The sequence below is a fragment of the Spirillospora sp. CA-128828 genome (assembly GCF_050945415.1).
Taxonomy (GTDB): domain Bacteria; phylum Actinomycetota; class Actinomycetes; order Streptosporangiales; family Streptosporangiaceae; genus Spirillospora.
The window spans coordinates 4020208-4077878 of the sequence record NZ_CP191986.1 but is presented as its reverse complement, the minus strand read 5'-3'; the positions used below and the strand labels follow the sequence as shown (position 1 = coordinate 4077878).

At 70.8% G+C, this 57671-nt stretch carries 51 protein-coding genes and 2 rRNA genes (2 of these 53 only partly in view); 13 read left to right on the top strand and 40 right to left on the bottom strand.

Features of this window, described 5'->3' with window-relative positions; all coding sequences use genetic code 11:
* The 12 genes from ACQPXG_RS20090 to argC form a co-directional block, all read right to left on the bottom strand.
* Positions 1-2170: ribosomal RNA gene (locus tag ACQPXG_RS20090) — 23S ribosomal RNA — on the bottom strand (it extends 945 nt beyond the left edge of the window).
* Between the two features lie 446 nt (positions 2171-2616).
* Positions 2617-4136, bottom strand: a 16S ribosomal RNA gene (locus ACQPXG_RS20085).
* The 16S and 23S rRNA genes sit together here, the layout of an rRNA operon.
* Positions 4137-4752: 616 nt before the next feature.
* Positions 4753-6030 carry a tyrosine--tRNA ligase gene (gene tyrS, locus ACQPXG_RS20080; protein WP_433469221.1) on the bottom strand — a complete coding sequence of 426 codons (1278 nt, stop codon included), beginning with the start codon at positions 6028-6030 and terminating at the stop codon, positions 4753-4755.
* A 76-nt stretch (positions 6031-6106) separates the two neighbouring features.
* Positions 6107-6562 carry a hypothetical protein gene (locus tag ACQPXG_RS20075; protein ID WP_433469220.1) on the bottom strand — a complete coding sequence of 152 codons (456 nt, stop codon included), beginning with the start codon at positions 6560-6562 and terminating at the stop codon, positions 6107-6109.
* Complete coding sequence (locus tag ACQPXG_RS20070; RefSeq protein WP_433469219.1) at positions 6555-7190, bottom strand: DNA-3-methyladenine glycosylase; 636 nt, start codon at positions 7188-7190, stop codon at positions 6555-6557. Before ACQPXG_RS20070 ends, ACQPXG_RS20075 begins: the two co-directional genes overlap by 8 nt.
* 110 nt (positions 7191-7300) lie before the next feature.
* Positions 7301-8719: an argininosuccinate lyase gene (gene argH, locus ACQPXG_RS20065; protein ID WP_433469218.1), complete on the bottom strand. Its 1419-nt coding sequence runs from the start codon at positions 8717-8719 to the stop codon at positions 7301-7303.
* A gap of 148 nt (positions 8720-8867) precedes the next feature.
* Positions 8868-9407 carry an arginine repressor gene (locus ACQPXG_RS20060; RefSeq protein WP_433470011.1) on the bottom strand — a complete coding sequence of 180 codons (540 nt, stop codon included), beginning with the start codon at positions 9405-9407 and terminating at the stop codon, positions 8868-8870.
* 8 nt (positions 9408-9415) lie between these two features.
* Entirely contained in the window at positions 9416-10333 is a 918-nt protein-coding gene (argF, locus tag ACQPXG_RS20055; RefSeq protein WP_433469217.1) for an ornithine carbamoyltransferase, read from the bottom strand.
* 11 nt (positions 10334-10344) lie between these two features.
* Complete coding sequence (locus ACQPXG_RS20050; RefSeq protein WP_433469216.1) at positions 10345-11526, bottom strand: acetylornithine transaminase; 1182 nt, start codon at positions 11524-11526, stop codon at positions 10345-10347.
* Positions 11523-12452, bottom strand: a complete 930-nt coding sequence (gene argB / locus ACQPXG_RS20045; RefSeq protein ID WP_433470010.1) for an acetylglutamate kinase — start codon at positions 12450-12452, stop codon at positions 11523-11525. The genes ACQPXG_RS20050 and argB overlap by 4 nt, the downstream gene beginning before the upstream one ends.
* A 23-nt stretch (positions 12453-12475) precedes the next feature.
* Entirely contained in the window at positions 12476-13633 is a 1158-nt protein-coding gene (gene argJ, locus ACQPXG_RS20040) for a bifunctional glutamate N-acetyltransferase/amino-acid acetyltransferase ArgJ (RefSeq protein ID WP_433469215.1), read from the bottom strand.
* Positions 13630-14658, bottom strand: coding sequence for an N-acetyl-gamma-glutamyl-phosphate reductase (argC, locus tag ACQPXG_RS20035; protein WP_433470009.1), 1029 nt, complete (start codon positions 14656-14658; stop codon positions 13630-13632). The genes argJ and argC overlap by 4 nt, the downstream gene beginning before the upstream one ends.
* Positions 14659-14894: 236 nt before the next feature.
* Here argC and ACQPXG_RS20030 point away from each other — a divergent pair, with 236 nt between their 5' ends.
* From ACQPXG_RS20030 to ACQPXG_RS20020, 3 genes are read left to right on the top strand one after another with little or no spacing between them, the layout of a single operon-like run.
* Positions 14895-15392, top strand: a complete 498-nt coding sequence (locus ACQPXG_RS20030; protein ID WP_433469214.1) for a MarR family winged helix-turn-helix transcriptional regulator — start codon at positions 14895-14897, stop codon at positions 15390-15392.
* Complete coding sequence (locus ACQPXG_RS20025) at positions 15389-16357, top strand: ATP-binding cassette domain-containing protein (RefSeq protein WP_433469213.1); 969 nt, start codon at positions 15389-15391, stop codon at positions 16355-16357. Before ACQPXG_RS20030 ends, ACQPXG_RS20025 begins: the two co-directional genes overlap by 4 nt.
* The gene (locus ACQPXG_RS20020; RefSeq protein WP_433469212.1) at positions 16354-17205 is read left to right on the top strand and encodes an ABC transporter permease; all 852 of its coding nucleotides are present in this window, start codon (positions 16354-16356) and stop codon (positions 17203-17205) included. Before ACQPXG_RS20025 ends, ACQPXG_RS20020 begins: the two co-directional genes overlap by 4 nt.
* A 436-nt stretch (positions 17206-17641) precedes the next feature.
* Here the strand turns inward: ACQPXG_RS20020 and ACQPXG_RS20015 are convergent, their stop codons facing one another.
* The 10 genes from ACQPXG_RS20015 to infC form a co-directional block, all read right to left on the bottom strand.
* Complete coding sequence (locus tag ACQPXG_RS20015; RefSeq protein WP_433469211.1) at positions 17642-18376, bottom strand: hypothetical protein; 735 nt, start codon at positions 18374-18376, stop codon at positions 17642-17644.
* A gap of 89 nt (positions 18377-18465) precedes the next feature.
* Entirely contained in the window at positions 18466-20085 is a 1620-nt protein-coding gene (locus ACQPXG_RS20010) for an ABC-F family ATP-binding cassette domain-containing protein (RefSeq protein ID WP_433469210.1), read from the bottom strand.
* Positions 20086-20424: 339 nt separating this feature from the next.
* Complete coding sequence (gene pheT / locus ACQPXG_RS20005; RefSeq protein ID WP_433469209.1) at positions 20425-22902, bottom strand: phenylalanine--tRNA ligase subunit beta; 2478 nt, start codon at positions 22900-22902, stop codon at positions 20425-20427.
* Positions 22902-24011 carry a phenylalanine--tRNA ligase subunit alpha gene (pheS, locus tag ACQPXG_RS20000; RefSeq protein ID WP_433469208.1) on the bottom strand — a complete coding sequence of 370 codons (1110 nt, stop codon included), beginning with the start codon at positions 24009-24011 and terminating at the stop codon, positions 22902-22904. The genes pheT and pheS overlap by 1 nt, the downstream gene beginning before the upstream one ends.
* Before the next feature lie 137 nt (positions 24012-24148).
* Positions 24149-25237, bottom strand: coding sequence for an ATP-binding protein (locus ACQPXG_RS19995; protein ID WP_433469207.1), 1089 nt, complete (start codon positions 25235-25237; stop codon positions 24149-24151).
* A gap of 188 nt (positions 25238-25425) precedes the next feature.
* Entirely contained in the window at positions 25426-25923 is a 498-nt protein-coding gene (locus tag ACQPXG_RS19990) for an STAS domain-containing protein (RefSeq protein ID WP_433469206.1), read from the bottom strand.
* A 287-nt stretch (positions 25924-26210) separates the two neighbouring features.
* Positions 26211-27026, bottom strand: coding sequence for a TrmH family RNA methyltransferase (locus ACQPXG_RS19985; protein ID WP_433469205.1), 816 nt, complete (start codon positions 27024-27026; stop codon positions 26211-26213).
* Between the two features lie 34 nt (positions 27027-27060).
* Positions 27061-27438 carry a 50S ribosomal protein L20 gene (gene rplT / locus ACQPXG_RS19980; RefSeq protein WP_433469204.1) on the bottom strand — a complete coding sequence of 126 codons (378 nt, stop codon included), beginning with the start codon at positions 27436-27438 and terminating at the stop codon, positions 27061-27063.
* Between the two features lie 69 nt (positions 27439-27507).
* Complete coding sequence (rpmI, locus tag ACQPXG_RS19975) at positions 27508-27702, bottom strand: 50S ribosomal protein L35 (protein ID WP_067468638.1); 195 nt, start codon at positions 27700-27702, stop codon at positions 27508-27510.
* Between the two features lie 181 nt (positions 27703-27883).
* Entirely contained in the window at positions 27884-28414 is a 531-nt protein-coding gene (gene infC, locus ACQPXG_RS19970; RefSeq protein WP_433470008.1) for a translation initiation factor IF-3, read from the bottom strand.
* Between the two features lie 540 nt (positions 28415-28954).
* Between infC and ACQPXG_RS19965 the strand changes: the two genes are divergently transcribed.
* Together ACQPXG_RS19965 and ACQPXG_RS19960 are read left to right on the top strand one after the other, a co-directional pair.
* Positions 28955-29446: an NUDIX domain-containing protein gene (locus ACQPXG_RS19965; protein WP_433469203.1), complete on the top strand. Its 492-nt coding sequence runs from the start codon at positions 28955-28957 to the stop codon at positions 29444-29446.
* A gap of 8 nt (positions 29447-29454) precedes the next feature.
* The gene (locus ACQPXG_RS19960; protein WP_433469202.1) at positions 29455-30393 is read left to right on the top strand and encodes a carbohydrate kinase family protein; all 939 of its coding nucleotides are present in this window, start codon (positions 29455-29457) and stop codon (positions 30391-30393) included.
* On the opposite strand, the gene ACQPXG_RS19955 is transcribed toward ACQPXG_RS19960, so the two are convergent.
* On the bottom strand, positions 30369-31073 hold the full coding sequence (locus ACQPXG_RS19955; protein WP_433469201.1) for an HIT family protein: 705 nt from the start codon (positions 31071-31073) through the stop codon (positions 30369-30371). The two genes, ACQPXG_RS19960 and ACQPXG_RS19955, sit on opposite strands and share 25 nt — an antisense overlap.
* A gap of 153 nt (positions 31074-31226) precedes the next feature.
* Here ACQPXG_RS19955 and ACQPXG_RS19950 point away from each other — a divergent pair, with 153 nt between their 5' ends.
* Positions 31227-32648, top strand: coding sequence for a prenyltransferase/squalene oxidase repeat-containing protein (locus ACQPXG_RS19950; RefSeq protein ID WP_433469200.1), 1422 nt, complete (start codon positions 31227-31229; stop codon positions 32646-32648).
* 5 nt (positions 32649-32653) lie between these two features.
* Here ACQPXG_RS19950 and ACQPXG_RS19945 read toward each other — a convergent pair whose 3' ends face one another.
* The 7 genes from ACQPXG_RS19945 to ACQPXG_RS19915 all read right to left on the bottom strand — a co-directional run bounded on the left by ACQPXG_RS19945 (position 32654) and on the right by ACQPXG_RS19915 (position 40063).
* Positions 32654-33487, bottom strand: a complete 834-nt coding sequence (locus ACQPXG_RS19945) for a shikimate dehydrogenase (protein ID WP_433469199.1) — start codon at positions 33485-33487, stop codon at positions 32654-32656.
* Positions 33484-34644, bottom strand: coding sequence for an endolytic transglycosylase MltG (gene mltG, locus ACQPXG_RS19940; RefSeq protein ID WP_433469198.1), 1161 nt, complete (start codon positions 34642-34644; stop codon positions 33484-33486). The genes ACQPXG_RS19945 and mltG overlap by 4 nt, the downstream gene beginning before the upstream one ends.
* On the bottom strand, positions 34641-35099 hold the full coding sequence (gene ruvX, locus ACQPXG_RS19935) for a Holliday junction resolvase RuvX (protein WP_433469197.1): 459 nt from the start codon (positions 35097-35099) through the stop codon (positions 34641-34643). Before ruvX ends, mltG begins: the two co-directional genes overlap by 4 nt.
* A gap of 174 nt (positions 35100-35273) precedes the next feature.
* Positions 35274-37943 carry an alanine--tRNA ligase gene (gene alaS / locus ACQPXG_RS19930; protein ID WP_433469196.1) on the bottom strand — a complete coding sequence of 890 codons (2670 nt, stop codon included), beginning with the start codon at positions 37941-37943 and terminating at the stop codon, positions 35274-35276.
* A 2-nt stretch (positions 37944-37945) separates the two neighbouring features.
* A complete protein-coding gene (locus ACQPXG_RS19925; RefSeq protein ID WP_433469195.1) occupies positions 37946-38266 on the bottom strand; it encodes a hypothetical protein in 321 nt (106 codons plus the stop codon).
* Positions 38263-38694, bottom strand: a complete 432-nt coding sequence (locus tag ACQPXG_RS19920) for a DUF948 domain-containing protein (protein ID WP_433469194.1) — start codon at positions 38692-38694, stop codon at positions 38263-38265. The genes ACQPXG_RS19925 and ACQPXG_RS19920 overlap by 4 nt, the downstream gene beginning before the upstream one ends.
* Positions 38695-38800: 106 nt before the next feature.
* A complete protein-coding gene (locus ACQPXG_RS19915; protein ID WP_433470007.1) occupies positions 38801-40063 on the bottom strand; it encodes a replication-associated recombination protein A in 1263 nt (420 codons plus the stop codon).
* Between the two features lie 243 nt (positions 40064-40306).
* On the opposite strand from ACQPXG_RS19915, the gene ACQPXG_RS19910 reads away from it, so the two are divergent.
* The 4 genes from ACQPXG_RS19910 to ACQPXG_RS19895 all read left to right on the top strand — a co-directional run bounded on the left by ACQPXG_RS19910 (position 40307) and on the right by ACQPXG_RS19895 (position 42745).
* Positions 40307-40756, top strand: a complete 450-nt coding sequence (locus ACQPXG_RS19910) for a hypothetical protein (protein ID WP_433469193.1) — start codon at positions 40307-40309, stop codon at positions 40754-40756.
* Positions 40757-40860: 104 nt separating this feature from the next.
* A complete protein-coding gene (locus ACQPXG_RS19905; RefSeq protein ID WP_433469192.1) occupies positions 40861-41493 on the top strand; it encodes a DUF3105 domain-containing protein in 633 nt (210 codons plus the stop codon).
* Positions 41490-42119, top strand: coding sequence for a DUF305 domain-containing protein (locus ACQPXG_RS19900; RefSeq protein WP_433469191.1), 630 nt, complete (start codon positions 41490-41492; stop codon positions 42117-42119). The genes ACQPXG_RS19905 and ACQPXG_RS19900 overlap by 4 nt, the downstream gene beginning before the upstream one ends.
* 65 nt (positions 42120-42184) lie before the next feature.
* Positions 42185-42745, top strand: coding sequence for a TIGR03086 family metal-binding protein (locus ACQPXG_RS19895; RefSeq protein ID WP_433469190.1), 561 nt, complete (start codon positions 42185-42187; stop codon positions 42743-42745).
* 25 nt (positions 42746-42770) lie between these two features.
* Here the strand turns inward: ACQPXG_RS19895 and ACQPXG_RS19890 are convergent, their stop codons facing one another.
* Together ACQPXG_RS19890 and ACQPXG_RS19885 are read right to left on the bottom strand one after the other, a co-directional pair.
* Positions 42771-44006 carry a DUF349 domain-containing protein gene (locus ACQPXG_RS19890; RefSeq protein WP_433469189.1) on the bottom strand — a complete coding sequence of 412 codons (1236 nt, stop codon included), beginning with the start codon at positions 44004-44006 and terminating at the stop codon, positions 42771-42773.
* Between the two features lie 72 nt (positions 44007-44078).
* Positions 44079-44831 carry a peptidylprolyl isomerase gene (locus ACQPXG_RS19885; RefSeq protein WP_433469188.1) on the bottom strand — a complete coding sequence of 251 codons (753 nt, stop codon included), beginning with the start codon at positions 44829-44831 and terminating at the stop codon, positions 44079-44081.
* Positions 44832-45042: 211 nt separating this feature from the next.
* On the opposite strand from ACQPXG_RS19885, the gene ACQPXG_RS19880 reads away from it, so the two are divergent.
* The 3 genes from ACQPXG_RS19880 to aspS are packed head-to-tail and all read left to right on the top strand — an operon-like array spanning position 45043 to position 48788.
* Positions 45043-45738: an MBL fold metallo-hydrolase gene (locus ACQPXG_RS19880; protein ID WP_433469187.1), complete on the top strand. Its 696-nt coding sequence runs from the start codon at positions 45043-45045 to the stop codon at positions 45736-45738.
* A 12-nt stretch (positions 45739-45750) separates the two neighbouring features.
* Positions 45751-47031, top strand: a complete 1281-nt coding sequence (gene hisS, locus ACQPXG_RS19875) for a histidine--tRNA ligase (RefSeq protein ID WP_433469186.1) — start codon at positions 45751-45753, stop codon at positions 47029-47031.
* A complete protein-coding gene (gene aspS, locus ACQPXG_RS19870; protein WP_433469185.1) occupies positions 47028-48788 on the top strand; it encodes an aspartate--tRNA ligase in 1761 nt (586 codons plus the stop codon). The genes hisS and aspS overlap by 4 nt, the downstream gene beginning before the upstream one ends.
* 72 nt (positions 48789-48860) lie before the next feature.
* On the opposite strand, the gene ACQPXG_RS19865 is transcribed toward aspS, so the two are convergent.
* The 8 genes from ACQPXG_RS19865 to ruvC all read right to left on the bottom strand — a co-directional run.
* Positions 48861-51383 carry a RelA/SpoT family protein gene (locus tag ACQPXG_RS19865; RefSeq protein ID WP_433469184.1) on the bottom strand — a complete coding sequence of 841 codons (2523 nt, stop codon included), beginning with the start codon at positions 51381-51383 and terminating at the stop codon, positions 48861-48863.
* Between the two features lie 104 nt (positions 51384-51487).
* Positions 51488-52012 (bottom strand): adenine phosphoribosyltransferase, encoded by a 525-nt coding sequence (locus ACQPXG_RS19860; protein WP_433469183.1) that lies wholly within the window; start codon positions 52010-52012, stop codon positions 51488-51490.
* An 18-nt stretch (positions 52013-52030) separates the two neighbouring features.
* Positions 52031-53224, bottom strand: coding sequence for a protein translocase subunit SecF (gene secF / locus ACQPXG_RS19855; RefSeq protein ID WP_433469182.1), 1194 nt, complete (start codon positions 53222-53224; stop codon positions 52031-52033).
* Between the two features lie 2 nt (positions 53225-53226).
* Positions 53227-55017: a protein translocase subunit SecD gene (gene secD / locus ACQPXG_RS19850; RefSeq protein ID WP_433469181.1), complete on the bottom strand. Its 1791-nt coding sequence runs from the start codon at positions 55015-55017 to the stop codon at positions 53227-53229.
* Positions 55018-55059: 42 nt separating this feature from the next.
* Positions 55060-55593, bottom strand: coding sequence for a preprotein translocase subunit YajC (yajC, locus tag ACQPXG_RS19845; protein ID WP_433469180.1), 534 nt, complete (start codon positions 55591-55593; stop codon positions 55060-55062).
* 174 nt (positions 55594-55767) lie between these two features.
* Positions 55768-56838, bottom strand: a complete 1071-nt coding sequence (ruvB, locus tag ACQPXG_RS19840; RefSeq protein ID WP_433469179.1) for a Holliday junction branch migration DNA helicase RuvB — start codon at positions 56836-56838, stop codon at positions 55768-55770.
* A complete protein-coding gene (gene ruvA, locus ACQPXG_RS19835) occupies positions 56835-57440 on the bottom strand; it encodes a Holliday junction branch migration protein RuvA (RefSeq protein WP_433469178.1) in 606 nt (201 codons plus the stop codon). The genes ruvB and ruvA overlap by 4 nt, the downstream gene beginning before the upstream one ends.
* Positions 57437-57671, bottom strand: partial view of a crossover junction endodeoxyribonuclease RuvC gene (gene ruvC, locus ACQPXG_RS19830; protein ID WP_433470006.1) — the end only. Its footprint extends 341 nt past the window's final position; 235 of the gene's 576 nt are visible here — the last part of the coding sequence; the start codon falls outside the window, past its right edge; the stop codon is at positions 57437-57439. Before ruvC ends, ruvA begins: the two co-directional genes overlap by 4 nt.

The following is a 57671-nucleotide window of genomic DNA, read 5'->3' as shown; positions in this document are numbered from 1 at the left end:
GGAACTTACCCGACAAGGAATTTCGCTACCTTAGGATGGTTATAGTTACCACCGCCGTTTACCGGCGCTTAGATTCTCAGCTTCGACACCCGAAAGCGTCTAACCGGTCCTCTTAACGTTCCGGCACCGGGCAGGCGTCAGTCCGTATACAGCGTCTTACGACTTCGCACGGACCTGTGTTTTTAGTAAACAGTCGCTTCCCCCTGGCCTCTGCGACCCCACCCAGCTCCCCGTGCAAGACGGTTCACCAAGCGTGGTCCCCCTTCTCCCAAAGTTACGGGGGCAATTTGCCGAGTTCCTTAACCACAGTTCACCCGATCGCCTTGGTATTCTCTACCTGACCACCTGAGTCGGTTTAGGGTACGGGCCGCCGATACACTCGCTAGAGGCTTTTCTCGACAGCATGGGATCACTCACTTCACCTAAAACGGCTCGGCATCACATCTCACCCTTAAACGGTGCACGGATTTACCTGCACACCGGGCTACATGCTTACCCCAGGACAACCATCGCCTGGGCTGAGCTACCCTCCTGCGTCACCCCATCACTCACCTACTACCCCCTCGGGCCGACCGCTAGGCCCAGGACAAGCCCGAAGGCTCAACCCGGGATTCGGGGTCTTAGCATCAGAGGGTTCAGCGTTGGCGCATACCAGCGGGTACGGGAATATCAACCCGTTGTCCATCGACTACGCCTGTCGGCCTCGCCTTAGGTCCCGACTTACCCTGGGCGGATTAGCCTGCCCCAGGAACCCTTGGTCATCCGGCGCACACGTTTCTCACGTGTGATTCGCTACTCATGCCTGCATTCTCACTCCCACACCCTCCACCCCTGGGTCACCCCGAGGCTTCACCGGACGCAGGACGCTCCCCTACCCATCACACCCAAAAGGATGCAATGCCACGGCTTCGGCGGTGTGCTTGAGCCCCGCTACATTGTCGGCGCGGAATCACTTGACCAGTGAGCTATTACGCACTCTTTCAAGGATGGCTGCTTCTAAGCCAACCTCCTGGTTGTCACAGCAACTCCACATCCTTTCCCACTTAGCACACGCTTAGGGGCCTTAACCGATGATCTGGGCTGTTTCCCTCTCGACTACGAAGCTTATCCCCCGCAGTCTCACTGCCACGCTCTCACTTACCGGCATTCGGAGTTTGGCTGACGTCAGTAACCTTGTAGGGCCCATCAGCCATCCAGTAGCTCTACCTCCGGCAAGAAACACGCAACGCTGCACCTAAATGCATTTCGGGGAGAACCAGCTATCACGGAGTTTGATTGGCCTTTCACCCCTAACCACAGGTCATCCCCCAGGTTTTCAACCCTGGTGGGTTCGGGCCTCCACACCGTCTTACCGGCGCTTCACCCTGCCCATGGCTAGATCACCCCGCTTCGGGTCTACAGCATGCGACTAAAACGCCCTATTCAGACTCGCTTTCGCTACGGCTACCCGCCACCGGTTAACCTCGCCACACACCATAACTCGCAGGCTCATTCTTCAAAAGGCACGCCATCACGAACAAGAGAAACAAGTTCCCCTCGAGGACGCTCTGACGGCTTGTAGGCACACGGTTTCAGGTACTATTTCACGACCCCTCACCGGGGCACTTTTCACCTTTCCCTCACGGTACTAGTCCGCTATCGGTCACCAGGAAGTATTCAGCCTTACCACGTGGTCGTGGCAGATTCACACGGGATTTCACGGGCCCCGTGCTACTCGGGAACACACCCAGAAGCCACTCGAATTTCGTCTACCGGACTCTCACCGTCTACGGTCGGCCATCCCAAGCCGTTCAACTATCCGAGCAGTTTATAACTCCTCGATCCAGCGGCAGCTGGACCCGGATGGTCCCACAACCCCGCACACGCAACGCCTGCCGGCTATCACACGCGCACGGTTTAGGCTCCTCCGCTTTCGCTCACCACTACTCACGGAATCACAATTGTTTTCTCTTCCTGCGGGTACTGAGATGTTTCACTTCCCCGCGTTCCCACCAACCTGCCTATACATTCAGCAGGCGGCGACACCCCATGACGAGTGCCAGGTTTCCCCATTCGGAAATCCCCGGATCAAAGTCTGGTTGCCGACTCCCCGAGGCATATCGCAGGCTCCCACGTCCTTCATCGGCTCCTGATGCCAAGGCATCCACCGTATGCCCTAAAAAACTTGAACACACAAAACGATCAAAACAAATCGCAGACAAACAACAAAACCCCACAAAACCAACCCCCAAAGGGATCAGCCTGCAAGATCTCATCATTCGCCAGAGATGCTCGCGTCCACTGTGCAGTTCTCAAAAAACAACCGGGCCCACCAAAACCACACCCCGATGAAGGAATGTGGTCCTGGTCCCGCGATCCAGAGGCACCCGGGCGAAGCCCGTTCCCTCAGGACCCAACAGCGTGTCCAACCCTCTACCCGCCCGAGGCCGCCGTTCCCACTCCCCACAGACCCGAGGGTCCTTGAGGCGGTACTTGCCGGCTCACACAGGCAGTGAGCTGAGTAGCCAGTGCTCCACATCTATGAGCAGCCACCTGACGAACATGCGCCGTCACTGGCGGCCACCGACCTGAGCCTTCCCGGAAGGGAAGCAGCTCGGGCCAGTTGGTGCTCCTTAGAAAGGAGGTGATCCAGCCGCACCTTCCGGTACGGCTACCTTGTTACGACTTCGTCCCAATCGCCGGCCCCACCTTCGACCGCTCCCCCCACACAAGGTGGTTGGGCCACGGGCTTCGGGTGTTGCCGACTTTCGTGACGTGACGGGCGGTGTGTACAAGGCCCGGGAACGTATTCACCGCAGCGTTGCTGATCTGCGATTACTAGCGACTCCGACTTCACGAAGTCGAGTTGCAGACTTCGATCCGAACTGAGACCGGCTTTAAGGGATTCGCTCCACCTCACGGTATCGCAGCCCTCTGTACCGGCCATTGTAGCATGTTTGCAGCCCAAGACATAAGGGGCATGATGACTTGACGTCATCCCCACCTTCCTCCGAGTTGACCCCGGCGGTCTCCCATGAGTCCCCACCATAACGTGCTGGCAACATGGAACGAGGGTTGCGCTCGTTGCGGGACTTAACCCAACATCTCACGACACGAGCTGACGACAGCCATGCACCACCTGTCACCGGCCCAAAAGGACCCACCATCTCTGATGGTTTTCCGGCAATGTCAAGCCTTGGTAAGGTTCTTCGCGTTGCGTCGAATTAAGCAACATGCTCCGCCGCTTGTGCGGGCCCCCGTCAATTCCTTTGAGTTTTAGCCTTGCGGCCGTACTCCCCAGGCGGGGCGCTTAATGCGTTAGCTACGGCGCGGAATCCGTGGAAGAACCCCACACCTAGCGCCCAACGTTTACGGCGTGGACTACCAGGGTATCTAATCCTGTTCGCTCCCCACGCTTTCGCTCCTCAGCGTCAGTACAGGCCCAGAGAACCGCCTTCGCCACCGGTGTTCCTCCCGATATCTGCGCATTTCACCGCTACACCGGGAATTCCATTCTCCCCTACCTGCCTCTAGTCTGCCCGTATCCACCGCAGACCCACGGTTAAGCCGTGGGCTTTCACGACAGACGCGACAAACCGCCTACGAGCTCTTTACGCCCAATAATTCCGGACAACGCTTGCGCCCTACGTATTACCGCGGCTGCTGGCACGTAGTTAGCCGGCGCTTCTTCTGCAGGTACCGTCACGTTAGCTTCGTCCCTGCTGAAAGAGGTTTACAACCCGAAGGCCGTCATCCCTCACGCGGCGTCGCTGCGTCAGGCTTCCGCCCATTGCGCAATATTCCCCACTGCTGCCTCCCGTAGGAGTCTGGGCCGTGTCTCAGTCCCAGTGTGACCGGTCGCCCTCTCAGGCCGGTTACCCGTCGTCGCCTTGGTAGGCCATCACCCCACCAACAAGCTGATAGGCCGCGAGCCCAACCCTGACCGAAAAACTTTCCACCACCCACCATGCGGAGAATGGTCATATCCGGTATTAGACCCGGTTTCCCAGGCTTATCCCAAAGTCAGGGGCAGGTTGCTCACGTGTTACTCACCCGTTCGCCGCTCGAGTACCCCCGAAGGGGCCTTTCCGCTCGACTTGCATGTGTTAAGCACGCCGCCAGCGTTCGTCCTGAGCCAGGATCAAACTCTCCATCAAGGTCCAACGACCAACCAGGGGGCGAACCCCAGCCGACCAAACCTCAGGAAACAATCCCAGCACCACGATCCCCCTCACACGAGAAGGACCGCATTGCCTCAAAGAAATCCCCGACCATCCAAAGACGGCCACGGGGCGACCCGGCCAACAAACAGACCGGGCCGATAAAGGCACTGGCTTTTAACACGCTGTTGAGTTCTCAAGAAACGGACACCCACCGCGCCGAACCCCGCTCCCGCAGGCCCCGGCTCCGGGGCAACCCTTTAACCCTACCCGATCCGTCCCGTTCGTCCAACTTTGGGCGGTTCGGCCCCTACATCCCTTTAGGGCGCGACAAGTCTCGCCCAGCTCGGTGTGTAGAGGGTTCCCCTCGGGGCCGGCCGCCTGTCGGCGTCCCGCTCCCCCATGGGGCGTGTAGAACACTAGATCTCGCCGACAGGACCGTCAAATCGACCCCGCCGGGCGCGAATCCGCAGGTCACATGCTGTTTTCCGGCTTCAAAGTATGCCCTCGCACGGCCCCCGTAACCGCACTGTGACGTGTATCTACCGAACTTTGCCCCTGATATTGCGACCGCCCGCCCGGAACGGCTCCGGACGGGCGGCCACGGGGCACGTCAGGACGCGGTCACCTCGACGCCGCCCACGTTCCGCTTTCCGCGACGCAGGACGAGGAAGCGGCCGTGGAGCAGGTCGCCGGTACCCGGCGCGGCTTCCTCCGACTCGACCTTGGCGTTGTTGAGGTAGGCACCGCCCTGGGCGATGGCGCGGCGTGCCTCGGACTTGCTCTTGCACAGGCCGGACGCCGCCAGCAGATCCACGACGGTCGGCAGCTCCCCGGCAGGGACCTCCGTGCGGGGCACTTCGGCGAGGGCGGCCTTGAGCGTCCTCTCGTCCAACTCCTCCAGGGCGCCCTGCCCGAACAGGGCGCGGGAGGCGGCGATGACCCGTGCCGTCTCGTCCGCGCCGTGCACGAGCGTGGTCATCTCCTCGGCGAGCGCGCGCTGCGGGGCCCGCGCCGCCGGACGGTCGGCGCCCTGCTTGACCAGGTCCTCGATCTCCTCGCGGGGACGGAAGCTGAAGAACCTGAGGAACTGCTCCACATCCCGGTCATCGGCGTTGATCCAGAACTGGTAGAACGCGTACGGCGAGGTCAGCTCCGGGTCGAGCCAGTAGGTCTCGCCGCCCGCCGTCTTGCCGAACTTGGAGCCGTCCGCCTTGGTGAGAAGCGGCGTCGTCAACGCGTGTGCGCTACCGCCCGCGACCCGCCGGATGAGGTCCACGCCCGCGGTCAGGTTGCCCCACTGGTCGCTGCCGCCCGTCTGCAGCAGGCACCCGTGCCGCCGGTACAGCTCCAGGAAGTCCATCGACTGGAGCAGGACGTAGCTGAACTCGGTGTAGCTCATCCCCGTCGTGTCGAGCCGCGCTTTGACCGTCTCCCGGGCGAGCATCCGGTTGACCGGGAAGTGCTTGCCGATGTCGCGCAGGAACTCGATGGCCGACATCGGGCCCGTCCAGTCGAGGTTGCTGACCATCGTCGCGCCGGTCGGGCCGTCATGGAAGTCGAGGAACTTCGACACCTGCCCGCGGACCCGCTCGACCCAGCCCGCGACGGTCTCCTCCGAGTTCAGGACGCGTTCGGCGCTCTTCCCGCTCGGGTCGCCGATCAGGCCGGTCGCGCCGCCGACGAGGCCGATGGGCCGGTGTCCGGCCTTCTGGAAGCGCCGCAGCGTGAGGATCTGGATCAGGTTGCCCAGGTGCAGCGAGGGCGCCGTCGGGTCGAACCCGCAATACAGCGTGACCGGTCCCGCGGCGAGCAGCGCCCGCAGATCGTCCAGGTCGGTGGACTGCGCGATCAGGCCGCGCCACGCGAGATCGTCCAGGATGTCGGTCACGGTCTCCCTCGTCTCCGGCTTGCTTTCCGTTCGCCCACCAGGCTGCACCGGCGGGCGCGTGTCACGCCAACGATATTCAACGGCCGCCGACGAAGTGGCGGGCGGGAACGAACACCTCGTGCCCGGATGTGAACGTCACCCGGACGCCCTTCTCGTCCCATGTCGCCGTGTCGATGACGGGCCGCTGATCGTCCAGCCCGAAACCCAGCCGGACGAAGTGCCCGTAGCCGAGGTCAGGGTAACGGCCCGTGTACAGCTCATAGCTCTGATGCCTGCCGAAGACCCAGCTGCGCGTGTGGACGAGGCCGGCGTAGTGCGTGCTGCCGTCCTCGTACTTCACGGACGCCGGCTGCCGCTCGACGTCGCCGAGGCCGGACGTCCGGTGAAGCGAGCCGTCGAGGACCACGACGACCAGGAGCGCAACGAACGCGACATAGCCCATGGCGCCCGCCAGCGCCTGTGCCGCCCTCCGTCCCGGCGACGTCGCCGACGGTATGCCGACGCGAGGGACGGGTGGGGCGGGGTCAGTCATCGGCGGGGATCTTCCTCCGCTGCCGCGGAACGTGCGCGCGGTACTGGGAGACGGTCGGGTCTCCGTCGATCCAGAACCGCCACGGAACGTCCTTGGCGCCGTTGACGCCGGTGCGCGGGCCGTTGCGGATCGACGCGGGATCGGCGGCCTCGCCTTGGCGGACGGTCATCGCACCGCCGGGCGTGCACACGTCCAGTCCGTTCTGCTCGCGAGCGACACCGAGTGCCTGGCAGAGCCGGGCCGGGCCGCGGGCCAGGTCACGGACGGTCGAGCGGGGCCGGCGTTCCCGGGCGATCTCCTCCCCCGCGATGATCTCGCCGGCGCGCAGGAGCACGGCCATGGACGTCCCGTCCGGTCCGCAGACCAGGTTCATGCAGAAGTGCATGCCGTAGGTGAAGTACACGTAGACGTACCCGGGAGGCCCGAACATCACCGCGTTGCGCTGCGTCCGCCCCCGATAGGCGTGGGAGGCGGGGTCCAGAGGACCCGCGTACGCCTCCACCTCGGTGAGCCGTGCGGCGACCTCGCCTTCGGGGGTCCGGTGCGTGATCACATGCCCCAGCAGTGCGGGAGCGACCTCGTCCACCGGGCGGTCGAAGAACTTCCGTGGTAGCAACGCTCCGTCCATCGCCTCACCGTCGTCTAGGGGACAGTCCGCCGATCCGACAGCCTAGGGGCCTCCGGCATCGCGGCGGCCGTCCGGCTCCACCGGGGGGCGCGGGACGGCGGACGCCCGTCTCAGGAGTCGGAGCCCGCGGCCCAGGCGGCGTGCTCGTTGACCAGCGTGCGCAGCACCCCGATCTGCTCGCGGACGCGGTCGGGCGCCGTCCCCCCGTAGGCTTTGCGCGACGCCAGGGCGCCCTGGACGTTCAGCACCTCGCGGACGTCCGGCGTCAGATGCGGCGACACCTTGCCGAGTTCCTCGTCGGTGAGGTCGTCGAAGTCCTTGTCGTTGACCTGGCACCAGACGACCAGGTGCCCGACGACCTCGTGGGCGTCGCGGAACGCCACGCCGCGCCGGACGAGCAGCTCGGCGAGGTCGGTGGCGAGGGCGAAGCCGTCCGGGGCGAGCGCCTCCAGCCGCTCGGTGTTGACCCGCATTGTCGCGATAAGTCCGGACATGGCGGGGAGGACGAGCAGCAGCGTCTCGACGGCGTCGAACGCGCCCTCCTTGTCCTCCTGAAGGTCGCGGTTGTAGGTGAGCGGCAGGCCCTTGAGCGTGGTGAGCAGGCCGACGAGATGGCCGATGAGGCGGCCGGCCTTGCCGCGCGCCAGCTCCGCGACGTCGGGGTTCTTCTTCTGCGGCATGATCGACGACCCGGTGGCGTAGGTGTCGTCCATCTCGATCCAGCGGAACTCCTGCGACGCCCAGAGGCAGATCTCCTCGCCGAGGCGCGACAGGTGCACGCCGACCAGCGCGGCGGCGAAGAGGAACTCGGCGACGAAGTCGCGGTCGGCGACGGCGTCCATGGAGTTCGGGGCGGCGGCGTCGAAGCCCAGCTCGGCGGCCGTGGCCTGCGGGTCCAGCGGCAGGGAGGAGCCGGCGAGGGCGCCGGAGCCGAGCGGGGACACCGCGGCGCGCCGGTCCCAGTCGCGGAGCCGGTCGATGTCGCGGGTGAGCGGCTGGACGTGCGCGAGAAGCTGGTGGGAGAACAGCACGGGCTGGGCGTGCTGCAGGTGGGTCATGCCCGGTGCGGCGACGCCGAGGTTGTGCTCGGCCTGCGCGATGAGCGCGGTCTCCAGCTCGACCAGCCGGGAGACGATCTGGCGGGCGTGGTCGCGCAGGTAGAGGCGCAGGTCGGTGGCGACCTGGTCATTGCGGCTGCGGCCGGCGCGCAGCTTGCCGCCGAGGGCGCCGAGCCGCTCCAGCAGGCCGCGTTCGAGCGCGGTGTGCACGTCCTCGTCGGCGACGGCCGGCCGGAACTCCCCGGACCTCGCCGCCTCCTCCAGATCGTTCAGGGCACCGATCATGCGCTCCAGCTCGTCGTCGGTGAGCAGCCCCGCCCGGTTGAGGACGCGGGCGTGCGCGCGCGAGCCCATCAGGTCGTACGGGGCGAGCCGCCAGTCGAACTGGACGCTCACCGAGAGCCGGGCGAGCGCGTCCGACGGGCCGCCTTCGAACCGGCCGCCCCACAGCCGCGTCGGTGCCTTGGTCACGGAAATCCTCTTCTTTCCCACCGCTGAACGTTCGGTCAACTGCCATCTCACCACGCCGTCCCGGCGCGCGGCGCGCGGACGCTCCGCGTGCGGGAACGCCGCCGTCACGGCGCCCGCCACAGGGTACGGCGGATCGCCCCGCCGCGGGTCAGGACGGGCCGGGCTCGGGACCGCCGGGCGGCCCCTGGCCTCGTCGTTCGCGCCCGCTGATCAGCCTGAGGAGCGCCTGCGCGACGTCCTCCCCGCCGTTCGGGTCGCGCGCGATGACGAGGATCGAGTCGTCGCCGGCGACGGTGCCGAGGATGGACGGCCATTCCGCGTGGTCGATCGCCGAGGCCAGGTACTGGGCGGCGCCCGGCGGAGTGCGCACCATGACCAGGTTCGCGGACGCCTCGGCCGAGACGAGCAGTTCCGCGGCGAGCCGGGAGAGCCGTCCGGTGAAGGTCTCGGCGGCCCCGGTGCGGGCCCGCCGGATCCGCTCGCCGCCCTCTCCGGGCACGGCGTAGATCAGGCTGCCGTCGTCGGCGCGGAGCTTGACCGCGCCGATCTCCACCAGATCGCGCGAGAGCGTGGCCTGGGTGACCTCGACCCCCTCGTCGCCGAGCAGCTTGGCGAGCTCGCCCTGCGAGTGGACGGGATGCCGGGTCAGCAGCTCGATCACGCGGGCGTGCCGGGCGGCCTTGGTCATGGGGGTCGTCAAAGGGAGCGCTCCAGAAGCCAGATGAGCAGCGCCTTCTGGGCGTGCAGCCGGTTCTCGGCCTCGTCCCAGACCCTGCTCTGCGGACCGTCCAGGACGGACGCGGCGATCTCCTTGCCGCGGTAGGCGGGCAGGCAGTGCAGGACGATCGCCCCGGGGTCGGCGCCGGCGAGCAGGTCCTCGTCCACGGCGTACGGCTCGTACAGCGAGGTGTCCTTGCCGTCCTGCCCCATCGACACCCACGTGTCGGTCGCGAGGACGTCGGCCCCGGCGGCGGCCTGCCGGGCGTCGTCGGTGACCGTCACGGATCCGCCGGTCGCGGCGGCGATCTCGGTCGCGCGGGCCACGACGGCGGGGTCCGGGGGAAGCGACGCGGGGGCGCCGACCCGGACGTGCATCCCGGCGGTGGCGCAGCCGAGCAGGTAGGAGTGCGCCATGTTGTTGGCGCCGTCGCCGAAGTAGGCGAGCGTGACGCCGGCGAGGTCGCCCTTCGCCTCCCGGACGGTCTGCAGGTCGGCGAGGATCTGGCAGGGGTGGAACTCGTCGGTGAGGGCGTTGACGACCGGGACCCTGGTGCCGGCGGCCATCTCCTCGATGCGCTCCTGCCCGGCCGTCCGCCACACGATCGCGCTGACCTGCCGTTCGAGGACGCGCGCGGTGTCGGCGATCGTCTCGCCGCGGCCGAGCTGGCTCGTTCCGGCGTCCATCACGAGCGGGTTGCCGCCCAGCTCGGCGATGCCGGCGGCGAACGAGAGCCGGGTCCGGGTGGACGGCTTGTCGAACAGCACCGCCACCGACCGCGGGCCTTCCAGCGGCCGGTGGCCGAACCGGTCCTTCTTCACCGCGCCTGCCAGGTCGAGCACCTCGGCCTGTTCGGCGGGAGTGAGATCGTCGTCCCGGAGGAAGTGCCTGGTCACGGTCGGTTCTCCTACTCGGGTGAGGCGTCGAGAATAGCGGGAAACGCGTCGGTGAACGAGCCCGCCTGCTCGGCGGTGAGGACCAGCGGGGGCGCGATCCGCAGCGCGTCCGGCTGGAGCGCGTTGATCAGGAAGCCGGCGTCGCGGGCGGCGGCCTCCACGGCGGGGGCGTGCGGCCCGGTGAGGACCGCCGCCCGCCACAGGCCGCGGCCCCGCACGCCCGCCAGCAGCGGATGCCCGACGGCGTCGAGCCCGGCCGCGAGGGTCTCCCCCACGGAGGCGGCGTTGGCGAGCAGCCCGTCCTTCTCGATCGTGGTGAGGACGGCGAGGGCCGCGGCCGCGCCCACCGGATTGCCGCCGAACGTGCTGCCGTGGTCGCCCTTGGCGAACAGGCCGCCGTGCGGGCCGAACGCGACGCACGCCCCGATCGGGAGCCCTCCGCCCAGGCCCTTGGCGAGGGTGAGCACGTCGGGCTTCGCGTTCTCGTGCTCGAACGCGAACCATGTGCCGGTGCGGCCGATCGCGGACTGGATCTCGTCGGCGACGAACAGCGCCCCCGCCTCGTCGCAGATCCGGCGGACGGCGGCGAAGTACCCGTCCGGCGGCGGGACGACCCCGGCCTCGCCCTGCGTGGGCTCCAGGAAGACCGCGGCGCAGTCCTCGTCCACGGCGGCCTTCAGCGCCTCCGCGTCCCCGTACGGGACGAACCGAACATCGATCGCGAAGGGCCCGAACGGCTCCCGGATCGCCGCCTTGCCCGTCAGGGACAGCGCGCCCAGAGTCCGGCCGTGGAAGCCGTTCTCCGCGGCCACGAAGTACGCCCGCCCGTTCTGCCTCCCGTACTTGATGGCGAGCTTCAGCGCGCACTCGTTGGCCTCGGTGCCGCTGTTGGCGAGGAACACCCTGCCGTCCCCGCCGAGCAGCTCCAGCAGCCGTTCGGCGAGCAGCACCTCCGGCTCGTGCAGGAACAGGTTGGACGTGTGCGCCAGTGTCGCGACCTGCGACGACACCGCCTCCACGAGCGCCGGGTGGCCGTGCCCGAGCGAGCTGACCGCGATCCCGGCGATCAGGTCGAGGTACTCGCGGCCGCCGGCGTCCCACACCCGGCAGCCCTCGCCGCGGGCGAGCGCGACCGGCGGGACGCCGTAGTTCGGCATGAACGCGGCCTCGAACCGCGCCCTGAGGTCGCTCATGCCGTCACCTCCGCCGCATCCTGCTCGGCCGCGGGGGCGCCCGGGAGGCTGGGCAGCACCATCGTTCCGATCCCTTCGTCGGTGAAGATCTCCAGCAGCAGCGAGTGCGGGACACGCCCGTCCAGCACGTGGGCCTGCGGGACGCCGCCGCGCACCGCGGCCAGGCACGCCTCCATCTTCGGCACCATGCCCGCCGACAGCTCCGGCAACAGGCCGGCCAGCTCGTCGGTGGTGAGCCGGTCGATCACGTCGTCGCTGCCCGGCCAGTCCGCGTAGAGGCCCTCGACGTCGGTGAGGACGACCAGCTTCGCCGCGTCCAGCGCGACGGCCAGCGCCGCGGCGGCCGTGTCGGCGTTGACGTTGTAGACCTCGCCGTCGTCGCCGCGCGCGATGCTGGAGATCACCGGGACGCGGCCGTCGTCCAGCAGCGCCCGGACGGCGCCGACCTGCACCTCGACGATCTCGCCGACCTGGCCGATGTCGACGGCCTCGCCGTCCACGACCGCGTGCTTGCGCTCGGCGGTGAGCAGGTTCGCGTCCTCGCCGGACATGCCGAGCGCGAACGGGCCGTGCCGGTTGATCAGCCCGACGACGTCCCGCTGCACCTGGCCGGTCAGCACCATCCGGACGACCTCCATGGCCTCGGGGGTGGTGACGCGCAGCCCGGCGGTGAACGTCGAGTCGATGCCGTTGCGGGCCAGCGCGGCGTTGATCTGCGGGCCGCCGCCGTGCACGATCACCGGCTTCAGCCCGGCGTAGCGCAGGAACACGATGTCCTCGGCGAACGAGTGCCGCAGCTCCTCGTCGGTCATCGCGTGCCCGCCGTACTTGATCACGACGGTCCGGCCGTGGAACCGCTCCAGCCACGGCAGCGCCTTGATCAGCGTCTCGGCCTTCGACATGACGCTCATCCGGTTCTTGCGCATCTCCGCACCGGAGGTGATGCCGCTCATGTCGAATACGCCGAGTTCTCGTGGACGTAGTCGGCGGTGAGGTCGGTCGTCCAGACGGTCGCGCTGTGCGGGCCGGCGGACAGGTCGACGGTGATGGTGACGTCGCGGGGACGCAGATCGACCTTGTCGCGGTCGTCGCCGAACGAGCCGTTCCGGCACACCCACACGCCGTTGATCGCGACGTTCACCTGGCCGGGCTCGAACACCGCGTCGGTGGTGCCCACGGCCGACAGCACCCGGCCCCAGTTCGGGTCCTCGCCGTGGATCGCGCACTTCAGCAGGTTGTTGCGGGCGATGGAGCGCCCGACGGTGACGGCGTCGTCCTCGGAGGCGGCGCCGACGACCTCGATCGCGATGGCCTTGGACGCGCCCTCGGCGTCCACGAGCAGCTGCCGGGTGAGGTCGCCGCACACCTCGGTGAGCAGCGCGGTGAACTCGTCCTCGTCCGGGACGACCTCGGTGGCGCCCGAGGCGAGCAGCAGGACGGTGTCGTTGGTGGACATGCAGCCGTCGGAGTCGAGCCGGTCGAGGGTGACGCCGGTGGCCGCGCGCAGCGCCCGGTCCAGCGTCTCCGCGGACAGGGCCGCGTCGGTGGTGATGACGCACAGCATGGTTGCCAGGGACGGGGCGAGCATGCCCGCGCCCTTCGCCATCGCGCCGATCATGTAGCCGCCCGCGCCCTGCCGGAAGGAGATCTTCGCGACGGTGTCGGTCGTGCGGATCGCATCGGCGGCGGCGAGCCCGCCGTCCCCGCGCGACAGCTCCGCCGCGGCCTTCTCGACGCCGGGGAGCAGCAGGTCCATCGGGAGCCGCTCGCCGATCAGCCCGGTGGAGCAGACGGCGATCTCGCCGGCCGAGTCGTCCAGGATCCCGGCGGCCCGCTCCGCGGTCGCGTGCGTGTCCTGGAAGCCCGCGCTTCCGGTGCAGGCGTTGGCGCCGCCCGCGTTCAGCACGACCGCGCGGACGCGGCCGCCTTTGAGGACCTGCTCCGACCACAGGACGGGCGCGGCCTTCACGCGGTTGCGGGTGAACACGCCGGCGGCCGCCCGCGACGGCCCGTCGTTGACGACGAGGGCCAGGTCGCGGTTGCCGCTGTCCTTCAGCCCGGCGGCGACGCCGGCGGCGCGGAAACCCCGGGGGGCGGTGACGCTCAAGGGGACACTCCGATCGTGGTCAGCCCGAGTTCTTCCGGGAGGCCGAGGGCGAGGTTGGCGCTCTGCACCGCGCCGCCCGCGGTGCCCTTGGTGAGGTTGTCGACGGCGGCGACCACGACGATGCGGCCGGCCGCCTCGTCCAGGGCGGCCTGGACGAGGACGGTGTTGGCGCCGAGCGTCATGGACGTGGCGGGCCACTGCCCCTCCGGCAGCAGCCCCAGGAACGGTTCGTCCGCGTACGCGTCCGCGTAGGCGGCGCGCAGTGTCGCGGCGGTGACGCCGGGGCGCGCTCTCGCCGTGCAGGTGGCGAGGATGCCGCGGCTCATCGGCGCGAGCGTCGGGGTGAAGGAGACCGTGACCGGCTCTCCCGCGACCGCGCTCAGGTTCTGCACCATCTCGGGCGTATGCCTATGCGTGCCGCCGACGGCGTAGGCGGAGACGGAGCCCATGACCTCGCTGCCCAGCAGGTGCGGCTTGAGGGCCCGTCCCGCGCCCGAGGCGCCGGACGCGGCGACCACGACGACGTCGGGCTCGGCGAGACCGGCGGCGAACGCGGGGAACAGCGCGAGGGAGACGGCCGTCGGGTAGCAGCCGGGGACGGCGACGCGTCCGGCGCCGCTCAGCGCCTCGCGGTGCCCGGGCAGTTCCGGCAGGCCGTAGGGCCAGGTGCCCGCGTGGGGCGTTCCGTAGAACCTCTCCCAGTCGGCGGCGTCGGCCAGCCGGTGGTCGGCGCCGCAGTCGACGACCAGGACGTCCTCGCCGAGCTTCTCGGCGATCGGCCCGGACTGGCCGTGCGGCAGCGCCAGGAACACCACGTCGTGGCCGGAGAGCGTGTCCGGGGTGGTCTCGTCCAGGACGCGGCCGGCCAGGGTTCGCAGGTGCGGCTGGTGCGCGCCCAGTTCGGTGCCCGCGTTGGAGCCGGCCGTCAGCGTGCCGATCTCGAACTCTGGATGTCCCGCCAGGATGCGCAGCACCTCGCCGCCCGCGTAACCGCTGGCGCCGGCGACCGCCGTCCGGATTCCCATGTCCACTCTGCCCTTCCGAAGCAACCAGCAAGAGTATGCATGAGGCTGGATGTCTATTCAACGGCGAGGGTGCGTTTTCGCCCTGCTGAGACCAGGGCCACATGACGCGAGCGTGCATGTCAACGTAGGTTGGCAGAAGAACTACGTCAACCTATGTTGACACCAGAAGTGGTCCGCGACTTAGTTAGAGGTCTAAAGATTTGCCATCTAAACATCAGCCGCCTAACATCACCCGCATGGAGAACCTCGGCCTCGGGGACCTGAAGGCGCTCGGTCCCATGGAGGAGTGGCCGGTCGGGAGGCTCTTCGCCGCCGCGTCCCGGCTGTCGGGCCCCATCGTGTGGCGGATCATCGAGAAGCACGGCATCAGCCCCGCGGGGTTCTTCCTGCTGCGCCTGCTCATCACCGAGGACGGGCTGCGCCCCGGCGAGGTCGCCAAGCGGCTGCTCGTCACCCCCGCCACCGTCACCTCGGTGGTCGACACGCTGGAACGCAACGGGCATGTGCGGCGCGAACGCTCCTACCGGGACCGGCGCGGCGTGATGCTGCTCATCACCGACTCCGGCCGGCGGCTGCTCGCCGAGAAGTCCCAGCCCATCGGCCAGGACCTCGCGCGCCTCTACGACGTGGTCGACGAGGGCGACGAGGCCGCCGTCCGCAGGTTCCTGCTCAACCTGATCAAGAAGTTCGAGAACTACTCCCACGACGAGGAAGCGAAGGGGGACGGCGAGTGACAGAGCCTCCGGAGGCCGCCGTTCGCACGGTCGGCCTGAAGAAGACCTATCCCGCGTCCGGTCCGCGTCCCGCGGTGCCCGCCGTGCAGGGCATCGACCTGGACGTCCCGCGCGGCGAGTTCTTCGGGCTGCTCGGCCCGAACGGCGCGGGCAAGTCGACGACCATCGGCATGCTCACCACGCTGGTCGTCCCGACCGGCGGCAGCGCGCACGTGTCCGGCCTGGACGTCGTGAAGGACGCCGTCGAGATCAAGCGCCGCATCGGCGTGGTGTCGCAGAACAACACGCTCGACAGCGATCTGACCGTCGCCGAGAACCTGGAGTTCCGCGGCCGGTACTTCGGGCTGGCCGCACGGGACGCCCGCAAGCGCGCCACCGAACTGCTGGAGCTGTTCGGGCTCACCGAGCAGCGCGGCGGCAACCCGTTCGAGATCTCCGGCGGCCAGGCCAAGCGCGTCATGATCTGCCGGGCCCTCATGCACGGCCCGGAGGTCCTCTTCCTGGACGAGCCGACCGCCGGGCTCGACCCGCAGACCCGCACCAACCTGTGGGAGGTCCTGCGCGGCCTGCAGGCGGCCGGGCAGACCATCCTCCTCACCACCCACTACATGGAGGAGGCCGAGGCGCTCTGCGACCGGGTCGCGGTCGTCGACCACGGCAAGATCCTCGCCAGCGGCACGGTGGACCAACTCAAGTCCAACGCCGGCGCCGACACCGTCATCACGGTGACCTACGACGCCCCCGCCCCGCAGGAGATCAAGAAGCTCGGCGACCGGAGCGGCATCAGCAAGGTCGAGGTCAACGACGGCCAGGTCCGCGTCTTCGCCGCCGAGCCCGACGGCATCCTCGGCGAGCTGGTCACGATCGGCTCGGCCGCCGGGGTGGGCGTCATCGACGCGACCCAACTCCGTCCCAGCCTGGAGACCGTCTTCCTCACCCTCACCGGAAGGGACTACCGCGAATGACCGCGTCCGCCGCCCCCGCCGTCCTGGCGCCGCCGCCGCCGGCGCGGGCCACGATCCCCCGCACGTTCGCCGCCATGATGGCGCGCGAGGCGCGGGTCATGCGCAAGAACTTCCTGTCGACGTTCATCCGGGTGCTGGTGCAGCCGGTGATGTTCGTCTTCGTGTTCGCCTACGTGCTGCCGAAGCTCGGCGGCGGCGCGATGGCGGGCGGGCCGGGCGGGCCCACGTTCTCCACCATCCTGCTGCCCGGCCTGGTCGGCTCGTCCATCATCATGCAGGCGATGATGGCGGTGATCTTCCCGCTGATGATGGAGCTGACCTGGCAGAAGTCGATCACCGACCGGGCGCTGGCGCCGGTGCCCGTGCCGCTGCTGGCCGCCCAGAAGATCATCGCGGCGGCGGCGCAGGGCCTGATCGGCGGGCTGCTGGTGTTCCCCGCGGTGCTGTTCATCCACGCCGACGGCGAGTCGCCCGAGGTGCACGTGGACAACTGGCCCGTCCTGATCGTGGTGATGGTGGTCGGCGCGCTGCTGTCGGCGTCCGGCGGGCTGCTGCTCGGCACGCTGATGAACCCGCAGAAGGTCCAGGTGCTGTTCGCGATGGTCCTGCTGCCGATGACCATGCTCGGCTGCGTGTACTACCCGTGGTCGGCGCTGGACAACATCCGCTGGCTGCAGATCCTCAGCCTGTTCAACCCGCTGGTGTACGTCAGCGAGGGGCTGCGGAGCGCGCTCACGCCGGAGATCCCGCACATGCCGGTGTGGGCCTTCCTGCTGGCCATCGTGGGCGGGACGATCCTGCTGACGTGGGCCGCGACCCGCACGTTCACCAAGCGGGTGCTGACCTGACCCGAACGCAGGAGCGGGGCCCGAGGGTTTTGCCATCCCCCGGGCCCCTGTGGTTACCGCCCAATTCGCACGCCGGCACATGGATGGACGCGGATCAGTCTGAATCCCTTGTGCGTTGCCGTTACGCCATCGCCCCACGAGCGGAGCGAGCCGGACTCGAACCGGCATCTCAAGGGTGATCGTCCACGTCCGGGCGATCCGGCGATCGGCGGTGAATGCTGAGTCTGGAGCGAGAGTCTGAGATTGAGCGGGCAGGCCGCCTCTACCGGTTGGGCTACCCCGGCACGTGTGCCGGGGGCGGGATTCGAACCCGCACTGTCACCCGCCCTCGTCAGTTTCGGCTTCAGCTTCAGCTTGCGCTCCTCGCGCACCCCCCGCGCCATGGCGGGGAGATCCTGTTGACTTGTCAATCGTTCCGGCACGCGGCGCCGGCCGGTCAGCCGAAGAGGTAGCCGAAGACCGCCTCGCCGACCCGCTGGTCGGTCACCTCGATCCCGTTGGCCTCCTCACGCGCGAACTTGACCGCGTCCTGCAGCCTCTCGACGCGGCCGAGCAGCTCGTTGACGCGCCTCGCCGGGAGGGCGCCGGAGAACTTCACCGTCGTCCAGTGCCCGACGGCGACGTCCTCGTAGTACACCTCGACCTGGGCCGGGTGCTTCTCGGTCGCCTCGGCCTTGACGTGGTTGCGCGGGACCTTCTTCGTCTTCACGGTGCGGACGGCCTCGGTCCGCCACACGTCGGTGGAGGGGTCGAAGGTCCACGTCTCGGCGGCGTCCAGTACCGGCAGCTTCTTGACGAAGGTGTGCAGGTCCTTCAGCTGCTTCTCCAGGAACAGCAGGTAGGAGACGGGCACGTCGCGCAGGAGCGTCGTGCCGTCCACCGTCACGTCGGCGCGGGCGACGCAGTTGGCCCAGTCCTTCGTGGCGGTGACGTCGAACAGCCGGGTCAGCGAGGACGTGACCTCGCGCAGCACGTCGTCCACCTTGGTCTGCACCCGGGTGGACTCCGCCGGCAGCTGCTCCCCCTCCTCGTCCTTCGGCTGGTAGGCCCGCGAGATGCCGGACAGCAGCGGAGCCTTCTGGACCGCGTGGTGCGCGGCGGTCAGGTCCTGGAAGGACTTGCTCTTGACGCCCTTCTCCACCGCGATGATCTGATTCAGCTTGGTCGGCACCCCGTCCACTCCCCTCGTTTCGACGACGACCGTAACAGTGACGCTTTGGGAGATCACCGCATTTTCCGGTAGTCAGGCGGTTGGTCCGGTCACTCCAGCGGCTCGATCTCGGCCAGGCCGGCCGTGCGGTCCATCCGCAGCCAGCGGGTGACGCCGAGGGTGCGCAGGAACGGCACGTCGTGGCTGACCACGACCAACGCCCCCTGGTAGGCGGCCAGGGCCTGCGCGAGCTGCGCGGCACTGGCCATGTCGAGGTTGTTCGTCGGCTCGTCCAGGAGCAGCAGCTTCGGGGCGGGCTCGGCGAGGAGCAGCGACGCCAGCACGGCGCGGAACCGTTCCCCGCCCGACAGCGTCCCGGCGGGCCGGTCGGCCCGCGCGCCGCGGAACAGGAACCGCGCCAGCCCGGCGCGGACCTCGGACGGCGACGCCGACGGCGCCTGCGCGCGGACGTTCTCGGCGACGCTGAGCGCCTCGTCGAGTACGTCGAGCCGCTGCGGCAGGTACCGGACGCCGTCCACGCCGATCCGGACGGTCATGCCGTCCGGGACGCGCTCGCCCGTGAGCGCCCGGAGGAAGGTGGTCTTGCCGGAGCCGTTCGGGCCGACCAGCGCGATCCGCTCCGGGCCCCGGACGATCAGCTCGGTGAGCGTGCCGAGCTCGGGTTCGGCCGCGCCGAGCCCGGTCACGGTCGCGACCGTGCGCCCGGCCGAGACACGGGTGGCGGGCAGCTCGACGCGGATCTCGGCGTCCTCGCGGACCGCGTCCTCCGCCTCGGTGAGCCGGGTCCGCGCGTCCGCGAGCCGTTCCTCGTGCATGATGCGGTGCTTACCGGCCGACTCCTGCGCCTGCCGCTTGCGCGCCCCCATCACGATCTTGGGTTCGCGCTTGTTCTCCTGCATCTTCCTGCCGTACCGCTGGCGGCGGGCCAGCTTGACGTGGGCCTCCTCCAGTTCGCGTTTCTGGCGGCGCAGATCGGTCTCCGCCGCCCTGACCGTGCGTTCCGCGGCCTCCTTCTCGACGGCGAGGAACTCCTCGTAGGCCGCCAGGTTGCCGCCGAACGTCCGGACGGCGCCGTCGCGCAGGTCGGCGATCTCGCCGACGCGGTCGAGCAGTTCCCGGTCGTGGCTGACGACGACCAGCACGCCCGTCCAGGACGCGACCGCGTCGTACAGGCGGTGCCGGGCGTCCAGGTCCAGGTTGTTGGTCGGCTCGTCCAGCAGCAGGACGTCGGGGCGCGCGAGGAACCGGGCGGCGAGCCCGACCATCACCGCCTCGCCGCCCGACAGCGTCGGGACGGTCCGGTCCAGGCCGAGGTGGTCGAGGCCGAGCCGGTCGAGTTCGGCGCGGGCGCGTTCCTCGACGTCCCAGTCGTCGCCTACGGCGGCGAAGTTCTCCTCGGTGGCCTCACCGCGCTCGATGGCGTGCAGCGCGGTGCGCGTCGCGGTGATGCCGAGCAGATCGGAGACGGTGGCGGCGTCGTCCAGGACGAGGTTCTGCGGCAGGTAGCCGACCTCGCCCTCGACGGCGACGGTCCCCGACCCGGGTCGCAGCTCACCGGCGATGATCTTCAGCAGGGTGGACTTGCCGGAGCCGTTGACGCCGATGAGGCCGGTACGGCCGGTGCCGAACGCGGCGTCGAGGCCGTCCAGGACGACGGTGCCGTCCTCCCACGCGAAGGACAGGTCCGAGCACACGATGGCGAAAGACATAAGGGGCGGCCTCCATGGTGAAAGAGAGATGCGGGACGCATGGAGACACCGCGGATCGCGCGACGCGCCGGCGGGCATGAAGAAGCCCGGCGGGATCAGAGTCCGTACTGAGGTCACGTGCGCGGGCCGGTGGACGGCCGCTGCGCGGTGTCGGACCTCAGTTCCTCAATGGACTCCCCAACCGGGCGGCGATGTGACGAGGTAAGGCTACCCGAGGACTTATCGCAACACAAGTAGTGTTAACGCTCGGTCGGCCACCCGTGGGCCGGGACCGACCATGCGGGCCGGAACACGAACGTGCCCGGACCTCGGCCGGGTCCGGGCACGCTCGGTGCTTTGTCAGGCGCCGCGCAGGACGGCTCCGGTGCGGTCGGACGCCGCCGCCACCGCGGCGTCGCGGGCCTCGGACGCCTCCTCGGCGGTGAGCGTGCGGTCCGGGGCACGGAACCGCAGCGCGTACGCCAGCGACTTGCGGCCCTCGCCCACCTGCTCGCCGGTGTAGACGTCGAACAGCCGGATCGCCTCCAGCAGGTCACCGGCGCCGTCGCGCAACGCGGTCTCGACCTCGGCGGCGGGCACCGCGGAGTCGACGACCAGCGCGACGTCCTGCGTGGCGACCGGGTAGGACGACACGTGCGGCGCCCGCACCGGCACCGGGTCGCCGAGGCGGCCCAGTTCCAGCTCCATCGCGCACGTCCGCGGCGGCAGCCCGTACGCCTTGGTCACACGCGGGTGCAGTTCGCCGGCGTGCCCGGCGAGCGTGTCCCCGGCGTACAGCGCGGCGCACCGGCCCGGGTGCCACGGCTCGTGCTGGTCGGCCTTGACGGTCAGCTCGACGCCGACCTCCCGGGCCACCGTCCGGGCGGCCTCGATCGCGTCCGCCCACAGCGCCGGGCGGCCCTCGCCCCACCAGCCCGACGGCTCGCGGTCGCCGGACAGCACGACCGCGAGCCGGTGCGGCTGGTCCGGCAGCGCCGCCTCCACGGTGGCGACCTCGTCGGCGGTGGGGCCTCGGTCCACGGCCAGGCGCGGTGCCCGCTCCGGCGCGTCCGGACGCGGCCGGAACACCACGCCGATCTCAAACAGGGCGGCGTCGCCGAAGCCGCGTCCCACGTTGAGCGCCAGCACCTTGAGCAGGCCCGGCAGCAGCGTGGTGCGCAGCAGCGGCTCCTCCTCCGACAGCGGGTTCGCGAGCCGCAGCGTCCGCCGCCGCGCGTCGCCGGCCGGAAGGTGGAGACCGTCCAGGTCCTTCTCGGCGATGAACGGGAAGGCCAGCGCCTCCACGTACCCGGCGCCGGCGAGGGCGCGGCCGACCCGGCGGCGCAGCCGCTGCCGTGCGGTCAGGCCCTTGCCCGCCGCCGGGCGCGGCGCCCGGGCCGGGATGTCCTCGTACCCCTCCAGCCGGATGACCTCCTCGGCGAGGTCGTTCGGGTCGGTGAGGTCGGGGCGCCAGGACGGCGGGGTCACCGTCAGCACGCCGTCCCCGGCGACGGTGCAGCCCACCTGCTCCAGCCGCCGGACGACCGCGTCCCGCCCGTACGTCACGCCCGCGACCCTGTCGGGATGACCGGCGGGCATCGTCACCGTGGCCGGCTCGACCGGCGCCTCCGCGTGGGTGACACCCGGCACGATCTCCGCGCCGCCGAGCTCGGCGAGCATCCGCACCGCCAGGTACGAGGCGTACAGCGGCAGCTCGCGGTCGACGCCGCGTTCGAACCGGTGGGACGCCTCGCTGTGCAGCCGGTGCCGGCGGCTCATCCGGGCGGTGCCCATGGCGTCGAAGTGCGCGGCCTCGATGACCATGTCGGCCGACCGCTCGTCGATCTCGGTGGCGAGCCCGCCCATCGTGCCGGCCATCGAGATCGGCCCCGACTCGTCGGTGATGAGGATGTCGTCGGGGTCGAGGGTCCGCTTGACGTGGTCGAGCGTCTCCAGCTTCTCGCCGGGGGCGGCGCGCCGCACCACGATCGGGCCGGTGAGCTTGCCCCGGTCGAAGGCGTGGAGGGGCTGGCCCAGCTCCAGCATCAGGTAGTTGGTGACGTCCACCGCCAGCGACACCGGGCGCATCCCGGCGCGGTGCAGGCGGACCTGCATCCACAGCGGCGTCTTCGCGTCCGGGTCGAAGCCGCGCACCTCGCGGAGCACGAACCGGTCGCACGCGGACGCGTCACCGATACTCGCCGGATACGCCTCGCCGTTCTTCACCGGAAGTTCCACGTCCGCCGGGTCCTTGAACGGCACCCCGTAGGCGGTGGCGGCCTCGCGGGCGATGCCGCGGATCGACAGGGCGTAGCCGCGGTCCGGGCTGACGGCGATGTCCAGGACGTCGTCGCGCAGCCCGAGAAGCTCCACCGCGTCCGCCCCGACCGGTGTGTCCGGCGGCAGGACGAGGATGCCGCTGTGGTCGTCGCCGATGCCGAGTTCGGTCACCGAGCAGATCATGCCCTCGGACAGGTGCCCGTAGGTCTTGCGGGCGCCGATCTCGAAGCCGCCCGGCAGCACGCCGCCCGGCAGGATCACCACGACGTGGTCACCGACGGCGAAGTTGGTGGCGCCGCACACGATATTCTGCGGCTCGCCGGTCCCGTTGGCGTCGCCGACGTTCACCTGGCAGTAGCGGATCGGCTTCTTGAAGCCGGTCAGCTCCTCGATCGCCAGCACCTCGCCGACCACGAGCGGGCCGGTGAGGTCGGCGCCCGCCTGCTCGACGGTCTCGACCTCCAGGCCGGCCGCGATCAGCTCGGCGGCCAGCGCACGGCCCGTGACGCCGGCCGGAAGCTCGGCGTACTCGCGCACCCAGGAAAGCGGGGCCCGCATCAGATCTCCGTCCCGAACGGGAGGGTGAACCGGACGTCACCCTCCACCATGTCGTACATGTCCTCGACGCCGTGCCGGAACATCAGCGTCCGCTCGACGCCCATCCCGAACGCCCAGCCGCTGTAGCGGTCGGGGTCCACGCCGCAGGCGACCAGCACCCGCGGGTTGACCATGCCGCAGCCGCCCAGCTCGATCCAGCCCTCCGAGCTGCAGGTGCGGCACGGCTCGGCGCCCGGCTCCGCGGACGCGCCCCGGCACACGAAGCACTGCATGTCCACCTCGGCGGACGGCTCGGTGAACGGGAAGTACGACGGCCTGAACCGCGTCTTCAGCCCCTCACCGAACATGCCGGTGACGAACGCGTCGATGCCGCCGCGCAGGTCGGCCATCGTCAGGCCCTCGTCGACGGCGAGGCCCTCCAGCTGGTGGAAGACGGGGCTGTGCGTGGCGTCCAGCTCGTCGGTGCGGAACGTGCGCCCCGGCGCCACCACGTACACCGGCAGCGGCCGGGAGAGCAGCGACCTGATCTGCATCGGGGAGGTGTGCGTGCGCATCACCAGCCCGGACTCCTCCGACTCCACGAAGAAGGTGTCCTGCATCGTGCGGGCCGGGTGGTCGGGCAGGAAGTTCAGCGCGTCGAAGTTGAACCACTCCGCCTCGACCTCGGGGCCCTCGGAGACCTCGAAGCCCATGGAGACGAAGACGTCGGCCATCCGCTCCTGCATCGTGGTCAGCGGGTGCCGGGCGCCGCGCGGGGCGCGGTCCCACGGGAGCGTGACGTCGACGGTCTCCTCGACGAGGACGCGCTGGTCGCGCTCCTCCTCCAGCTCGGCCTGGCGCGCCTTGAGCGCCTGGGACACCGCGCCGCGGGCGGCGCCGATGCGCTTGCCGGCGTCGGCGCGGGCCGCGGGCGGCAGCGCGCCGATCTCGCGGTTGGCGAGGGCGAGCGGGGAACGGTCGCCGGCGTGCGCCAGGCGGACCTGCTTCAGGTCGTCGAGGCCGGACGCCGCGGCGATGGCCGCGAGCGCCTCGTCACGGGCCCGCTCCAGCTCTTCCGGCTGCAGCGCGGACACCTCGACGGGATCATAGGACTTGTTGGGTGCAGACATGGTGGTGTGATCGACTCCGGTCGGCGTGGGACGCCCGCAGTCTAGTGCGCGGGCGATGAGGATCCGGAAAGCATGCGCGTGACGCGCTGGCCCTGTCGGGGTTCCGCCTGCGGCGTACCCGGCGCCGTGCGCCGGATTCAGCTCGCGTAGTCGGGGGCCCCTGCGGGCACGGTAAATCGGAACTCGGCGCCGCCGCCGGGCGCCCGCCGCACGGTGATCACGCCGCCGTGCGCCTCGACCAGGCCCTTGACGATGTAGAGCCCGAGGCCGGTGCCGCCGCGGCGGTTGCCGCCGGGGCCGCGCCAGAACTGCCGGAAGACGCGCTGGACGGCCTCGGGCGGAATGCCCTCGCCCTCGTCGCGCACCGACACGGCGGCTCCCTCCTTGTGCGCGTCCGGCTCCACCACGATGGTGACAGTACCCGCTCCGTGCCGCACCGCGTTTTCGACGAGGTTGCCGAGTATCTGATCCATCTTGTCGGGATCGAGCCACATCTCGGGCAGCTCGCCCCGCGTCTCGAACCGGAACCTGTCCTCCGGCTCGCCGGCCGCGACCCGGCCCGCGATGACCTTGCGGACCTCCTCGGGGATGTCGACGACCTGGCGGTGCATCTCCAGCCGGCCGGCCTCGATCCGGGACACGTCCAGCAGCTCGGTGATCAGCCGGGTGACCCGGTCGGCGTCGGCGTTGACGGTCTCCAGCATGACCCGCTTCTGGTCGTCGTTGAAGCGGTGCCACTTGGCCAGCAGCGTCGCGGTGAACCCCTTCACGCTGGTCAGCGGGGAGCGCAGCTCGTGCGCGACGGTCGAGACGAGGTCGGCGCGGTCGCGTTCCTGCCTGGTGCGGTGCAGGGCGTCGCGCAGGCACACGGTGAACCGTTCCACCCGCCGGTCGCCGCCGCGCCGGTACGCGGCGGTCACCAGCACCTCGGTGCCGCCGGGCAGGAAGAGCACCCGCTCGGGGTGCCGGGTGCGGGTGGACAGGCCGTCGTAGGGGGCCAGGCACTTCCACCAGTCGCGGCCCTCGGCGTCGTGCAGCGGCAGGACGTCGCGGAAGTCGCGGCCCAGCGCGGACGCGGCGGGAATCCCGGTGATGCGCGCGGCGGCGGCGTTGAACACCAGCACGCGGGCGTCCCGCCCGGCGACCAGCAGCCCGTCGGGCAGGTCGTCCGCGGTGCCCTCCTCGGGAACCGGCCCGGACCCGGCCTCGGGCACGCGCGCGGCCACGAGAGGGGGTTCCTCTCCGCCCACAGCGGCCTCCACAACACCGATGAGAACGCGGCCTGTCGAATAGAGACTCTAGCCGGAGTCGGGCCCCTGACGGGACCCGGAAACCGCCCGGCGGCAAGGCATGTGTGGCCTCCGGGCGGTGTGCCGCCCACTCCGGAGGGCGGCCTCACCAGGACGTCCGCGGCTCACCGCGAGGTGGTCGGCGAGTCCTGTCCGGAGAGCGCCCGACCGGACAGCGCCGCCTCGACGTCCGGGTGGATCGCGAACAGGTTGTGCAGCCCGGTGATGCGCAGGAGCCGCAGCTGCGCGGGCCGGACCCCGGCGAGGACGATCTCGCCGCCGCCGGCCGCGATCTGGTTGTGCGCGGCGACCAGCGCGCCGAGCCCGGCCGCGTCGCAGAACGGGACGGCGGTGAAGTCGGCCACCAGCCGACGCGGCCCCGCCTCGTGCAGCCCCACGAGCCGGTCGCGCAGCGAGCCGGCCGTGCGCAGGTCGATCTCCCCGGCCACCGCGACGACGGCCGTGTCGCCGCGCACCCGGGAGATCTCGATCCGCAGCCCGTCCGCCGCGGCCTGCGCGCCGGGGAAGCCCGGAGCGGTGGCCGCGCGGACCGAACCGGCCCGGCACCGCACCTCCGGCGCCCGCCGGCCCGCCCGTACGGCACGCCTGGTCTCCTCGGTCATCACGCTCGCCCCCAACTTTGCGCGGCATCGTCGCCGCCCTGGTCAACGCACTGATCAACACGTTAGGCACGGGGCGGGACGGCGTAATCCACCGCCGGTCCCTATCCCGCTCCTACCTGCGAACGAGTCGCGCGCGGCGGCCGACCCCCCGCCTGCCGTCCGCGTGCGGACAATCCTCCCAGCTCACCCACCGGAAAACGGCGCGCGGAGCGACCGATTGCGGCCAACCGATCACGGTATGCATTGAACCTCCGCGACCGTGCGAACGTGCGGCCCCTTCCGCCCCGTTAGGACGTGAGCTGGGCACGGGCCGACGCATAGAGGCATACGGCCGCCGCCGTCGCCAGGTTCAGGCTCTCGGCCCGCCCGTAGATGGGCACGCGCACCACCTCGTCCACGTGCCGGAGGATCTCCTCGGGCAGTCCCCACGCCTCGTTCCCGAACACCCACGCGGTGGGGCGCGCGAGCAGCCCCTCGTCGATCGCCCCGTCGAGGGTGCGGTCGCCCGCGCCGTCGGCGGCGAGGACGGTGAGGCCCGCGCCCTTCAACTCGGGGATCAGCGTGTCGAACCGCGGGCCGACCACGACCGGCAGATGGAACAGGCTGCCCGCCGAGGCGCGGACGCACTTGCCGTTGTAGGGGTCGACGGACGCGTCGGTGAACACGACCGTCTCCGAGCCGGCGGCGTCGGCGGTGCGCAGCACGGTTCCCGCGTTGCCCGGGTCGCGGACGTGCGCGAGGACGGTCACCAGCCGGGGACCGGCCTCCAACGCCTCGCCGAGCGGGACGTCGACGAACTCGCAGACCGCCAGCAGCCCCTGCGGGGTGACGGTCTGGGCCAGTTCCGCCATGACCTCCCCGCTGACGCGCAGCACCGGCGCGCCGGCGCGCTCGGCGGCGAGCACCAGCTCGGGGTGGCGGGCCTCCGCCTCGGCCGTGGTGAACAGCTCGGCGAGCCCACCGGGGATCTCCAGCGCCTCCCGCACCGCCTGCGGCCCCTCAGCGAGGAACCGGTTCTCGCGGCGCCGGAAGGCGCGTTTGGCGAGCCGCCGAGCGGCCTTCACCCGCGGTGATCGGAGAGAGGTCAGCTCGCGGCCCGCCATGTCGCCGTAATCGCCCGTATGCCGGTCACCCGGCTCAGGCCGCCTCCGAACCCTCGGCCGGGAGCGCGTCCTTGGCGACCTTCACCAGGGTGGCGAACGCCGGGGCGTCGTTGACGGCGAGCTCGGCGAGCATGCGCCGGTCGACCTCCACCTCGGCGGCCTTCAGGCCCTGGATGAACCGGTTGTAGGTGATGCCGTTGGCGCGGGCCGCGGCGTTGATCCGCTGGATCCACAGCCGGCGGAACTGGCCCTTGCGGTCCTTGCGGTCCCGGAAGGCGTAGGTCATCGAGTGGAGCTGCTGCTCCTTGGCCTTGCGGTACAGGCGCGAACGCTGCCCGCGGTAGCCGCTCGACCGCTCCAGGACGACCCGACGCTTCTTGGCGGCGTTGACCGCCCGCTTCACGCGTGCCACGTGCTGACTCCTTCGTGGGGGCCGGGGCCTTCCGGGCCTCGGCCGGTCGCTGATGTTGCTGGTCGGGTGCTACTTGCGCAGCAGCTTCTTGATGTTCTTGGCGTCGGCGTCGGCCACGACGGCCGGGCCGGACAGGCGGCGCGTCCGCTTGGTGGGCTTGTGCTCGAGCAGGTGGTTCTTGTTGGCGCGGCGGCGCATCACCTTGCCGGAGCCGGTCAGCTTGAAGCGCTTCTTGGCACCACTGTGGGTCTTGGTCTTCGGCATGGTCGCCGTCGTCTCCCTCTTTCCCGGCCTCCGTGCGTGACGCACGGAGGCGCGCCTGATCGGCGCACCGCACGGGCTCCGTGGACGCGCCAGGTCAGGCTTCAATGTACGTGCGCCGCGACCCCGCTCTGCCGCGAGGTCGCGGAGTGGGGACCGCCGCTCGGGCGCCCCGCAACGGCCGTCAGGCGGTGCTCTCGGCGTCCTGCCCGCGGGCCGTCTTCTTCTTGTGCGGACCGATCACCATGATCATGTTCCGGCCGTCCTGCTTGGGCCGCGACTCGACGAAGCCGAGGTCCTCGACGTCGTCGGCGAGCCGCTGCAGCAGCCGGAAACCGAGCTCGGGACGGGACTGCTCACGACCACGGAACATGATCGTGACCTTCACCTTGTCCCCGGCCTTCAGGAACCGCACCACGTGACCCTTCTTGGTCTCGTAGTCGTGCGGGTCGATCTTCGGGCGGAGCTTGATCTCCTTGATGACCGTGTGCGCCTGGTTCTTCCGCGCCTCACGCGCCTTCATCGCGGACTCGTACTTGAACTTGCCGTAGTCCATGAGCTTGGCGACGGGCGGGCGCGCGGTGGGCGCCACCTCGACGAGGTCGAGGTCCGACTCACGCGCGAGTTCAAGGGCCTTGGCGATGGGCACGATGCCCACCTGTTCGCCGTTCGGGCCGACGAGCCGGACCTCGGGCACGCGAATGCGGTCGTTGATACGCGGTTCGGCGCTGATGGGACCTCCTTGGGGCCGTTCTCAAGTTCGTTGGACCGGTCGTACCCCGAGGCTTCCACGAGAAAAGCCCCGCACGACTCACGCACGGGGCCACCTTCGGTCTCCCCGAACGGCCGTGCCGCCCAGGGACTACGGCGGGACGGGCGTCGAGCGCCCGTTCGCCGGACCGAGACCCACCGGCCTTCGGCCGGTCAGGTGGGAGGTGGCCTCCGCTTGCGCGCCCGGCACGCGCTGCCACATGGTCGCGCGCACAGGGCCGGTCGGCCACCAAGACTACCACCTGGCGGGACCGCGTGCGCCGCACCGGACCGCCCGCGTGACACCGTGGCCGCGCGGGCGTCCGGGTGAGGTACGCCACTCCATTCAACCGACCCGGACGCCGGCCCATTCCCGGCGACGCGCTTCCCCGGGGACGATGGTGAGGGTGTTCTGGCCCGGTTGGCGTCTCGGCCTCCGGGCGGCGGCTTGTTACGGTGGAGCGGAAACGGCCCGGTGGGGCCGGCACCAGGGAGGTTTCCCGCGATGCCCTCGGTCGAGGCCGGCGCGGCCGGCTCCCTCACCGCCTTGTCACCGATCGGACTGCAGTTCGCGCAGAAGGCGTTCATCGCGTCCGGCGGACGGCTGCTGCTGGTCCGCAAGTCGGCGTCCGACCCGTTCCATCCCGGCCGCTGGGAGGTGCCCGGCGGGCGGCTGGAGGTGGCGGGCGACCTCGATCTCGACGACCACATCCGGCGCGAGGTCTGGGAGGAAGTCGGCCTCAAGATCGAGCCCGGGCCGCCGTTCCATCTGTGGCAGTGGTTCATGCCCGACCGCGGCCCCGCGGGCGGGCGGATACGGGTGGTCGCGGCGGCGCGCCGCTGCCGGCCCGTGTCCTTGGACGCCACCCTGGAGAACCAGGACGCCGGCGACCACCTCGACGGGTGCGCCTGGGTGCCGCTGGAGGAGATCGGCGGCTACGACCTCATCCCGAGCCTGCGCCCGGTGATGCGGGCCTTCCTCCACCAGGCCGGCTGAGCCCGGGCATGACGCCGCCCCGATCGCCCGCCGAGTGGCCGGGCCTGGACGGGGCGGCCGAACGCCGGTTCGCCCTCTTCGTCGTCGGGGACGCCGGGATCGAGGTGCGCGCCTCCCTGCCGGACGTCCGGTTCGCCGACCTCGACGCCGACCGCCTCGCCTACGCGCCGGCGCGGGCCATGGCCGCCGGGACCGCGGTCAACCTGGCCCGGTGCGCGACGGGCTACTTCCGCCGGGTCGGCGTGCTGGCCAAGATCGGCGACGACGACTACACGGAGGTGATCCGCCGGGAGTTGCGGCGGATCGGAGCCGACGACCACCTCTGCGTCGAGCCCGGCGTCCCGAACGGCGTGTCGGTGATGCTGCGCGACCGCCCCCGCGGGGACGGACCCGGGGTCCGGCTCCTCGTCGTACAGGACGAGCCGCCGGCGCGGCACCTCACCGCGGAGGACGTGCGCGCCGCGGCGCGCGGCATCGAGGACGCCGACGTGCTGGCCGCCGACGGGTACGCGCTGCTGTCCCCGGTCTCGCGGGCGGCGGTGCGCGAGGCGGTCCGCACCGCACGCGCGGCGGGGACCCGGGTCGCGTTCGACCTCGTCCCGCACGACATCGACGCGCGGCTCCCGGTGTCCGATGTGCTGCCGATGCTGGAGGCGGCGGACCTGGTCATCTCCGAGGCGCACACGCTGGCGCGTCTTCTCGGACGACCGGTGCCGGCCGGCGGGAACGAACTCAGGGGGCTTCTGCCGATACTCGATCGCGACGTGCGGAACAGGCCGCTGTGGCTGTTGCGGTTCGGTGCGACGTCCCTGGAACAGGTGCTCGCCTACAAGCGGGGACGGCTGCTCATGGAGTACCCGACCGGCTACAAGCCCGGCGTGCGGCGCGCGGGCTTCGGCGACCGGATGGCCGCGTGCGAGCTCTACTGGTGGCTGTCCGCAGGGTGATCTTCGTCCGGGAGGGCGGCCGTCGCGGCGCGCATCGCCCTGAGGGTGCGCAGGAAGCGCCGCCTGCTGCCGGGAAGTCCGAACGTCTCCTGCCAGCGCCAGGTCTCGCCCTGGCCGGTGACCGTCACGGCCCAGCGCAGGAACTGGCTCCGCACGCCATCGCCCGGATGGACGGTCGCGACGCCGCCCTCCTCAATCAGCAGATAGGAACGGCCGGTGCGGAAGCAGGCCCGCAGGGCGGCGTGGTCGGCCGGCGTTCCGGGACGTCCTTCCCGCTCGACCACCGCACGCACGCCCGGTGTCCCGGGCAGCAGGTGCCAGTGCGCATGGTCGACGCACGCGCCGCCGCCCTGTGGCGTGGCGGGGCCATGTTCGAACAGCAGCAGCTCACCCGTCCCGTACGCCTCGCGGTAGAGGCGGGCGACGCGGTCACGCCAGTGCAGGGCGCGTTCCCACATCTCCCGGCCGAAGTCCCCGGCGCACTGGTGGTGGTCGCGCGTCACGAGGAGCAGGTGTCCCTCCACGAGCGGAGCCACGTCCGGTATCAGGAGGAAGTCGCGGTCACCCGCGATGATGCCCGACTCGCCGGGCAGGCCGGCCATGCCGTTGAAGCGGAATCGCAGCGGGGGGCACAGGACGCAGTCGTGATCGGGTTCGTTCCAGACGGTCGGCTCGGCCAAGCCACCTCCCAGCATCGCGGAACGCGGGAGCGGTCTCCCTCCAGCGTGCCCGGCGCCGCGCGTCCGTGATCTGTGCGAGCGCGGATACAGACATGGAGCCAATGAGGTACAAAACCTGACTTGACGGGAACAAAATAGTCAGAAGGCTACATCGTGAACCAGACACCTCCGCTCCCCGTCCCGGCACCCCGCGCCGCCCGCTCCGCCGCCATGTCCCGCTCCCAGATCCCGGCCATCGACATGGCGGTCCTCGAAGCGAGACTGAACGAGTCGCTGGACGTCCTGCGCGACACCTACGCGCCCGCGCTCGGCACCGGCGGAGGCTGGTACCACGAGCTCGCGCGGCCGGAACCCGGCACCACCGCCACCGCCCTCGGGCTGCTGGCGTTCGTCGAGGCGGGCCGCGCGTTCGAGTACTTCGACGACGGCCTGGCGTTCCTCGCCGCACGGCAGACGCGTTCGGAGGACCCGCTGCGGGACGGCGGCTGGGCCACCAAGACCAGCCTCGGCATGCCGGTGGTCGAGGCGACCGGCTGGATCGCGCGGTTCCTCGCCCGCGCCCGTTGCGACCTCCGCGACGACGCCCCCGACCTCAAGCGCGCCTACCGGTGGCTGCTGCGCAACCAGAACCCCGACGGCGGATGGGGCTCGCTGCACGGCTGCCCGTCCCGGGTCTGGCTGACCTGCCTGGCGCTGCGCGCGCTCAGCCAGCTCAACCCCTACGATCCCGCCGTGGACCGGGGCGTGGAGTGGCTGACGGCCGACCGGACCGCGCACCGCCCCGCCTGGGGGCCGACGCAGGCGTCCCGTCCCACCGTCACGCACACCGCCTTCGCGCTGGTGACGCTGGCCGAGGCGCGTCCGGACCTGCGGACCGAGCGGCTGCTGGACGCCTACGACTGGCTGCTCGGCAACCTCGACCCCGACGACGACCACACCTGGATCGAGACCTACGACGTCTCACCGCCCGGCGCATCCTGCCACCGCGCCTCGGAACACGGCGCCTCGGAACACGGCGCCTCGGAACACGGGGCCGGGCCCCATCCGGTGTGGCGGCTCGCCCTCTGGCACTACGGGCTCCCGATCGCGCTCACCGCGCTGCTGCGGGACCCTCGCGGCCCGCACGGCCCGGCCGTCGCCCGCGCCTTCCGGACCCTCGTGCGCGGGGAGATCACCGACCCGCGCTGGAACGGCTATCCCGGCAGCGGCCGCACGTCGCTGTGGACGCTGTGGTGGCGGATGGAGACGCTGATCGCGCTCGCCCGCCTCCCGCTCGCCGGGAACGCCGACGTCCTGCACTGGCTGCCGGACGCGACGGTCGTGCAGCGCTCCCACGCCCGGGAACGCCCCCTCACTGACCTCCTGCCGCACCGCCGGCTCGTCGACCCGGTCGGGTTCGTCCAGCGGCACTGGGCGGCGCTCCTTCTGGGCCTGGTGTGCGCGGGCAGCGCGCTGGGCGTCGCCGCGGACCTGTGGGGCTGGAAGGACTTCTGGCTGAGCGTCATCCTGCCCATCGTCCTCACCAGCATCGACGAGTCGGTGAAGCGGCGCCGCACCCAGCGGGCCCCTCCCTGAACCCGTCAGCCGCGGCGGGCCAGCTCCGCCTCGCCCGCGGCGCGCATCGCCTCCACCGGCACGTCCTCGCGGCCGGTCATCAGCGCCACCTGGCGGACGGCCTGGTGCAAGAGCATCTCGAACCCGCCGACGACCGTGCCGCCGGCCCGCTGCACCGTCGCCGCCAGAACCGTCGGCCAGGGCGCGTACACCACGTCGAACAGGGCCGCGCCGGATTCGGCGACCGGCTCGGCGAACGTGTCGGCGGCCCGCCCGGGAAGCGTCGACACCACGAGATCCGCCGGCAGTTGCGCGGGCACCCGGTCGAGCGTGACGACCCGGACCGCGAGCCCGAAACGCTCCCCCACCCCGGCGGTCCCGGCGGCGCGCTCGGGTGTCCGCACCGCCAGCACCGCCTCGCGCGTGCCGAGGCCCGCGAGCGCGGCCAGCGCGGACGCCGCGGTCGCGCCGCCGCCCAGCACCAGCGCCGACGCCGGCGCCTTCAGGCCGGCCTCTGCCAGCGCCGTCTCGATGCCGTACACGTCGGTGTTCTCGCCGTGCCGCCGCCCGCCCCGCAGGACGATCGTGTTCGCACCGCCGACCCGCACCGCGAGGTCGGACACCGTGTCCACGAGGCCGAGCGCGACGCGTTTCAGCGGCATCGTCAGCGACAGGCCCGCCCAGTCGGGTCCGAGCCCGTCCAGGAACGCGCCGAGGCCGTCCTCGCCGCACTCGACCGCCTCGTAGGACCAGCCGTCCAGGCCCATCGCCGCGTACGCCGCCCGGTGCAGCACCGGCGACAGAGAATGCGCGATCGGCGACCCGAGGACCGCGGCCCGGCCGGTGGTGGCGCCGCTCACTGGCCCGGGTGCGCCTTCTGCCAGGCCCGGAACTCCTTCTCGATCTGCTGCCGCTGCTCGTCCGTCGTGGCGAACTTCGTGACCTTGTTCGTCGGGTCGGTCGCGATGAAGTACAGCCACGTCCCGTCCTTCGGCGCGAGCGCCGCCTCGATGGCGTCCGGCCCCGGGTTGGCGATCGGGCCGGGCGGCAGTCCCTTGTGCGTGTAGGTGTTGTAAGGCGAGTCGACCTTGAGGTCCTCGTTCGTCACGGTCAGGGTGCGCTTGTTGAGCGCGTACAGGACGGTCGTGTCGAACTGCAGGGGCATGCCGCGCGCCACCCGGTTGTAGATGACCCGGGAGATCTTCGGCAGGTCGCTGGGCTTGCCGCCCTCCGCCTGGACCAGGCTGGCCAGCGTCATGACCGTCTGCGGGCTGAACTTCGCCTCGCGTGCCTTGCCGACGAGGTCGACGCTGTCGGCCTCCTGGGTGAAGCGCGCCACCATCTGCTTGAGGATCTGCTCGGCGGTGCCGTTCGGGTCCAGGTCGTAGCGGCCCGGGTACAGGTACCCCTCCACCTTGCCCTTCGCGTACGACGGCAGCCCCAGGGACTGCGGCTTCTTCGCCACCGCCTGGAACTCCTTGGCGGAGATGCCGGTCTTCTTCGCCAGCAGCTCGAAGACCTCCACGGCCCGGCGTCCCTCCGGGATCGTGATCTGGTTCCCGGCCCGCGACTTCGGGTCCAGCAGCAGCGCCATCGCCGCCGACGACGACATCCTCTGCCGCATCTGGTAGAAGCCGGGCTGGATGCCGGAGGCGCGCACCTCCTTGTTGTACGCCTTCACGAACGCGCGGGCGCTCTTCACCACGCGGTGCTGCTGCAGCGTCGTCCCGATCACCGAGCCGCTCGCACCGTCCTTGATCTGGACCGTGACGTTCCCGGTGCCGCGCCCGTCGTAGTCCGGCGGATGCCACTGGTTGTCGAGCCACGCGTACCCGAGGACGCCGCCGGTGCCGAACACCGCCACCAGGAAGGCCATCGCGAACAGGGCCGCCGCCCTGCCGCTGCGCCTGCGCCTGCGCTGCCGTCTGCGGACGCGACGCTGGTCCCGCCTGGTGAGCCGCTCCTCGGACGGTCGCCCGTCGCCGTACGGATCTGAGAAGAGGTCCAAATCGTTCATGAGCTCCCCCGGACGATCTCTCCCGGGGGGCGTCCCGTCAACCGTTCCGCGTCCAGGGCCGCCTGGAGGAGGACCGCCGCGGCGGCCTGGTCGACGACCTTGCGCCTCGCCTGACCGTGCACCCCGCCGGCCCGCAGCCCGCTCTCCGCGGTGACGGTGGTGAGCCGCTCGTCGTGCAGCCGGACCGTCTCCGGGGGGAGCCGGTCCGCGAGCCGGGCCGCGAACCTGCGCGCGGCCTGCGCCGCCGGGCCCTCCCGCCCCGACAGCGAGGTGGGCAGGCCGACGACCACCTCGATCGCCTCGTGCTCGGCGGCCAGTTCCAGGAGACGGTCGATGTCGCCCTTGCCGCTCTTCACGGTCTCCAGCGGGGACGCGAGGATCCCGCCGGGGTCGCACCGGGCGACCCCGACGCGCACGCTCCCCACGTCGATCCCAAGCCGCACGCCCTGCCTCATTGACTCGCCTCCGCTCGGCGGCTCGGGCGCTGAACGGCACCGGCTTCCCTCGTCGCGTGCTCGCCCCTTCGTCGCTGCGCGCGCTCCTCGGTCCAGCCGGCGCCGCGCCGCTCGCGCCTCATCGCCGTGCCTCCGTCCGGCCCGGCCGGCTTCTCCCGCCCCGTCGTGCCGGGCTCACGCGGCCCCTACTGCTCGTTCGACGGCGGCGAGGGCCTCGTCCACGGCCGCGGCGTCGGCGCCGCCTCCCTGGGCGAGATCGTCCTTGCCGCCGCCGCCTCCGCCGAGGGCCCTGGCCGCGAGGCCGACGAGCGCGCCCGCCTTGAGGCCGCGGTCGCGCGCGCCCTCGGTGACGGCGACGACCACGACGGGACGGTCCTTCGGCACGCCGGTGACCATCACGACCGCGGGGCGGGCCGTGAGCCTGCCGCGGATGTCGACGGCCAGCTTGCGCAGGTCGTCGGCGCCGGTGCCCTCGGGGGCGCGGTGCCCCACGAACGCGATGCCGCCGATGTCCTTGGCGGCGTCGGCGAGGGACCCCGCGATCGCGAGGACCTGCTGGGAGCGGAGCTTCTCCAGCTCCTTCTCCGCGTCGCGGAGCCGGGTGACCACCCCGGAGATCCGCTCGGGCAGCTCCTCCTTGCGGGCCTTCATCTGCTCGGCGAGCTGCGCGACGAGAACGCTCTCGCGGGCCAGGAAGCGGAACGCGTCGATGCCGACGAGCGCCTCGACGCGGCGGACCCCGGCGCCGATGGACGACTCGCCCAGCACCTTGATCAGGCCGAGCTGCCCGGAGCGGGCGACGTGGGTGCCGCCGCACAGCTCGCGGGAGTAGTCGCCGACCTCGACGACCCGGACCTCGTCGCCGTACTTCTCGCCGAACAGGGCGAGCGCTCCCATCGCGCGGGCCTCGTCGATGGAGGTGTGGAAGGCGCGGACGTCCAGGTCGCCGACCAGGACCTCGTTGACCTCGTCCTCGACATCCCGGAGCACGCTCGGCGGGACGGCGCCCGACGCGGTGAAGTCGAACCGGAACCGCCCGGGCGAGTTCTCCGACCCGGCCTGGGCGGCGGACTCGCCGAGGGCGCGGCGGAACCCGGCGTGCACCATGTGGGTCGCGGTGTGCGAGCGGGAGATCGCCCGGCGGCGCTCCACGTCGACCTCGGCGTAGGCGGTGTCGCCGGCCTGCGCCTCGCCGCTGCGGACGCGGCCGCGGTGCACGACGAGGCCGGAGAGCGGCGTCTGCACGTCCGTCACCTCGATGACGGCGCCGTTGCCGAGCCGGATCAGGCCGTGGTCGGCGAGCTGGCCGCCGCCCTCGGCGTAGAACGGGGTGCGGTCGAGGACGACCTCGACCTCGGTGCCCTCCCCGGCGGCGGGCGCGTTGGCGCCGTTCACCAGCAGCCCGACGAGGCGAGCGTCGCCGGCGAGGCCGCTGTAGCCGGTGAAGTCGACCTTGCCGCCGGCTCCGGTGAGCAGCTCGTCCAGGACGGAGACGTCGAGGTTGCCGGTCTTCTTGTCGCGGGCGTCCCGCTTCGCGCGGTCCCGCTGCTCCTTCATGAGCCGGCGAAAGCCCTCCTCGTCCACCTGGAGGCCCTGCTCGGACGCCATCTCCAGGGTGAGGTCGATCGGGAAGCCGTAGGTGTCGTGCAGCTTGAACGCCTGCTCACCGGCCAGCCTCGCGCCGCCGGACCGCTTGGTCTCCTCGACGGCCGTGTCGAAGATGGCGGTGCCGGTGCGGAGCGTCTGGAGGAAGGAGTCCTCTTCAGCGTCGATGACGGTGTGGATGTTCGCGGCCGTCCGCACCAGCTCGGGGTACTGCTCGCCCATCGCCTTGATCCCGACGGCGGTGAGCTCGTGCATGAGGCCGGCATCCTGGCCGCCGAGCAGCCGCAGGTTGCGGATGGAGCGGCGCAGGATGCGGCGCAGCACGTAGCCGCGGCCCTCGTTGGACGGGCGGATGCCGTCCGCGACCATCATCGTCCCGCTGCGGACGTGGTCGGCGATGACCCGCAGCGACACGTCCGCGCGGTGGTCACGGCCGTAGGACGCGCCGGTCAGCTGCGCGGCGCGGTCGAGGACGCGCCAGAGGGTGTCGGTCTCGTAGATGTTGTCGACGCCCTGCAGGATCGCCGCCATGCGCTCCAGGCCCATGCCGGTGTCGATGTTCTTGGCCGGCAGGTCGCCGAGGATCGGGAAGTCGGTCTTGCTCTCCCCGGGGCCCCGCTCGTACTGCATGAAGACGAGGTTCCACACCTCCAGGTAGCGGTCCTCGTCGGCGACCGGGCCGCCCTCGCGGCCGTACTCGGGGCCCCGGTCGTAGTAGATCTCCGAGCAGGGGCCGCACGGGCCGGGGACGCCCATCGACCAGAAGTTGTCCTCCATGCCGCGCCGCTGGATGCGGTCGAGGGGGACGCCGACCTTGTCGTGCCAGATGCTCTGGGCCTCGTCGTCGTCGTTGAAGACGGTGACCCACAGCTTGTCCTCGGGGAACCCGAAGCCGCCGTCGTCCCGCGACCGGGTCAGCAGCTCCCAGGCGAACGGGATCGCCTGCTCCTTGAAGTAGTCGCCGATGGAGAAGTTGCCCAGCATCTGGAAGAACGTGGCGTGCCGGGTGGTCCTGCCGACCTCTTCGATGTCGGGCGTCCGCACGCACTTCTGCGCGCTGGTCATCCGCTGCGACGGCGGGGTGCGCTGGCCGAGGAAGTAGGGCTTGAACGGGACCATGCCGGCGTTGACCAGCAGCAGGGTCGGGTCCTCGGCGACCAGGCTGGCCGAGGGCACCACCGTGTGCCCGCGCTCCTCGAAGAACCTGAGGAAGCGGCGTGCGACCTCTGCCGACTCCATGATCAGTTGCCATCCTTGTCGTCGTCGATGATCGTGTATCTCGCCTTGAGCACCCGGCGGGGCCGGGGGTCCCCGGCGTCCGGGGGAGCCTGGTCCATGCGGACGGCCTCGCGCAGTTCCTCTTCGCGGGTCTGCATCTCGGTACGGACGTCGGAGGCGAAAAGCCTCAGCCGGTCTCCGGCGCTCTGCCCGGTCGACACGGCACGGGCCGCGACCCCCTCGGGGGACCAGGTGCGCGTGAACCGCTCGACGCGCCGCTTGACGCGGTGCGTGACGTAGACGCCGGCGCCCGCGCCGACGCCGAGCCAGAACAGCCGTCTCATCCGCGTCCCTTACCCGAGGACCGCGTACTCGAGGACCGCGTCTGCAGCGCCGGCCTGCCGGACGGGGACCGGTCGTCGCCGTCGCGGCCGCCGAGGGCCTTGCGGACGCCGTAGGAGAAGGCGGCGGCCTTGACCAGCGGCCCGCCGACCACCGAGGTCATCACGGTGGTGACGGCCGAGACGTTCTGGGTGACGCCGGCGACCTGCTTGGTGATGACGTCAGTGCGGCCGAGCTGCTCGTTCGCGCGCTTCACCGTCCGGGTCATGTCGTCCAGCAGCGGGCCGGCCTGGTCTCCGATCTCCTGGACGACCTTGCTGGCCTCGCCGAGGAGACGGGAGAGCTTCAGCAGGGTGAGCGCGATGAACGAGACCAGCACCGCCCAGAACACGGCCACGATGAGACCTGCTAGCTGTCCACCAGTGAGCATCAGGGCTTTCCGTTCGCGTGAGTTCGGCTCGAAGGCCGGGCATGGCTTGACAGACCTTACCGTTCCGCCACCCCACATGGCGGGAGCACAGGCCAGGCCGGATCGGTCATCGCCGGTCGGCGGCGCCGCGCAGAACCGAGCGGATCCGGGCGAGCACCTCGGTGAACCGCGACTCGGCACCGTGCCTGGTCGGGCGATAGTACTCCCGGCCGTCCACCGAGTCGGGCGCGTACTGCTGCTTGACCACGCCGCCGGGATGGTCGTGGGCGTACTTGTAGCCCTGCCCGTGCCCGATCTTCGCGGCGCCCTTGTAGTGCGCGTCGCGCAGATGCCCCGGGACGGGCCCGGCGAGGCCCTTGCGGACGTCGCCGAGCGCCCCGTCCACCGCCATGATCACAGCGTTGGACTTCGGCGCCAGGGAGAGGTGGATCACCGCCTGCGCGAGGTTGATACGGGCCTCGGGAAGGCCGACGAACTCCACGGCCTGGGCCGCGGCGACGGCGGTCTGCAACGCGGTCGGGTCGGCCATCCCGACGTCCTCGCTTGCGTGCACGATCAGCCGCCGGGCGATGAACCGGGCGTCCTCGCCGGCCTCGATCATGCGGGCCAGGTAGTGCAGCGCCGCGTCGACGTCGCTGCCGCGGATGCTCTTGATGAACGCGCTGATGACGTCGTAGTGCTGGTCGCCCTCGCGGTCGTAGCGGACGGCGGCCCGGTCGACGGCCTTCTCCAGCACGTCCACGTCGATCACGCCGCCGTCCGCGACGACGAGCGAGGCGGCCTCCAGGTAGGTGAGGGTCCGGCGGGCGTCGCCGCCGGCAAGCCTGATCAGGTGGTCCTCGGCGGCGGCGTCGAGGGTCGCCGCGCCGTCCAGCCCGCGCTCCTCCGTGAGCGCCCGGCGGATCACCTCGCGCAGGTCGTCCTCGCCGAGCGGCTCCAAGGTCAGCAGCAGCGAGCGCGACAGGAGCGGGCTGATGACGGAGAAGAACGGGTTCTCGGTGGTGGCGCCGATGAAGGAGACCCAGCGGTTCTCGACGGCGGGCAGCAGGGCGTCCTGCTGGGCCTTGTTGAAGCGGTGCACCTCGTCGACGAACAGGACGGTCTGGCGCCCGGTCATGCCCAGCTCCCGCCGCGCCAGGTCGATCTCGGCGCGGACGCGCTTGACGCCGTCGCTGACCGCCGAGATCTCCACGAAGCGGCGGGACGTGACGTGGCTGACGACGGTGGCGAGGGTGGTCTTGCCCGTTCCGGGCGGGCCCCACAGGACGAGCGACATCGGCACGTCCCGGTCGACGAGCTGCCGGATCGGCGTGCCGGGGCCGAGCAGATGGGCCTGCCCGACGACCTCGTCCAGCGCGCGCGGGCGCATCCGGACGGCGAGCGGCCGCTCCGCGCCCCCGCCCGGCGCGGCCGGCGCGGTCACCGGCTCCGGGGCCGCGCGCTCCGGCGCCGGCGCGTCGAAGAGGCCCTCCGGCTCGCCCGATTCCGCCCTGCTGGTCACGCTCCGACACTATCTCGGGGCAGGGACGTTCCCGGCCGTCCGGCGGGGCGGGAACCCGCAGCCCGGCTGTGGCGTTGGAAGACCCCGGAAGGCGCATTCAGGAGCGTGACGGTGTCCGGTACGGCCCCACGTCGGCGCCACGGGCTCGCCGGTCTGCTCGTGGCGCTGTTCGTCGTGGGCGGGCTGGTCTTCAGCTACGGCCTGGGGCACGCGCCTCCGGCGCGCGTATGCACCCAGCACGCGGTGAGCGTGCCCGTCACCGTCGCCGACGCGTTCACCGGCCACGCACAGCCGGACGCTGGGGTTTCGCCGCTCAACGGCCATCACAGCCCCGTACACGCGGCGCTGACCGCTCCGCCCATGAAGGTCCCCTCACAGGCGCCGATGGAGGCGTGCCTGTGCCTGGCCGTGCTGTTCACCCTCGTGCTGCTCGGGCTGGCGGCCTGGCTGGGGCGCCCCCTCACGCGTCTTCCCGCCCGCCTCGGCTGGGCGCTCGCGCAGCCGCCCGGTGCCGCGGCCGTCCTCGCGTCCACGCCCTCTCTCCAGGTTCTCCGGCTGTGACGGACCGGCCTTAGGTCCGCCCGCACCGCCGTACCGACCCCTGGTCGTGTCACGGCGCTGCCTCCTGTCCGTAGAGATCCACAGCCCCTGAGAGGACCGCTCTCATGTCCAAGAGCGCCCGCAACAAGAACGCACGTGGCAACGCCCTTAACAAGAACACGAAGAAGAACGCGCTGACGCAGCCCGAGGTCCAGTGGGGAGCCATCGCCTTCTTCGGCGCGATCGGCCTGGTGGCGGTCGTCGCCATCGGTTACGCGTTCATGCTGACCAGGCCGTCGTCCGCCGACGACTCCGCGTCCATCAGCGGCCTGGTGACCAAGGACGGTCTCGGCCGCGGCCACGTCGCCGGCACCGTCGAGTACGACACCGCCCCGCCGATGGGCGGCGACCACAACCCCGTCTGGCAGAACTGCGACGGCCGCGTCTACGACGCGCCGCTGCAGAACGAGAACGCCGTCCACTCGCTGGAGCACGGCGCCGTCTGGATCGCCTACCGCCCCGGCCTGGCCGCCGACCAGCTCAGTGCGCTCAAAGCCAAGGTCACCGGCACCGACTACACGCTGCTGAGCCCGTACCCGTCCCTGGACGCGCCGATCGCGCTCACCGCCTGGGGCAAGCAGCTCAAACTCCAGAAGGCGTCCGACCCGCGCGTGGACCGGTTCCTGCGCACCTTCGTGAAGGGCCCGCAGACGCCCGAGCCCGGCGCGGCCTGCGACGGCGGCAAGGACACCCCGTGAGCGAGGACGCCGCGGCACCGCGGGGACGGCGCGTCACCGTCGTCCTCGCCGCCCTCGTACTGCTCGCCGGGGCCGTCCTCGTGGCGCTCGCCGTCTCCCGCTCGGAGCGGCCGGGCACCGACGGCCCGGAAGCCGGATTCGCCCGGGACATGAGCGCGCACCACGCCCAGGCGGTGCGGATGTCGTTCATCGTCCGGGACCGCACGGACGACCCGGATGTCCGGCTGCTGGCCTACGACATCATCAACACCCAGTCCGCCCAGATCGGCATGATGACGGCGTGGCTGGACGAATGGCGGCTGCCGAAGGCCGACCCGGCCGGCCCCATGCGGTGGATGTCCGGCCACGGCGGCCACGGGGAGGGCGGCACGGCGACGATGCCGGGCATGGCGACGCGCGAGCAGCTCGCCGAGCTGGAGAAGGCGTCCGGCCGCACCGCCGAGGTCCTGTTCCTGCGGCTGATGATCGCGCACCACCGCGGCGGCGTCGGCATGGCGGAGGCGGTGCTGGCCCGTACCGGGCACGACCGGGTGCGGCGGCTGGCCCGCACGATGGTGGAAGGCCAGCAGGCGGAGATCACGCAGATGAACGCGATGCTCCGGCGGCGCGGCGGCCCGGCCGCGTGATCGCGGGCAGGCGACCTTCGCGATAGCGCTTGACAGCGGGGTCGGATCGCGCGTCACTGACCACCATGGCTCACAACCTCAGCGGCTACCACCGGGCCCTCGACCTCTTCGAGGGCCTGGTGGCCGGCGTCCCCCGCGACGGGTGGGACGTGCCGTCGCCCTGCGACGGATGGACCGCCCGGGACGTCGCCGGCCACGTGACCGGCGGGCAGTCCCTGATCAGGGCGCTGGCCACTGGGGAACCCCAGCCGGACGTCAACACCGATCCGGCGCGGTTCGTCACGGGCGACGTCCTGATGAGCTGGCGGACGGCCCGCAAGGAGTGCGCGGCGGCCCTCACCCCTGACGCGCTCGACCGCCTCATCCCCTTCGGCGGCCTGGGCGACCTGCCGCTGGGCGACTTCCTGGAGGGCTACATCCTGGAGCCGCTGGTGCACGCCTGGGACCTGGCCCGGGCGACCGGCCAGCCGTCCCGCCTGGACCCCGACCTCGTCCACCACGCGTTCGCGACCGCCCAGGTCGTCGCCGCCCCGCTACGCGCCGAAGGCCACCTGGCCCCGCCGCTCCCCGCCCCGCGCGGCGCCGACGAGCAGACCCGCATGCTCGCCTTCTTAGGCAGGCGCTAGCCCCGAAGGCCGCCTCTCCGGGAGGTCACGAGAATTCGGCGAGGGTTCGTTCCGCCTCTTCCAGCCAGGCGCGGCGGGCGCTGAGGGCCTCCTCGGCCTCCTTGACGTCCTTCTCGCGGCCGGCGTCGCGGGCCTTGCCGAGGCGCTTCTCCAGCTGCTCGATGGAGCTGCGCAGCTGACCGACCGTCGCCTCGGCGCGGGCGCGGGCCTCGGGGTTGGTGCGGCGCCACTCGTTCTCCTCGGCGGAGCGGACCGTCTCCTCGATCTTGCGGAGCCGGCCTTCGAGCCGGTCGCGCTGGTCGCGGGGGACCATGCCGGCGGCCTCCCAGCGCTCCTGGATCGCGCGCAGCGCCTGCCGGGCCTGCCGGACGTCCCGGACGGGCAGCAGCCGCTCCGCCTCGGCGAGGATCTTCTCCTTCTCCTCGGCGTGCTCGCGGAACTCGGCGTCCCGCTCGGCGAACGCGGCGCTGCGGGCCTGGAAGAAGGTGTCCTGGGCGCCCTTGAAGCGGGCCCACAGGTCCTCCTCGGCGTCCCGGGAGGCGCGCCCCGCCATCTTCCAGCGGCGCATCAGGTCGCGGTAGGCGGCGGCGGTCTCACCCCAGTCCGTGGAGCCGGACATCGACTCCGCCTCGACGACCAGGCGCTCCTTGTCCCTGCGGGACTCCTCGCGCTGGTCGTCGAGGGTGGCGAAGTAGACCTTGCGGCGCTTGGTGAACGCGTTGCGGGCGGCCGACAGCCGCTTCCACAGGGCGGTCTCGGTGGGGCGGTCGATGCGGTCGGCGGCCTTCCACTCCTCGACCAGCTGGCGCAGCCGCTCGCCGCCGTTCTTCCAGTGCGTCTCCTCGACCGCGATGCGCTCGGCCTCGGCGACGATGCGCTCCTTGACCTCGCGGGCCTCGTGGCGGTGCTGCTCGCGCTCCGCCTTGACCTGCTCGCGGCGCCGGCCGACCTGCGCGGTGAGGCCGTCCAGGCGGCGTCCGAGCGCGTCGAGGTCGCCGACCGCGTGGGCCTCGGCGACCGCCTCGCGGAGCCGGTCGATGCTCTGCTGGGCCTGGGCGGGCTGCAGGTCGGTGGTGCGGACCCGCTGTTCGAGCAGGCCGATCTCGGTCACGAGCGCGTCGTACTTGCGCTTGAAGTAGGCCAGGGCCTCTTCGGGCGCACCCGCCTGCCAGGACCCGACGACCCGCTCGCCGTCGGAGGTCCTGACGTACACGGTGCCGTCCTCGTCCACCCGGCCCCAGGGATCGGTCGCGCTGGACACCCTTGCCTCCTGAATCGCGGGTCCGGACGACTCACGCCCTCCGGACCCTCCACACCTTAGTATCCCGTTCGCCTATTTCCCGGCGATCGTGACGTCCTGGATCTCTACCTTCTTCTTGGGCTTGCCGTCGCCCTTGGGGGTCGAACCCGCCTTGGCGATTTTCTTGAGCACGTCCAGCCCCTTGGTGATCTTGCCGAAGACGGTGTAGTCCGCCGGAAGCTGCGAGTCCTTGTAGACCATGAAGAACTGGCTGCCGTTGGAGTCCGGCAGCTGGCTGTGCGCCATGGCGAGCGTTCCTTCGAGGTACGTGGCCCCATTGGTGTTCTCGTTGGCGAACTGGTAACCGGGCCCACCCGTTCCCTTGGCGGTCGGGTCGCCGCACTGCAGGACGTTGAGCGCGCCACCTGTCATCCGGTGGCACTCGGTCTTGTCGAAAAAGTTCTTCTGCGCCAGATACGCGAAGGAATTGACCGTGCACGGCGCCTTGTCGCCGTAAAGCTGAATCTCCACGTCGCCCTGGTTGGTCTTCACCGTGGTCTGGACGATGTCCTTGTAGGCGGGCTTCGCCGGCGGGGTGCCGATGTCCTTGGGCGCGCCGTCCTGCTGGGCCGCCTTGTAGGCGCATTTCGGCTCGGCGGCCGTGGACTTGTCGTCCTTGCCGGTGAACACCATGAACGCCACGCCGCCGACGGCGATGACCGCCACCGCGGCGGCGACGCTGATGATCTTGAGGCGGCGCGCCCGCGCCGCCTCCTGAGCCCGCCGCTGCTGCTGGCGCTCGTAGCGTTGCCGCGCGAGCTGCTTCTTGCGGTCCTTCGCCGCCACGTACCTCGCCTCTCCGGTGTGATCAGGTGAACGTGCAGCGCATAGTAGCGGTACCCGGGAGTAAAAGCGTCTCCACGTTCAGGGAGCGCTTTCCGGCCGGTTCTCCTCACCCGCCGCGACACGGCGACCGGGCCATCTCGTTCGCGGTGGCCATGGCCGCGCCGGTACCCTCGGACACGCCCACCCGAGATGGTTCCAGGAAAGGACGGCCGTGCTCGTCGCCGGGTTCCCCGCTGGCTCGTTCGCCGCGAACTGCTATGTCGTGGCGCCCGCCGCGGGCGAGGAGTGCGTGATCATCGATCCCGGCCAGGACGCCGAGGCCGGCATCGAGAAGATCCTCCGCGAGCACCGGCTGAAGCCGGTCGCGGTGCTGCTCACGCACGGTCATCTCGACCACGTCTGGTCGGTGGCGCCGGTCTGCGGCGCCAAGGACGTCCCCGCCTACATCCATCCGGACGACCGCGACCTGCTCACCGACCCGGCCAAGGGCCTGTCGCTGGGCGCCGGGCAGCAGCTGTTCGGCGGCCTGGAGCTGTCCGAGCCGGACGACGTCAAGGAACTGGCGGACGGGTCGGTGCTGGAACTGGCCGGGCTGAGCCTCACCGTCGACCACGCTCCCGGCCATACACCCGGGTCGGTGACGTTCCGGACGCCGAAGACGCAGGAGATCCCCGACGTGATGTTCACCGGAGACCTCCTGTTCGCCGGGTCCATCGGACGCACCGACCTGCCGGGCGGATCGTACGAGGAGATCCTCACCAGCCTGTCCCGGGTGTGCCTGACCATGCCCGACGAGACGGCGGTCCTGCCCGGCCACGGTGAGCAGACCACAATCGGCCGCGAGCGCGCCACCAATCCGTTCCTCTCGGAGCTGTTGCCCGCGGACGGACCCAACAAGGGATTCTGAGCCTAAAAGATCATGAGTTCGAGCTTCCGGGCCCCCAAGGGGGTCAGTGAATACGTCCCGCCTCGGGCGGACCTCTTCTACGCCATCCGCGAGGCGTTCGCCGAGCAGGCGCGGCTCGCCGGCTACGGCTACCTGGAGCTGGCCGTCTTCGAGGACACCAACCTGTTCCGGCGGGGCGTCGGCGAGTCCACCGACGTGGTCTCCAAGGAGATGTACACCTTCGAGGACAGGGGCGGCCGGTCGCTGACGCTGCGTCCCGAGTTCACCGCGTCGGTGCTGCGGTCCGCCCTGGAGAACAACCTGCACAAGGGCGCGCTGCCGGTGAAGGTGTGGACGACCGGCGCCGCGTTCCGCGCCGAGCGTCCGCAGCAGGGCCGCTACCGGCAGTTCTACCAGCTCGACCTTGAGGCGATCGGCAGCGAGGACCCGCAGGTCGACGCCGAGACGATCGCGATCGCGTGGAACTGGTACCGGTCCCTCGGCCTGACCCGGGTACGGCTGCTGCTGAACTCCCTCGGCTGCAAGGAGTGCCGTCCCGCCTACCGCGCCCTGCTGCAGGACTTCCTGCGCGGCCTCGACCTGGACGACGACACCCGCGCCCGCGTCGAGATCAACCCGCTCCGGGTACTCGACGACAAGCGCCCCAAGGTGCGGGAGCAGCTCGCCGGCGCCCCCCTGATGGCCGACCACCTGTGCCCCGCCTGCAAGGCGCACCACGACCGGGTCCGCGAACTGCTCGCCGACCTCGGCATCGCGTGGGAGGACACCCCGACCCTCGTCCGGGGCCTGGACTACTACACCCGCACCACCTACGAGTTCGACCACCCGCTGCTCGGCGCCCAGTCCGGGATCGGCGGCGGCGGCCGCTACGACGGGCTGTCGGAGGACATCGGCGGCCCGCCGCTGCCCGGCATCGGGTTCGGCCTCGGCCTGGACCGTACGATCCTGGCGCTGGAGGCCGAGTCGCAGGAGGGCGGGGGCGCCGCGTTCGCCGCCAAGCCGCGCTGCGAGGCGTTCGGCGTCGCGCTCGGCGACACCGCCGAACGGCGCATGTTCGGGCTCGTCGCCGAACTGCGCCGCGCCGGGATCGCCGCCGACATGGTGTTCGGCGGCAAGAGGCTGAAGGGCGCCATGAAGGACGCGGACCGCTCGGGCGCCCGCTACGCCGTGATCCTCGGGGAGCGAGATATCGCGGACGGCGTCGCCCAGGTCAAGGACCTGGCCGCGGGCGAGCAGACCGCCGTCCCGCTCACCGACCTCACCACGACGTTGAAGGAAAGGCTCTCCAAATGATCCGCACCCACGAGGCGGGGACGCTCCGCAAGGAGCACGCCGGGCAGCAGGTCACGCTGGCCGGCTGGGTCGGCCGCCGCCGCGACCACGGCGGCGTCACGTTCATCGACCTGCGCGACGCGTCCGGCACCGCCCAGGTCGTCTTCCGCGAGGAGGACACGGCGCACGACCTGCGCTCGGAGTTCTGCGTCAAGGTCGTCGGCGAGGTCCGCGTGCGCCCCGCGGGCAACGAGAACCCCGAACTGCCCACCGGCGAGATCGAGGTCGCCGCCGCGCACATCGAGGTGCTGTCGGACGCGGCGCCGCTCCCCTTCCCCATCGAGGGCGACGTCAACGTCAACGAGGAGATCCGGCTCAAGTACCGGTACCTCGACCTGCGCCGCGAGGGCGTCGCCCGGGCGATGAAGGTCCGCTCGGAGGCGTCGTTCCTGACGCACGAGGTGATGCGCGAGCACGGCTTCGTCAACGTCGAGACCCCCACCCTCACCCGGTCCACGCCGGAGGGCGCCCGCGACTTCCTCGTCCCCGTCCGGCTCAAGCCCGGCCACTGGTACGCGCTGCCGCAGTCTCCGCAGCTGTTCAAGCAGCTGCTCATGGTCGGCGGGCTGGAGCGCTACTACCAGATCGCCCGCTGCTACCGCGACGAGGACTTCCGCGCCGACCGGCAGCCGGAGTTCACCCAGATCGACATCGAGATGTCGTTCGCGGACCAGGACGACGTCCTGAAGGTCGGCGAGGACCTCGTGGCCCGGCTGTGGCAGGAGATCGCCGGGTACGAGATCCCCCGGCCGATCCCCCACATCACCTACGCCGACGCCCTGGCCCGGTACGGCTCCGACAAACCCGACCTGCGGTTCGGCAACGAGCTTACCGACATGACCGAGTACTTCTCCGGCACGTCGTTCCGCGTGTTCCAGGCCCCGTACGTCGGCGCGGTGGTCATGCCCGGCGGCGCGTCCCAGACCCGCAAGGAGCTGGACGGCTGGCAGGACTGGGCGAAGGCCCGCGGCGCCCGCGGCCTCGCGTACGTGCTCGTGCAGGAGGACGGGACGCTCGGCGGCCCGGTCGCCAAGAACCTCTCCGACAGCGAGAAGGAAGGGCTCGCCGCCAAGACCGGCGCGTCCTCCGGCGACGCGATCTTCTTCGGCGCCGGCAAGCGGCACGCGACGCAGGAGCTCCTCGGCGCCGCCCGCCTGGAGATCGGCCGACGCCGTGACCTGATCGACGAGTCGGCATGGAAGTTCGTCTGGGTCGTGGACGCGCCGATCTTCGAACCGGTCGAGGACGACAAGGGCGAGCAGATCGGCTGGACGTCGGTCCACCACCCCTTCACCGCGCCGAAGCCGGAGTTCGCCGACACCTTCCAGGACGACCCGGGCTACGCCCTCGCGAACGCCTACGACCTCGTCCTGAACGGCAACGAGATCGGCGGCGGCTCGATCCGTATCCACCGCGCCGAGATGCAGCAGCGGGTCTTCGACACCCTGGGCCTGTCCAAGCAGGAGGCCGAGTCGAAGTTCGGCTTCCTGCTGGAGGCGTTCAAGTTCGGCCCGCCCCCGCACGGCGGCATCGCCTTCGGCTGGGACCGCGTCGTCATGCTCCTCGCCCGCCAGGAGTCGATCCGCGACGTGATCGCCTTCCCGAAGGCGGCGTCCGGCTACGATCCCCTGACGGCCGCCCCCACCCCGATCACCCCGCAGCAGCGCGCGGAGGCCGGCGTCGACGTCGTCCCCGAGGACGAGCAGACGGAAAGCTGACCATGTGAGAGCAACGGGGGCGGCCGCCACGGCGTGGCGGCCGCCCCCGTTGCTCAGTGAGGGTTCCGTTCGTCAGCGGGTGGCGCCGCTCGTCACCCGGTAGACGTCGTAGACGCCGTCTATGGAGCGGACGGCCTTCAGGACGTGGCCGAGGTGCTTCGGGTCGCCCATCTCGAAGGTGAAGCGGCTGACGGCGACGCGGTCGCGGGTCGTGGTGACCGACGCCGACAGGATGTTCACGTGCTGGTCGGACAGGACGCGGGTCACGTCCGACAGGAGCCGGGGGCGGTCGAGGGCCTCGACCTGGATGGCGACGAGGAAGACCGAGTCCTCGCCCGGGGACCATTTCACGTCGATCAGCCGGTCCGGCTGCGACTTGAGGCTGGCGACGTTGGCGCAGTCGGCGCGGTGGACGGAGACGCCGTGGCCGCGGGTGACGAAGCCGACGATGTCGTCGCCGGGCACCGGGGTGCAGCAGCGGGACAGCCGGACCCACACGTCGGGGTCGTCCGCGACGACGACGCCCGGGTCGCCGGCGAGGCGGCTCCGCTTGCGGCGGGTCGGCAGCGCGATCTCGGCGAGGTCCTCCTCGGCGCTCTCCACGCCGCCGAGCGCGTCCACGAGCTTCTGGACGACGTGCTGCGCCGACACCTGGCTCTCGCCGACCGCCGCGTACAGCGACGACACGTCCGGATAGCGCATGTCGCGGGCGAGGGCGAGGAGGGCCTCGCCGGACATCATCCGCTGCAGCGGCATGTTCTGCTTGCGCATCGCGCGGGCGATGGCGTCCTTGCCGGACTCGATCGCGGTGTCGCGGCGCTCCTTGGAGAACCAGTGCTTGATCTTGTTGCGGGCGCGGGCGGACTTGACGAAGCCGAGCCAGTCGCGGCTCGGGCCCGCGTCCTGCGACTTGGAGGTGAAGACCTCGACGGTGTCGCCGTTGTCGAGGGTCGATTCGAGGGGGACGAGGCGGCCGTTGACCCTGGCGCCGATACATCGGTGCCCGACCTCGGTGTGGATCGCGTACGCGAAGTCGACGGGGGTCGCGCCCTGCGGCAGCGCGATCACGTCGCCCTTCGGGGTGAACACGAACACCTCGGAGACCGACAGGTCGAAGCGGAGCGACTCCAGGAACTCGGCCGGGTCGGCGGTCTCCTTCTGCCAGTCGAGGAGCTGGCGGAGCCACTGCATGTCACCGGCCTTGCGGCCGCCGACCGTCTCCTCCTTGTACTTCCAGTGCGCGGCGACGCCGTACTCGGCGCGGCGGTGCATGCCCCAGGTGCGGATCTGCAGCTCGACGGGCTTGCCCTCGGGGCCGATCACCGTCGTGTGCAGCGACTGGTACATGTTGAACTTCGGCATCGCGATGTAGTCCTTGAACCGGCCGGGGACCGGGTTCCATCGCGCGTGGATCGAGCCGAGGGCGGCGTAGCAGTCGCGGACGCTGTCGACGAGGACCCGGATGCCGACCAGGTCGTAGATGTCGTCGAAGCTGACGTCCCGCGCGATCATCTTCTGGTAGATCGAGTAGTAGTGCTTCGGCCGGCCGGTGACGGTCGCCTTGATCCGTGCCTCGCGCAGGTCGGTGGAGACGTTCTCGATGACCTCCTGCAGGTAGACGTCGCGGCGCGGGGCGCGCTCGGACACCAGCCGGGCGATCTCGTCGAACCGCTTGGGGTACATGGTGGCGAACGCGAGGTCCTCCAGCTCCCACTTCAGCGTGTTCATCCCGAGGCGGTGCGCGAGCGGCGCGAACACCTCCAGGGTCTCGCGTGCCTTCTTCTCCTGCTTGTGCCGCGGCATGTAGCGCAGCGTCCGCATGTTGTGCAGCCGGTCGCCGAGCTTGATCACCAGGACGCGGATGTCGCGGGACATCGCCACGACCATCTTGCGGACGGTCTCGGCCTCGGCGGCCTCCCCGTACTTGACCTTGTCCAGCTTGGTGACGCCGTCGACGAGCGCGGCGATCTCGTCGCCGAATTCGCTGCTCAGCTGGTCGAGGGTGTAGGGGGTGTCCTCGACGGTGTCGTGCAGGAGCGCCGCGCAGAGGGTCTCGGTGTTCATGCCGAGCTCGGCGAGGATGGTCGCGACCGCGAGCGGATGCGTGATGTACGGGTCGCCGCTCTTGCGCTTCTGGTGGCGGTGGTAGTGCGCCGCCACGTCGTAGGCGCGTTCGATGAGCCGCAGGTCCGCCTTCGGGTGCGTGTTGCGGACCGTCTTGATCAGTGGTTCGAGTACCGGGTTCATAGCGGGGCCGCGCTGGGCGCCCAACCTGGCGAGCCTACGGCGCACCCGGGCGGCGGACGGCGGAATCGTGGCCGGCGTGGGCCTGGACGGGACGGCGGGCTCGGACGCGTCGTCGGCGTCCGGAGGGGCGCCTTGACCTTTGGCTGCTGCGGCGGGGGAGGCATCTGTCTGGGGAGCCTGTGCGGGAGGAGGCGATACGGAGGAGGCGCGGGCCGGCGGGTCTTCGCGGGGAGGCCCGGCCGCGGGCCGTCGTTCGCCGGGCTCGGCCGGCCGGCCGGCGGGCGGCGGCGCGCGCCGCTCCTCGGCGGCGGCGTTCACCGCGTCGGTCGATACCACCTCACCGGGCACCCAGCCTCCTTAGTCCATCGGGGCGCCGTGTTCGCCCGCCCCGCGGGTCGCGCCCGTCCCCACCGGACCCTGATGGCGCCAGTGTATCCGGCGGCCATTTCGTCCTAGACCGTAACCAGCGAATGGACGTCCAGATTCCCCAGTTTGCCGCGTCCGTGCAGGAACGACAGTTCGAGGAGGACCGACAGCCCGACGACGTCGCCGCCGCCGCGGCGCACGAGTTCGGCGGCGGCCCTGGCCGTCCCTCCGGTGGCCAGGACGTCGTCGACGATCAGCACACGGTCGCCGGGTTCGAGTCCGTCGAGGTGGATCTCGATCGTCTCGGTCCCGTATTCGAGATCATAGGTCTCCTCGTGCGTCGCCGCAGGCAGTTTGCCTTTCTTGCGCACCGGCACGAAGCCCGCGCCGAAGTGGTAGGCGACGGGCGCGGCGAGGATGAACCCGCGGGCCTCGATTCCCACGATCTTGTCGATGGTGCCGCGGCCGTGGTGGTTGACGATGGCGTCGACCACCCCGGCGAACGCGACGTGGTCGGCCAGCAGCGGGGTGATGTCCTTGAAGACCACTCCCGGTTTCGGGTAGTCGGGAATGTCGCGGATCCGCTCCTGGATCAGCTTGCCGAGGTCCACGTTCGAAGATCCCCCGCTTTACTTGCCGCCACGGCGTTGCTGCCGGGTTCCGCGTTTCGGCTGCTGGCGCTGCCCGGACTGCACGACCTTCCGCACGGTGACGGTGCTCCTGACGTCCGGTGCGGACCCGCCGGACGCGTCGTCCGACGGCTCGTCATCGGACGGGGCGTCATCGGACCGGGCATCATCGGACCGTGCGTCGCCGGACGCGCCGGCCCCCGCCTTGACCTTGGCGGTCTTCGCCTGCCGCTTCGTGCTCTGCTCGCGGCGGGCGATGTTCTCGCGGATCTGCCGGAACTTCGGCTCGCGCTCCTTGAACTGGACGAGCAGCGGTGTCGCCACGCAGATCGAGGAGTAGGTGCCGACGATCATGCCGACGAACAGGGCGAGCGACAGGTCCTTCAGCGTGCCGGCGCCGAACAGCGTGGTCCCGATGAACAGGATCGCGCCGACCGGCAGGATCGCCACCAGGGACGTGTTCAGCGAACGGACCAGGGTGCTGCTGAGCGCCTGGTTGGCGGCCTCGCTGTAGGTCGTCTTGGAGGTCGGGCCGAGCGGCTTGGTGACCTCCTTGATCATGTCGAAGACGACGACTGCGTCGTACAGCGAGTATCCGAGGATCGTCAGGAAGCCGAGCAGGGTGGCCGGGGTGACCTCGAAGCCCGACCAGGCGTACACGCCCGCGGTGATCACCAGGTCGTGGATGAGCGCGACCACCGCCGCCACGGCCATCCGCCATTCGAACGCCAGCGACAGGTAGGCGATGATCAGGATCATGAAGACGAGCAGCGCCTGCCACGCCTTCTTCTGGATCTGCCCGCCCCACGAGGCGCCGACGACCTGGGTGCTGACCTTGTCCGCAGGGATCTTCAGCTCCTGGGACACGCTCGTCTTGACCTTGGTGACCTCCGCCGAGGTGAGGCTCTCGGTCGTCGCCCGCCAGTCGCCGCCCGCCTTCTGCACGATGACCTGGTGGACGCCGCCGTCGGTGACGGCGCCGCGCACCTGCTCGATCGAGGCGCTCGGCGCCTTGAAGGTGAAGACGGAGCCGCCCTTGAACTCGACGCCGAAGTTGAGCCCCTGGACGAGCAGGCCGGCGATCGAGAACGCCAGCAGCAGCCCGGAGATCGAGTACCAGATCTTCGGCCGGCCGACGATGTCGGCGCTGATCTCACCCCGGTAGATCCGGGAGATGACCGCACGCAGTCCCATGGTCATGCCTCCTGGCTCGTCGTGCGGGCGGCGGTGGCGGACGAGTCCTGCACCTTGTGCAGGCGTCTCGGGTCGAGCCCGGACATCGGATGGCCGCGGCCGAAGAACCGGGTGCGCGCCAGCAGCGCGACCATCGGCTTGGTGAAGAAGAACACCACGACGACGTCGATGAGCGTCGTGAGGCCCATCGCGAACGCGAAGCCCGCCACGCCGCCGACCGCCAGGAAGTACAGCACCAGCGCCGCGAGGAAGGTGACGGCGTCGGCGACGAGGATGGTGCGCCGCGCCCGCTTCCAGGCGTTCTCGACCGACGAGCGCAGCTTGCGCCCGGCTCTCAGCTCGTCCCGCAGCCGCTCGAAGTAGACGATGAACGAGTCGGCGGTGATGCCGATGGAGACGATCAGCCCGATGATGTGCGGCAGGGAGAGCCGGAATCCCATCCCCTCACCGAGGATCACCACCGCCTCGTAGGTGATGATCGACGCCACCGCCAGACTGGACACCGCCACCAGGCCGAGGCCCCGGTAGTAGAACAGGCAGTACAGCACCACGAGGCCGAGGCCGATCGCGCCGGCGATCAGGCCGCCGGTCAGCTGGTCGGAGCCGAGCGTGGACGACACCTCGTCGATGGAGCTCTGCGTGAACTCCAGCGGCAGCGCCCCGTACTTGAGCACGTTGGCGAGGTCTGTCGCGTACTGCTGGTTGAAGCTGTCGGGCGGCCCGTCGATGCTGGCGGTGCCGCCGGTGATCGCGCCCTCCCGGATGCTGGGCGCCGAGACGACCTGCCCGTCCAGCACGATCGCGACCTGTGCCTGCGGCGCGGACTGGTTCTGCTGGTACGCCTGGTAGGCGTCGGTGGTGACCTCGCCGAACTGGCGGGCGCCCTTGCCGTTGAACTTCAGCGACACCGACCAGCTGGCCTGGCCCTGCTGGGCGTTCGGCGGCATCGCGTTGGCCTGGGAGACGTCCTCGCCGAGCACCCGGACCGGGCCGAGGATGTACTTGGCGACCTGGCCGCTCTCCTCGTCCTCGTCGCAGGCGGCGACGAACTTGCGGTTCGGGTCGTTGGCGCCCGGGGCCCGCCGGTCGCCGCTGTAGCAGTCGAGCGCCTCGAACTGCTTGATGACGGCCTTGTCGGTCACGCCCGGGTAGGTCTGCGCCGGGGCCGCCGGCTGCCCGGTGGACTGGCCCAGCGGCGACGTCGCCGACGGGGAGGGCGACGGGGTCGCCGATCCGGACGGCTTCGGAGCCGGGGCCGTCAGCGCCCCCGACAGCGCCCGGCCGCGCGGCGTGGACGACCCCGACGGGGACGCCGATGGAGAAGCGGACGGCGACGGGCTCTTGCCCTTGCCCTTCGTGGTGGGGCTGCTGGACGGCGAGGGCGACGTGGACGGGGCCCCGCTGGAGGGACGCCCGTCCGCCACCGCGAACACCTGGCGGAACTGCAGCTTCGCCGTGGTGCCGATCAGGTTGACGACGCGGCCCTGCCCCTCACCCGGGACGTTCACCACGATGTTGTTGCTGCCCTGCTTGGTGACCTCGGCGTCGGACACCCCGAGACCGTTGACGCGCTGCGTCATGATCTTGACGGCCTGGTTCATCTGCTCGGCCGGGGGGTTCTTGCCGTTCGCGGTCTTGGCGGTGAGGGTCACGGTCGTCCCGCCGGCGAGGTCGAGGCCCAGCTTGGGCGTCTTCTGCCCCTGCCAGACCGCCAGACCGGCCAGAACCGCCATGATCGCGAAGAGCGCGAGGAGCGTGCGCCCGGGCTTGGGAGCATTCTTGGGCGGAGCCACTTGTCGTCGTACTTCCCGTCTTTGGTCGTCGCCGTAGGAGGGTCAGGCTGTCTTGTCCGCCTTGACCTTCGCCTTCTCCTTCGGCTTGGACTCGGGCTCGCCGTCCTCGTCCGCGGCCTCGGCGTCCTCGACGTCCGCGGCCTCGGCATCGGTCTTGGCGTCCGCGACCTCGGTGTCCTTGGACAGATCGACCTCGGAGTCGTCCTTGGTGAGGTCCACCTCGGCGTCGCCCTGGTCGTCCGCGTCCTCGTCGTGCTCGTCGTCGAGTTCCTCGGGCTCGTCGTCCTTGAGGACCTGCATGACGGCCTGCTTCAGGAACCGGACTTCGACGCCGTCCGCGATCTCCAGGACGACACCGTCATCGTCGACCTCGACGATGGTCGCGCGCATACCGCTGGTCGTCAGGACGCGGGCGCCCGGCTCCATGGCGTTCTGCATCTGCATCTGCTCTCTCCGGCGCTTGCTCTGCGGCCGGATGAGCAGGAAGTAGAAGACCAGGGGAACGGCGAGGAGCAGGAGCAGGTTGAAGGACCCGCTACCGCCCGAGCCCGCCGCGAGAATCATGTCGCTGCCCATTACAGGGGCGTCCTTCCGAAGTCGATTGCCAGCCTGTGACCGGACCGGTCACGTGCAACGGGACCGCCGGCTGGAGACGGTGAACCAAGTCCCGGAGTCTAGAGAGTACGCGAGAGCCCGGCAACGACGCGACGAGCGGCGACGCCGGGAAGTTCCCAACCCGTTACCCGATGATCACTCTTCCGGCTGTTCGGTGCCCTCCCCCAGGTCGAAGAGGGTACCCGCCATCGGCGCCGTCGGGGGCTGGGCGAGGCCGAGATGCGCCCACGCGGCGGCCGTGGCGACCCGCCCGCGCGGCGTCCTGGCCAGCAGTCCCTGCCGGACGAGGAACGGCTCCGCGACGACCTCGACGGTCTCGGGCTCCTCCCCCACCGACACGGCCAGCGTCGACAGGCCGACCGGCCCGCCGCCGAACTTGCGCATCAGCGACTCCAGGACGGAACGGTCGAGCCGGTCCAGGCCCCGTTCGTCCACCTCGTACAACGCGAGGGCGGCGCGCGCCGATTCCCGCGTGATCATCCCGTCGGCGCGGACCTCGGCGTAGTCGCGGACGCGGCGCAGCAGCCGGTTGGCGATGCGGGGCGTGCCGCGGGAGCGTCCGGCGACCTCGGCGGCGGCGTCGTCGGTGATCTCCACGTCCAGCAGCTGCGCGGACCGGCGGACGATGATCTCCAGTTCGGCGGGCTCGTAGAAGTCCATGTGCGCCACGAAGCCGAACCTGTCGCGCAGCGGCCCGGGGAGCATGCCCGCCCGGGTGGTGGCGCCGACCAGCGTGAACGGCGCGATGTCCAGCGGGATCGCGGTCGCGCCCGGCCCTTTGCCCACGACGACGTCGACGCGGAAGTCCTCCATCGCCATGTAGAGCATCTCCTCGGCGGGACGCGCCAGCCGGTGGATCTCGTCCAGGAACAGGACCTCGCCCTCGGCGAGCGTCGACAGCACCGCCGCGAGGTCGCCGGCGCGCTCGATCGCGGGGCCCGAGGAGATCCGCAGCGGCTGCCCGAGCTCCGCCGCGATGATCATGGCGAGGGTGGTCTTGCCGAGCCCCGGCCCGCCGGACAGCAGCACGTGGTCGGGCGTCCGGCCGCGCCGCAGCGCGCTGTGCAGCACCAGGGAAAGCTGCTCGCGCACCCGTTCCTGCCCGACGAAGTCGTCCAGCTTCTTCGGCCGCAGCGCGGCCTCGATCACCTGCTCCTCGGCCCCGCCGGCGTCCGCGGCCACGAGCCGTTCCGCGTCCTCGCTCATTTGCTCAGCTTCTTGAGAGCGGACTTCAGCAGCGCGGCGACCGGGGGCGTGGGGCCGCCGTCGAGGTCGGCCGCGACGGCGTCCACGGCGGCGTCGGCGTCCTTGGCGGACCAGCCGAGGTTGACCAGGCCCATCTGGACCTGCTCGCGCCACGGCTCGGCACGGGCGGGCGCGCGGAGGTCGCCGGCGTCGCCGCCCACCGGGCCGCCGAGGCGGTCCCGCAGTTCCAGGACGATGCGCTGGGCGCCCTTCTTCCCGATGCCGGGGACCTTGGTGAGCGCGGTCAAGTCCTCGGTGGACACGGCGCGGCGCAGCCCGTTCGGCGTGTGGACGGCGAGCATCGCGAGGGCGAGGCGGGGCCCGACGCCGCTCGCGGTCTGCAGGAGCTCGAAGACGGCGCGCTCGTCGTCGTCGGCGAAGCCGAACAGGGTGAGGGAGTCCTCCCGGACGACCAGCGAGGTCGGCACCTTCGCCTCCTCGCCGACCCGCAGGCCGGCCAGGGTGGCGGGGGTGCACTGCACCGCCAGGCCGACGCCGTGCACGTCGATCACCGCCCCGTCGGGACCGGCGGCGGCCACCCGGCCGCTGACGAAGGCGATCACTGAACGCTTCCTCCTCTGCTCCGGGCGGCGAGCCGCGCCCGTTCGGCCCTCGCCGCCTCCTCGATCCGGGACCGCTGAGCCTGGGCGAGCCGCTGCTGCGCTCCCCCGCGCCACACATGGCAGATGGCCAGCGCGAGCGCGTCGGCCGCGTCCGCGGGCTTCGGCGCCGTCTCCAGGGACAGCAGCCGGGTCACCATCCTGGTCACCTGCGCCTTGTCGGCGCGGCCGTTG

Excerpts from the sequence above, each read along its gene's own strand:
- ACQPXG_RS20075 (WP_433469220.1), bottom strand. The coding sequence starts at position 6,562 with ATGACTGACCCCGCCCCACCCGTCCCTCGCGTCGGCATACCGTCGGCG.
- ACQPXG_RS20070 (WP_433469219.1), bottom strand. The coding sequence starts at position 7,190 with ATGGACGGAGCGTTGCTACCACGGAAGTTCTTCGACCGCCCGGTGGAC.
- ACQPXG_RS20060 (WP_433470011.1), bottom strand. The coding sequence starts at position 9,407 with ATGACCAAGGCCGCCCGGCACGCCCGCGTGATCGAGCTGCTGACCCGG.
- ACQPXG_RS20050 (WP_433469216.1), bottom strand. The coding sequence starts at position 11,526 with ATGAGCGACCTCAGGGCGCGGTTCGAGGCCGCGTTCATGCCGAACTAC.
- argB (WP_433470010.1), bottom strand. The coding sequence starts at position 12,452 with ATGCGCAAGAACCGGATGAGCGTCATGTCGAAGGCCGAGACGCTGATC.
- argC (WP_433470009.1), bottom strand. The coding sequence starts at position 14,658 with ATGGGAATCCGGACGGCGGTCGCCGGCGCCAGCGGTTACGCGGGCGGC.
- ACQPXG_RS20030 (WP_433469214.1), top strand. The coding sequence starts at position 14,895 with ATGGAGAACCTCGGCCTCGGGGACCTGAAGGCGCTCGGTCCCATGGAG.
- ACQPXG_RS20020 (WP_433469212.1), top strand. The coding sequence starts at position 16,354 with ATGACCGCGTCCGCCGCCCCCGCCGTCCTGGCGCCGCCGCCGCCGGCG.
- ACQPXG_RS20010 (WP_433469210.1), bottom strand. The coding sequence starts at position 20,085 with ATGTCTTTCGCCATCGTGTGCTCGGACCTGTCCTTCGCGTGGGAGGAC.
- pheT (WP_433469209.1), bottom strand. The coding sequence starts at position 22,902 with ATGCGGGCCCCGCTTTCCTGGGTGCGCGAGTACGCCGAGCTTCCGGCC.
- pheS (WP_433469208.1), bottom strand. The coding sequence starts at position 24,011 with ATGTCTGCACCCAACAAGTCCTATGATCCCGTCGAGGTGTCCGCGCTG.
- ACQPXG_RS19990 (WP_433469206.1), bottom strand. The coding sequence starts at position 25,923 with ATGACCGAGGAGACCAGGCGTGCCGTACGGGCGGGCCGGCGGGCGCCG.
- ACQPXG_RS19985 (WP_433469205.1), bottom strand. The coding sequence starts at position 27,026 with ATGGCGGGCCGCGAGCTGACCTCTCTCCGATCACCGCGGGTGAAGGCC.
- rpmI (WP_067468638.1), bottom strand. The coding sequence starts at position 27,702 with ATGCCGAAGACCAAGACCCACAGTGGTGCCAAGAAGCGCTTCAAGCTG.
- ACQPXG_RS19965 (WP_433469203.1), top strand. The coding sequence starts at position 28,955 with ATGCCCTCGGTCGAGGCCGGCGCGGCCGGCTCCCTCACCGCCTTGTCA.
- ACQPXG_RS19960 (WP_433469202.1), top strand. The coding sequence starts at position 29,455 with ATGACGCCGCCCCGATCGCCCGCCGAGTGGCCGGGCCTGGACGGGGCG.
- mltG (WP_433469198.1), bottom strand. The coding sequence starts at position 34,644 with ATGAACGATTTGGACCTCTTCTCAGATCCGTACGGCGACGGGCGACCG.
- ruvX (WP_433469197.1), bottom strand. The coding sequence starts at position 35,099 with ATGAGGCAGGGCGTGCGGCTTGGGATCGACGTGGGGAGCGTGCGCGTC.
- alaS (WP_433469196.1), bottom strand. The coding sequence starts at position 37,943 with ATGGAGTCGGCAGAGGTCGCACGCCGCTTCCTCAGGTTCTTCGAGGAG.
- ACQPXG_RS19925 (WP_433469195.1), bottom strand. The coding sequence starts at position 38,266 with ATGAGACGGCTGTTCTGGCTCGGCGTCGGCGCGGGCGCCGGCGTCTAC.
- ACQPXG_RS19920 (WP_433469194.1), bottom strand. The coding sequence starts at position 38,694 with ATGCTCACTGGTGGACAGCTAGCAGGTCTCATCGTGGCCGTGTTCTGG.
- ACQPXG_RS19915 (WP_433470007.1), bottom strand. The coding sequence starts at position 40,063 with ATGCGCCCGCGCGCGCTGGACGAGGTCGTCGGGCAGGCCCATCTGCTC.
- ACQPXG_RS19905 (WP_433469192.1), top strand. The coding sequence starts at position 40,861 with ATGTCCAAGAGCGCCCGCAACAAGAACGCACGTGGCAACGCCCTTAAC.
- ACQPXG_RS19895 (WP_433469190.1), top strand. The coding sequence starts at position 42,185 with ATGGCTCACAACCTCAGCGGCTACCACCGGGCCCTCGACCTCTTCGAG.
- hisS (WP_433469186.1), top strand. The coding sequence starts at position 45,751 with ATGAGTTCGAGCTTCCGGGCCCCCAAGGGGGTCAGTGAATACGTCCCG.
- aspS (WP_433469185.1), top strand. The coding sequence starts at position 47,028 with ATGATCCGCACCCACGAGGCGGGGACGCTCCGCAAGGAGCACGCCGGG.
- secF (WP_433469182.1), bottom strand. The coding sequence starts at position 53,224 with ATGGGACTGCGTGCGGTCATCTCCCGGATCTACCGGGGTGAGATCAGC.
- yajC (WP_433469180.1), bottom strand. The coding sequence starts at position 55,593 with ATGGGCAGCGACATGATTCTCGCGGCGGGCTCGGGCGGTAGCGGGTCC.
- ruvB (WP_433469179.1), bottom strand. The coding sequence starts at position 56,838 with ATGAGCGAGGACGCGGAACGGCTCGTGGCCGCGGACGCCGGCGGGGCC.